Annotated in this window: 35 protein-coding genes; 11 read left to right on the top strand and 24 right to left on the bottom strand. The window is 69.3% G+C overall.

The window, feature by feature from the left end; translation table 11 throughout:
* Nucleotides 1-121 precede the first annotated feature (121 nt).
* The 9 genes from GGG17_RS14380 to GGG17_RS16080 all read right to left on the bottom strand — a co-directional run bounded on the left by GGG17_RS14380 (nt 122) and on the right by GGG17_RS16080 (nt 12,198).
* Nucleotides 122-1,219 carry a phospholipase D-like domain-containing protein gene (locus tag GGG17_RS14380; RefSeq protein WP_154594391.1) on the bottom strand — a complete coding sequence of 366 codons (1,098 nt, stop codon included), beginning with the start codon at nt 1,217-1,219 and terminating at the stop codon, nt 122-124.
* A 37-nt stretch (nt 1,220-1,256) separates the two neighbouring features.
* Nucleotides 1,257-1,964, bottom strand: coding sequence for a hypothetical protein (locus GGG17_RS14375; RefSeq protein WP_154594390.1), 708 nt, complete (start codon nt 1,962-1,964; stop codon nt 1,257-1,259).
* Nucleotides 1,961-3,553 (bottom strand): hypothetical protein, encoded by a 1,593-nt coding sequence (locus GGG17_RS14370; protein WP_230083040.1) that lies wholly within the window; start codon nt 3,551-3,553, stop codon nt 1,961-1,963. The genes GGG17_RS14375 and GGG17_RS14370 overlap by 4 nt, the downstream gene beginning before the upstream one ends.
* A 160-nt stretch (nt 3,554-3,713) precedes the next feature.
* A complete protein-coding gene (locus tag GGG17_RS14365; protein ID WP_154594389.1) occupies nt 3,714-4,661 on the bottom strand; it encodes a type I restriction endonuclease subunit R, EcoR124 family in 948 nt (315 codons plus the stop codon).
* Nucleotides 4,658-5,572, bottom strand: coding sequence for a restriction endonuclease (locus tag GGG17_RS14360; RefSeq protein ID WP_154594388.1), 915 nt, complete (start codon nt 5,570-5,572; stop codon nt 4,658-4,660). The genes GGG17_RS14365 and GGG17_RS14360 overlap by 4 nt, the downstream gene beginning before the upstream one ends.
* Complete coding sequence (locus tag GGG17_RS14355) at nt 5,569-7,137, bottom strand: type I restriction-modification system subunit M (protein WP_289032636.1); 1,569 nt, start codon at nt 7,135-7,137, stop codon at nt 5,569-5,571. Before GGG17_RS14355 ends, GGG17_RS14360 begins: the two co-directional genes overlap by 4 nt.
* A 72-nt stretch (nt 7,138-7,209) precedes the next feature.
* Nucleotides 7,210-8,484 carry an ApeA N-terminal domain 1-containing protein gene (locus tag GGG17_RS14350; RefSeq protein WP_154594387.1) on the bottom strand — a complete coding sequence of 425 codons (1,275 nt, stop codon included), beginning with the start codon at nt 8,482-8,484 and terminating at the stop codon, nt 7,210-7,212.
* Nucleotides 8,485-8,528: 44 nt separating this feature from the next.
* On the bottom strand, nt 8,529-11,948 hold the full coding sequence (mobF, locus tag GGG17_RS14345; RefSeq protein WP_289032633.1) for a MobF family relaxase: 3,420 nt from the start codon (nt 11,946-11,948) through the stop codon (nt 8,529-8,531).
* Between the two features lie 100 nt (nt 11,949-12,048).
* Entirely contained in the window at nt 12,049-12,198 is a 150-nt protein-coding gene (locus GGG17_RS16080) for a hypothetical protein (RefSeq protein WP_195849244.1), read from the bottom strand.
* Between GGG17_RS16080 and GGG17_RS14340 the strand changes: the two genes are divergently transcribed.
* Entirely contained in the window at nt 12,191-13,432 is a 1,242-nt protein-coding gene (locus tag GGG17_RS14340) for a DUF6880 family protein (protein ID WP_289032631.1), read from the top strand. The two genes, GGG17_RS16080 and GGG17_RS14340, sit on opposite strands and share 8 nt — an antisense overlap.
* Here GGG17_RS14340 and GGG17_RS14335 read toward each other — a convergent pair.
* The 10 genes from GGG17_RS14335 to GGG17_RS14290 all read right to left on the bottom strand — a co-directional run bounded on the left by GGG17_RS14335 (nt 13,429) and on the right by GGG17_RS14290 (nt 24,868).
* A complete protein-coding gene (locus GGG17_RS14335) occupies nt 13,429-14,241 on the bottom strand; it encodes a hypothetical protein (RefSeq protein WP_289032629.1) in 813 nt (270 codons plus the stop codon). The two genes, GGG17_RS14340 and GGG17_RS14335, sit on opposite strands and share 4 nt — an antisense overlap.
* A complete protein-coding gene (locus GGG17_RS14330) occupies nt 14,234-15,316 on the bottom strand; it encodes a helix-turn-helix domain-containing protein (protein WP_154594386.1) in 1,083 nt (360 codons plus the stop codon). Before GGG17_RS14330 ends, GGG17_RS14335 begins: the two co-directional genes overlap by 8 nt.
* A gap of 134 nt (nt 15,317-15,450) precedes the next feature.
* The gene (locus GGG17_RS14325; protein WP_230083039.1) at nt 15,451-16,719 is read right to left on the bottom strand and encodes a tyrosine-type recombinase/integrase; all 1,269 of its coding nucleotides are present in this window, start codon (nt 16,717-16,719) and stop codon (nt 15,451-15,453) included.
* Nucleotides 16,637-16,903: a helix-turn-helix transcriptional regulator gene (locus GGG17_RS14320; protein WP_230083038.1), complete on the bottom strand. Its 267-nt coding sequence runs from the start codon at nt 16,901-16,903 to the stop codon at nt 16,637-16,639. The genes GGG17_RS14325 and GGG17_RS14320 overlap by 83 nt, the downstream gene beginning before the upstream one ends.
* A gap of 241 nt (nt 16,904-17,144) precedes the next feature.
* Nucleotides 17,145-17,336 carry a helix-turn-helix domain-containing protein gene (locus GGG17_RS16700; protein WP_311966718.1) on the bottom strand — a complete coding sequence of 64 codons (192 nt, stop codon included), beginning with the start codon at nt 17,334-17,336 and terminating at the stop codon, nt 17,145-17,147.
* Between the two features lie 91 nt (nt 17,337-17,427).
* Nucleotides 17,428-18,630: an ornithine--oxo-acid transaminase gene (rocD, locus tag GGG17_RS14310; RefSeq protein WP_154594384.1), complete on the bottom strand. Its 1,203-nt coding sequence runs from the start codon at nt 18,628-18,630 to the stop codon at nt 17,428-17,430.
* A 428-nt stretch (nt 18,631-19,058) separates the two neighbouring features.
* Nucleotides 19,059-19,724 carry an endonuclease gene (locus tag GGG17_RS14305; protein ID WP_154594383.1) on the bottom strand — a complete coding sequence of 222 codons (666 nt, stop codon included), beginning with the start codon at nt 19,722-19,724 and terminating at the stop codon, nt 19,059-19,061.
* Nucleotides 19,724-20,605, bottom strand: a complete 882-nt coding sequence (locus tag GGG17_RS14300) for a DUF2705 family protein (RefSeq protein ID WP_154594382.1) — start codon at nt 20,603-20,605, stop codon at nt 19,724-19,726. The genes GGG17_RS14305 and GGG17_RS14300 overlap by 1 nt, the downstream gene beginning before the upstream one ends.
* Entirely contained in the window at nt 20,602-23,613 is a 3,012-nt protein-coding gene (locus GGG17_RS14295) for an alpha/beta fold hydrolase (RefSeq protein WP_230083037.1), read from the bottom strand. Before GGG17_RS14295 ends, GGG17_RS14300 begins: the two co-directional genes overlap by 4 nt.
* A 46-nt stretch (nt 23,614-23,659) precedes the next feature.
* Complete coding sequence (locus GGG17_RS14290; protein ID WP_154594381.1) at nt 23,660-24,868, bottom strand: DNA recombination protein RmuC; 1,209 nt, start codon at nt 24,866-24,868, stop codon at nt 23,660-23,662.
* A gap of 97 nt (nt 24,869-24,965) precedes the next feature.
* Here GGG17_RS14290 and GGG17_RS14285 point away from each other — a divergent pair, with 97 nt between their 5' ends.
* Both GGG17_RS14285 and GGG17_RS14280 read left to right on the top strand, forming a co-directional pair.
* Nucleotides 24,966-26,057, top strand: coding sequence for a metallophosphoesterase (locus GGG17_RS14285; protein WP_195849243.1), 1,092 nt, complete (start codon nt 24,966-24,968; stop codon nt 26,055-26,057).
* A gap of 236 nt (nt 26,058-26,293) precedes the next feature.
* Nucleotides 26,294-26,764, top strand: coding sequence for a hypothetical protein (locus tag GGG17_RS14280; protein ID WP_154594379.1), 471 nt, complete (start codon nt 26,294-26,296; stop codon nt 26,762-26,764).
* A gap of 44 nt (nt 26,765-26,808) precedes the next feature.
* Here GGG17_RS14280 and GGG17_RS14275 read toward each other — a convergent pair whose 3' ends face one another.
* On the bottom strand, nt 26,809-27,369 hold the full coding sequence (locus GGG17_RS14275; protein WP_154594378.1) for a hypothetical protein: 561 nt from the start codon (nt 27,367-27,369) through the stop codon (nt 26,809-26,811).
* Between the two features lie 263 nt (nt 27,370-27,632).
* Between GGG17_RS14275 and ychF the strand changes: the two genes are divergently transcribed.
* Complete coding sequence (gene ychF / locus GGG17_RS14270; RefSeq protein WP_311966717.1) at nt 27,633-28,718, top strand: redox-regulated ATPase YchF; 1,086 nt, start codon at nt 27,633-27,635, stop codon at nt 28,716-28,718.
* 520 nt (nt 28,719-29,238) lie between these two features.
* Nucleotides 29,239-30,297: an LLM class flavin-dependent oxidoreductase gene (locus tag GGG17_RS14265; RefSeq protein WP_154594376.1), complete on the top strand. Its 1,059-nt coding sequence runs from the start codon at nt 29,239-29,241 to the stop codon at nt 30,295-30,297.
* On the opposite strand, the gene GGG17_RS14260 is transcribed toward GGG17_RS14265, so the two are convergent.
* Nucleotides 30,269-31,666 (bottom strand): amino acid permease, encoded by a 1,398-nt coding sequence (locus tag GGG17_RS14260; RefSeq protein ID WP_311966716.1) that lies wholly within the window; start codon nt 31,664-31,666, stop codon nt 30,269-30,271. The genes GGG17_RS14265 and GGG17_RS14260 overlap by 29 nt on opposite strands.
* 92 nt (nt 31,667-31,758) lie before the next feature.
* Between GGG17_RS14260 and GGG17_RS14255 the strand changes: the two genes are divergently transcribed.
* Both GGG17_RS14255 and GGG17_RS14250 read left to right on the top strand, forming a co-directional pair.
* Nucleotides 31,759-32,373, top strand: coding sequence for a hemerythrin domain-containing protein (locus GGG17_RS14255; RefSeq protein WP_311966715.1), 615 nt, complete (start codon nt 31,759-31,761; stop codon nt 32,371-32,373).
* A 43-nt stretch (nt 32,374-32,416) separates the two neighbouring features.
* Nucleotides 32,417-33,274 (top strand): siderophore-interacting protein, encoded by an 858-nt coding sequence (locus tag GGG17_RS14250; protein ID WP_154594373.1) that lies wholly within the window; start codon nt 32,417-32,419, stop codon nt 33,272-33,274.
* Between the two features lie 18 nt (nt 33,275-33,292).
* Here GGG17_RS14250 and GGG17_RS14245 read toward each other — a convergent pair whose 3' ends face one another.
* Entirely contained in the window at nt 33,293-35,410 is a 2,118-nt protein-coding gene (locus GGG17_RS14245; protein WP_288798365.1) for a phosphocholine-specific phospholipase C, read from the bottom strand.
* Nucleotides 35,411-35,533: 123 nt separating this feature from the next.
* On the opposite strand from GGG17_RS14245, the gene GGG17_RS14240 reads away from it, so the two are divergent.
* Nucleotides 35,534-35,713 (top strand): hypothetical protein, encoded by a 180-nt coding sequence (locus tag GGG17_RS14240; protein ID WP_230083036.1) that lies wholly within the window; start codon nt 35,534-35,536, stop codon nt 35,711-35,713.
* A gap of 160 nt (nt 35,714-35,873) precedes the next feature.
* On the top strand, nt 35,874-38,111 hold the full coding sequence (locus GGG17_RS14235; RefSeq protein WP_154594372.1) for an immune inhibitor A domain-containing protein: 2,238 nt from the start codon (nt 35,874-35,876) through the stop codon (nt 38,109-38,111).
* 107 nt (nt 38,112-38,218) lie between these two features.
* On the opposite strand, the gene GGG17_RS14230 is transcribed toward GGG17_RS14235, so the two are convergent.
* Nucleotides 38,219-38,416, bottom strand: coding sequence for a DUF3237 family protein (locus tag GGG17_RS14230; RefSeq protein ID WP_288798370.1), 198 nt, complete (start codon nt 38,414-38,416; stop codon nt 38,219-38,221).
* 105 nt (nt 38,417-38,521) lie between these two features.
* Here GGG17_RS14230 and ilvD point away from each other — a divergent pair, with 105 nt between their 5' ends.
* Nucleotides 38,522-40,363 carry a dihydroxy-acid dehydratase gene (ilvD, locus tag GGG17_RS14225; protein ID WP_154594371.1) on the top strand — a complete coding sequence of 614 codons (1,842 nt, stop codon included), beginning with the start codon at nt 38,522-38,524 and terminating at the stop codon, nt 40,361-40,363.
* 56 nt (nt 40,364-40,419) lie between these two features.
* Here ilvD and GGG17_RS14220 read toward each other — a convergent pair whose 3' ends face one another.
* Nucleotides 40,420-40,899, bottom strand: a complete 480-nt coding sequence (locus GGG17_RS14220) for a DUF4188 domain-containing protein (protein WP_034251324.1) — start codon at nt 40,897-40,899, stop codon at nt 40,420-40,422.
* A 77-nt stretch (nt 40,900-40,976) separates the two neighbouring features.
* Here GGG17_RS14220 and GGG17_RS14215 point away from each other — a divergent pair, with 77 nt between their 5' ends.
* The gene (locus GGG17_RS14215; RefSeq protein WP_154594370.1) at nt 40,977-41,555 is read left to right on the top strand and encodes a TetR/AcrR family transcriptional regulator; all 579 of its coding nucleotides are present in this window, start codon (nt 40,977-40,979) and stop codon (nt 41,553-41,555) included.
* Nucleotides 41,556-41,678: the final 123 nt, after the last annotated feature.

Genomic DNA, 41,678 nt, shown 5'->3' with positions numbered 1-41,678 from the left:
TACCTCTCCGAAGGCTCCATGGCCAAGCTCTACCCAACCCGCGATACTGAGACCGTCGCCCTCGAAAAGAGCGACCGGTAGGCAACGAGCATCACCTCAAAGCCCACCACTCAACGGGGCTCTATCGGGAGAATCGGTCGAACGCCATCCGTGTGCGAGTGCTGACCGGAAGACGACGCCTCAGCAGCTCATCTTCGAGCTCGTCTTCGCGCTCGTCGTCGCCGTAGGAGGTCGTGGTGTCGCCTTCGCGGGCGAGCTCATCCTCGTCTTCGGACGGATCGCCAACGTCCATGCCAATGTCCCCGAGCCGACCGGCTATCGCAGCCAGGATCACCTGGATATCCGTCGGCGCAATGCCGGGTCCGCCGCTGCGGCCGAAGTACCCGCCATAGCGGTGATCGCGGCGGACGCGGGTCCAGTCGAGGTCTTCGAGCCTGATCGACGGCTCCCCTTCGTTGTCGGCAGCGACCGGGGTCGGCTCATTGCCTTTCGCGATCCGCCAGACGGATGCGCGGTCGATGATGAGCGTCGCGTCCAACTCCTGGAGCAGTTCGTAAAGCTCTGCATCTTGCTCCGGAAGGTCACCGATGTGTTGGAGCCGGTCTCGTTGGCCAACTTTGTCGAGCCGCCCGCGCAGCTGGGCTACGTGATACGGCCACGAGTGATTGATCTGGCTGTCGTCACCGTCGAGCATGACCTGGATCCGGCCGCCCTCGGCCAGTCGCTCCGCCGAGTCCTTGGTGAGAACCAGTCGGACCTGCAGGCCGTCGACTTCTTTGGCCGTCCACTCCAACGGGCTGCCGGTGTGGTCCTCGATCAGGATGGCGGTTCCGTCGGCGATCGGTCGGTCGAAGGCCAACGTCAGCCGGGCGCCCTTGAGTGTGCTCCACAACAGAACCGGGTGCTGCCCGTCGACCGTCTCGCCGGGCGGCACGCCCTGATAGCTGATCTTGAGCGACGCTGGATCGTCGATCTCGCTTCGCTCTAGGTGGGCATACAGCGAGTCAAAGGCTCCCCGCCCACCGTGGGTGATGACGCCGAGCTCGACGTTCCCGTTCTCGGCGGACCGCAGAAGTGCGGTGCGCGACAGGTTGGCCGAACCAGAAAGCAACGTCTCCGAGTCGCCATGGATCAGATGCACCCACTTCGCATGGATGTAGGCACCCGGCTCGGACTTGACCTGCACGCGCTCGATGACCGGACCCGGGGCGTTCCTCATGACGCTCTGGATGGAGGCCGGATCCGCAGACGTGGCGTCAGTGAGCAGGAGGCGGGCGCTTGGGCTGAAAGCGGTCGACCAACGCCTCCAGCGCTGCGCAGTCGGCGTCGTGGAACGGGGCGTGTGCGATGAGTTCGTCGACCGGGCCGGCGACCTCGACTTGCAGTTGCTCAATGATCGGGTCTTCGAGGCTGCTCCGCAGCGCCGAAGGGCTGGCAGGTGCCGGCGGGACCCACGGTGACTGGCCCCACGCGGTTTGCAGCAGTTCGACGACGGGCGGGTCGAGCAGGCCTCGTTGAGCCAGCCCGTCAACGTGGGACCGTGCCGAGGCGAACTCCTGCAGGTGCTCCGGGCGTTCGTCGCTGTAGGCGTACACATGCCAGAGCTCACCGGGGGCCGCGTAGCCCTCGTAGCCGAGGTTGCCCGAGCCGACTACCAAGAGCCCGCTGGAAGGCCCGAGCAGCGCGATCAGTTTGCCGTGTGCAGCCTGAGGGTGAGGGACCGGGGCCGCGACGTATGCCTTGTTCGCGAGCCGATGCCGCTGCCCGGTCCGAGCCGACTCGGCGAGCGTCTCGGCCAACTGCCCGTCGTCGGCCAGGACGATGCGGAGTGGGATCTGCGCGAGCTGGCCCAGCAGTCTGGTCTCGAAGAACGTGAGATCGGCGCCGTAGGTGCATATCAGGGCCGTCGTCCACTGCCCCTGGAGCAGCTCAGGGATGACAACGCCTGCGCGCGGCGAGCTCACGAACGCTCCGCATCAAGTTCGCCGAAGGCTGCCGCCGCAGCGGCGAGGGCCCCCCGTGGCAAGTCACCGTCGGCCAGGAGGCGCTGTCCTGAACCGGTCAGTTGACGGTCAGATTCGTTGAACGTCGAGACCCAACCGAGTTCGTGCACGGTCGTGCTGAGAGCGTGGAAGCGGCTGTCGTTGAACACCGCCGGGGAGTCTTGGGCGAAGAACCTGACGGCAGCTCCAACGCGTCGCACCCGGTAGGTGTCGTCTGGGAGCTTCGCGGTGGCCACTCGCTCGTGCTGGACGATCACGAAGTCCTCGATCAGCCATCGGGCGAGGTCACCGAGCGTGAGGTCTCGCAGCATGCGCTGGTTCAGCTGATGCATGAACCGTGCCATGCCGATGCGGAGACTCCCTCCCTCTGCGACGAGGACCTGCTCCTTGGCGTACTCCAAGGCGCGCCTCGGAAGTCCGAACCGCTCGCGGAGCAGGAGCACCAGAGCCAGAAGTGCCACCATGGTGGCTCCGTCGTCCTGGTCATATTCGCGGCAGGCGGTGTACAGCGCGTGCTCGTCGAGGCCTCCGGTGCGCGGCCAGACGCCGTCGGCATCGGGCGACACGTCGACTTCGGCGAGGAGACCCTCAAGCAGGGAAGACGCGCGTGTGCTGGCATCTACCGCTGGAAGGATCAGCCCCAAATCGTCTACCTGCGAGCTGCGGGTCAAGGAATCATCGACGAGTGCCCACAGCTCTGCCTTCGGAAGGACCGTGAGGCCGCCGTCGGTCGCGGCAAGTCCGCGGCGCGAAACCCAGCGGAGCAGGCGGTTGAAGACGTACGCGAAGTACTCCCGACCCTGGTACACGCGCCAGCGACGAGCCACGTCTAGCAACTCCGGCCTTGGCCGGTAATCGGAGCCGTCGAGTTGCCGGAAGTAGACGAGCTGCCGGAAGTCGTCTTGCGAGAGCTCCTCTGCCTGTCGGCACGTGCTGAGATCCAGCAGCATGCGCAGGGTCTCGCCGCGTGAGGCCACCTCAGCGGCTGTCCCTGAGTGGAGGAACAGGTCCCGCAACAGGGGCAGGTCATGCGCCTCCGCCGCACGCAACTGGCAGAGGCAGCCCTTCCGGGCAAACTTGACAAGGGCCTCGCGTGACACCGGCTCCGTGATCTTGCCCTCGCTGAGCAGGCGGCTGACTTCCGTCCCGGCGACGGCGTTCCGATATGCCTCGGCGAGAGACCGCCCAATCGGGGTTGGGGCATCGACCGGGAACCCGTTGGCCGGCGACGCCACCACCAGCGATCCGGTGAGTTCCATCGCGGAGCGGTAATAGAGCCCGTAGCCGCCGAGCGGCTCCTTGATGTAGTCGAACTGCGGGTCGAAATCCGGGTCGTTGGCCTTCGGACTGATTCGCCTGCTGCCGTTCACGTTGCCGACGATGGTGACGTGTTCGGGGGCATCGCACACGTGACAGGCCATCGAGAAGATCGCCTCGCGGGGCCGGTAGAAGCTGACGAAGCTGGCGCGGTTTCGCGGCAGATCGGCGGCCCAGAAGTCGTCGAGCACCCATGAGTAGAACGACCAGTAGCGCGGGTGAACGGTGAGCACGTTGATGCCGGGTGACAGAGCCGGGAGGATCCTGTCGGAGCTGACCGAGCCAAGCCCGAGGTGGTCCTGACCCGATTTCGGCGCAAACGCACGTGCCCCCCAAGCAGGGCCCGTCTGCTCCCATCCCCAACCCTCGCGCTGGTTCCTCGGATCAGCCACGTCACACCAGCCCGAAGTACCTGTTGAAGAACTCGGAGAGCTTGTCGAGCACCCGCTGCTTCTTGGCTCCGTGATCCCCACCGGGCGAGAACCGTGATGCCGGTGGGAGGATCCGGGTGATCGCGGTGCCCGCCGTCGGGACGGACCCGTCGCGGAAGGCATTGGCGACGAACGTCTTCGTCTCGTCAGCCTTGAGAGCCTCCTCGGCGATGAGGGAGTCGAGTTCCGCGTCTCGCTTGGTAGCGACGAAGATCTTCCAGTCCTCGCTCGTGTCCCCTGTGATCGAGACCGAGTCGACGAACTGGAGGATCAAGTCGCTCTTGTTGCGCAGGCTCGGGCTGGAGTCGACCGCACGCCGGATCTGCATGAGGGCATCCATCTCCCGGTCGGAGTTGCCGATGGAGTCGCGGAACGCCTGGACGAGGGTCAGGATGTGGTCGACGTTGACCTCGACCTGCTTGATGAGCTCGATCTCGAAGACGACGTCGTCGTTGATGGACTCCTTCTCGGCGTCCTTGGTGCCGCTGATGAACTTCCGCTTCTGACCCTGGAATGCCTCGGTCTGGAAGTAGTACGCCACGTAAAGCGGGTCAAGCGAGTGCTGGTAGACGAACGCATCCCCGCTGATGGCGATGTCCGACTCACCGAGCCAGGCGACCGCCTTGCACACGTCAACGTCGTTCTCGCTCGTCGTCGCAATGACAAGATCCCCTGGCTTTGCCTTGCGGAGTCGGGTTGCGAAGGCAGGGTCAACGAACGACTTGGTCTCCGTCGTCGCAGTGCCGTAGACCGTGAACACCTGGCCGTAGTGGATGGCTCCAACCCCATCGTCGATGAGGTCCTTCTTCTGCAGACCGTTGCCTCTAACGAAGGTCCCGACCTCGCCCAGGGTCTTAAAGGGCACCCCAGCGGGACAGTGCTCCGCGATCAGCTCGTCAATCGTGCTCATTCGAAGAAGTCCTCGTCGATCTCGACTACCCGGTAGGTCTCCTTCACCTGCACACCGACCCCGTATCGGATCATCAGGCTGGTCAGGCGGACTCCGTCGATCAGGATCAAGCGCGTGGGCACGCCGTCGGCGTACGCGCTCGCCTCCTTGGAGAAGCGAGCAGTCGTCATGAACACACCACCATCCGCTTTGCCGCTCAGGGCTCCGACGAACGCCTGAAGGTCCGGCCGTCCGATGGTCCGGTCGACGGCGTAGCGCTTCGCTTGGATATAGACCCGGTTGAGACCGAGGGCGTCCTGGTCGATGATCCCGTCGATGCCCTCGTCGCCGGACTGCTTGGTGACGGTCGCGCGGCCGTCGGCGCCTCCGTAGCCCATCGCAACGAGCAGTTTGACGACGGCCTGCTCGAAGAACGCGGGCTCGTTGTCGAGGAGTCGTTCCAAGAGCTGAGCGGCCACGTCTTCGTGGATCCGGGCAACGCCTTGCTCGACCTGCTCAGTGGGGTCGATCGTGTCAGGTTCGGACGGCTGCAGGGAGACCAGATCGCCCGCAACACCCGTCGCACGCTTTGCCACCCACCACTCGTCACCAGGTTTCGCGACAGTCCTGAGAACGGCTTCAGTGATTCCCGTTGGATGCTCGGCGAGAAGCTTTCGTCCCAGTTCGGCCACGACGTAGTGCCCACGCCGGGGGCGTTCGAGTGCCCCGACGCGGTGGAGGTAGGAAGCTGCCCAGCCGATGCGGTTGTCGGCCATCAGCTGTCCCGACGGCAGCGCTTCCGCGAGCTGACCCTCGTCAAGCCCGGCCAACGCCGCGGTCTCGGAGCGGAGTGCCCGCAGGCTGCGCTCATCGCCGTCGTTCAGCACCTGGAGCACGGGCACCATGAACTGGTCCCAGGTTGGCATGGTCATGATTCGCTCCCCTCCAGGTCGGCGACGATGGCGTCGATCTCAGCGCGCAGCTCGGCCTGCCGGGCGACGATGCGGGCGATCTCGGCGTTCAGCTCAGTGATGTCGACGGCGACCCGGGTGTCCTCCGCCTCGACGTACGAACTGACGGCGATGTTGTAGTTGTTGGCTGCGATGTCGGCGTTGTCGACGAGCGTCGCGAAGTGCGGGATGTCCTCGCGGGCAGTGAACGCATCGAGGATCTTCTGCTGGTGCTCGGCGGCGAGCTTGTTCTTGTTGCCCTGCCGGGTGAACTCGGCCGAGGCGTCGATGAACAGCGTCTTGTTGTCGGACTTCGACTTCTTCAGCACGATGATGCAGGTCGCGATCGTCGTGCCGAAGAACAAGTCGGGCGGCAACTGGATCACGGTGTCCACGAAGTTGTTGTCGACGAGGTACTGCCGGATCTTCTGCTCCGCGCCTCCGCGGTAGAGCACGCCGGGGAACTCGACGATTGCCGCGGTGCCGTTGACGGCCAACCACGACAGCATGTGCATCGTGAAGGCGAGGTCGGCCTTCGGCGCCAGGACCCCCGCCGGGGCATAGCGCGGGTCGTTGATCAGCAGTGGGTTCGCGTCGCCCTCCCACTTCGTGGAGTAGGGCGGGTTGGAGACGATCGCCTCGAACGGCTCGTCGTCCCAGTGGGCCGGATCGATCAGCGTGTCGCCGTGGGCGATGTCGAAGTGCTCGAAGTTCACGTCGTGCAGGAACATGTTGATCCGGCACAGGTTGTAGGTGGTCAGGTTGATCTCCTGACCGAAGAAGCCCTGACGTACTCCGCCGGGCAGCACCTTGGCGAACTTGAGCAGCAACGAGCCCGACCCGCACGCGGGGTCGTAAACCTTGTTGACCTCCGTCTTGCCGACCGCCGTGATCCGGGCCAGGAGCTCGGAGACCTCCTGGGGCGTGTAGTACTCGCCACCGGACTTGCCAGCGCTAGAGGCATATATGCCCATGAGATACTCGTAGGCATCGCCGAAGGCGTCGATGGTGTTCTCGGTGAACCCGCCGTTGCCGAAGTTCAGGTCGCCGATCGCGTCGAGCAGCTTGACGAGCTTCTCGTTGCGCTTGGCCACGGTCGGGCCGAGCTTGGAGCTGTTGACGTCGAGGTCGTCGAACAGCCCCTTGATGTCCTCCTCGGACTCGGAACCGATGGCGGAGGCCTCGATGTTGGTGAACGCGCGAGACAGCGTCTCGTTGAGGTTCGCGTCGTGCCGTGCCTTCGCCCGAACGTTGGCGAAGAGGTCCTGGGGAAGGATGTAGAAGCCCTTCTCCTTCACCGTCTCTTCGCGACCGAACTCCGCGTCCGCGTTCGACAGGTGGCGGTAGTCGAAGTCCGGGTTCCCGGCCTGTCGCTCGGCCTCGTTGAGGTAGGCCGTCAGGTTCTCGGAGATGAAGCGGTAGAACAGCATCCCGAGCACGTAGCTCTTGAAGTCCCAGCCGTCGACGCTGCCGCGCAGGTCGTTGGCAATCCGCCAGATGGTCTTGTGCAGCTCAGCCCGCTCGGCTTCCTTGATCCTCTGGCTCACGGGCTGAAGTCTGTCAGGTCAGGCCGACAGAAGTTGGTGAACGGGCCGTCGGCGCGGGTGGGCATCGCGGCTCTACCCGCGGTCGAAGCCCGTCTTGATGGTGGCCGTAGGAACGCCGAGCCGAGTCGCCAGCCATGCTCGGATCAGGTTCATTCCCTGCTGTGCGAGGTGGTGGGCGACAAGGCCGTCCGGCAATGGGTTATCGGCATGCTTGGAGCCCTTGAACGCCGCGTTGAAGTCCTTCCGCCATTGGTCGACCGTCCTCTCGCCGTGGATCTTGACGTGCTCGACATCGGCCGCGGCGGTAACTCGTTCGAGCAGCTCGGGGTACTTCGGCGTCGGCGAACTCGATGTCGGGCCGCTCTCCTGCCAGAGGGCGTAGCCGAGCGCCTCTAGCGCGACTCCGATCTGCAGGAGCTTCGACTCGACCGTCGTGCCGCGCTGGAACATCGTCGTGACCGCGATCCAGGTCGGACGCGACCAAAGGTCCCAGTGGTCGATCCAGTCTGTGAGCTTGGCAGCGTCCACATCCGCCAGCCGAAAGAGCGGCTGCGCCTTACCTCGGTCGAGAGCCTCGGCGCCGTCCACGGAGCGCCCGAAGCTGGGCTCGTATACCTCCCGCCACGTCCGCCGAGCATCGCCCGGCTCGGCGTACGGCTGATCGTCCTCGCGCTTGATGGAGGCGGCCCGGCTGAAGCACGGCCGTCCGTAGACCAGACACATCAAGTCTTGGACCATGTGGTGGACGGCGGCATGCTCGCGGTAGGCCAGCAGGTCCTCCGACCGCGTCCGGAGCAGCGCGACGTCGGTGATCCCGAATAGGTTGCCCTTCGGGCTCGGGTTGAAGCTGAACGACGATTCGACTGTCGCCTTCAGGCTGCCGCCGAGCGGGATCTCGGGCTTGTTCTCGGCACGTAGGACGACGGCAACCGGATCGCGTTCCAGGGTCTGCGTGACGGTGGATAGCTCCGTGCAGGAGGAGAGTCCATCGATCTCGCTGGTCATTCCGTCGACGGCGGCGTACCCGACAGCCCCGCTGCCAGCCTCAACCAGGCGTGGGGAGCGGATACGCGTAAGGCTGGTGCCCAGGCTCGATACAGATCCCCCAGCGCCGCGGCAGTCTTCGAGGACATAGGTGCCCGCTGTGCCATGAAAGCGCAGCGACGCCGGCACATCATCCTCGTGCTTGTCGACGAAGTTGCGGAAGAGCTCGCCCATCGACCCAATGCTTGGCAGGCTCAGGACTGCTCCACGCGCATCCAGCTTGAGGTAGGCGGCGCTCAGCTCCTCAGACAGGCCCTCGATGTGGCCGACGCTCTCGAGTCCTTCGTTGAATTTCCGTGCCATGCGACAACTCAATCGCATGCCACCGTCAGAACCCCTCGTCCCATTCAGGGTCGATCCAGGATCGGCGGTCCTGATGCCAGGGTCTGGGAGAACGAGTGCAGCCCGGTTGTCGATGCCGACCTGAGTGCAGCGACTGCGCGGGCACGGTCGAGGCGCTGGTTGTCATCGACAGCTTGGCCGCCGAGGGGGTCGCGGCTGGTGATGCCATAGCGGTCCCGGTAGGCGGCGATCGTGACGACATTTCGCATCCAATCCGCGCGGTCGACAGCCGGGGGGTCACCGATCTGCTGAATCCAGGACTCGCGACGCCTGATGGCAGTGTCGGCGAGGGTCTTGGCGCGCTGCTCGATCAGGACCTTCCGCTCGTCGATCGCCTTGCGCACGTCCGGCGCCATCGGGCCGATGGGCTCGGGGATGAGGCCGGCGATCAGTCGTGCTGGCCGTCGGCTTTGGCGGCTACCTGCATCAGTGGTGGCGAGCCGGAGCCGGTGCCGTAGGACGGCGGCGACGTCGTCGGCATCGCCGAGTCCGTACCGGTTCACCGCCACCGGCAGGATGCGGTTGACGTCATGGCCGTTCGCCTCGGCTCGGCGGAGTTCGGCTGCGAAGGTGCCGTAGGCGTCCGAGGCGAGGATGTCGTAGCGCTGTTCTTCGGTGAGGCCGCACCTGGCGAGCAGGCGTGCCCAGCGGTCCCGTTGGGCGGCCGCGGCGAGGGTTTCCAGCTCGGCGGCCAGCTGCCGGGTCCCTCCCCAGGCTTCCTGCTCGGCCTCGATCGTCTGCGTCGCCGAGAGTTCGGCGCCGACGTTGGCGAGTACGCCGGTCAGCACCTCGCGGGCCGTCGCGGCGTCCTGTTCATCAGGTGTGCCGTGGTTGTCGTCGGTGTTACCCGTGATGACGTGGGCGTGGTTGTGCTCGCGGCCGCGGGTCATCGCAACGTACAGGTTCTCCCTCGTCGTAGACTCAGTGACGACCACGCGCGAGGTGTCGACGGTGATGCCTTGAGCACGGTGGGCGGTGATGGCGTAGCCGAGGTCGACGTGCTCGGCGACGTAGGCGGCCGGGAGGACGACTGCGCCGCTGTGGCGGTCCTGGCGGCGTACGACGAGTGAGCCGTCGGGGCGTACGTCTTTGACGGTCCAGCGGTCGCCGTTGCGGACCCAGCCGTTGCGCAGGGTGCGCAGGCGGCGATCGTTCTTGCGGGTGATGATCCAGTCGCCCGTGGTTGCGTTGGTGCCGTCGATCAGGGTGACAGCTCGCCCGTGGCCGGCGCCGCGCTCGGTTTGAGCACGGATGTTGAGGTCGCGAACAGTGCCGCTGTTGTCGGCGATCAGGATGCTGGCTCGCCCGTGGTCGATGTCGTGCTTCCAGGCGGCGTACGCGGTCTCGGTCATGGACTCGCCCGTGCCGTCGTCGACTCGCCCGTGGTCGATGTAGGTGTCGATGATCTCGGCTCGCCCGTGGCGGAGGTCGAGGCTGGCGAGCTTCTCCCACTCGTTCGTGAAGCGGTGGATGTCGACGAGTTCCGGGGCGTCGTCCCTGGCCTCGACGAGCATCCCGAACGCGCCGCCCGCTTCGACCGACTGGAGTTGCGCCCAGTCTCCGACCAGAAGCACCTTCGCGCCGGCCTGGTCGGCGTGGGCGGTGATCCGATCGAGCGTGAGCGTGCCGGCGAGGCTGGCTTCGTCGATGATGACGAGCTGACCGCGGCTGAAGTGGGCGTGACCCTGCTGGTGCTCGTACAGCCACTTCGCGGTGTTCTCCGTGCCGATGCCCAGTTCCTCGGCGAGCACGGCGGCGGCCGCGGCGCTCGGGGCGAGTCCGACCACGCCGTTTCGTCCGTGCTGGTGCGTCCATGCCTGCTTGAGTGCGCGCAGAGCGGTGGTCTTGCCTGCTCCGGCCGGACCGACGAGGAGGTCAAGGTTCCGCCCGGAGACGGCGACCGTCGCGATGGCCTGGGCCTGTTCGGGGCTGAGGCGATGGCCCTTGACCGGCTGTTCGGTGATCGCGTCGACGATCTCGATGTCCACGGTCGGGGCGGTGATCGCGTCAGCTCGTTTCAGGAGTCGGTCCTCGGCCGCGAGGAGGTGTTCAGCGGAGAAGACCGTGGAGTGCTTGGGCCGGAACTCGCTGGTGCCGTCGTTGCGGGTGAAGGCGGCGGGGGTCGTCGCCAGATCGGGCGGTGTGAGGCGCATGGATCCCTGCTCGGCGGCCTCGACGATCAGCCCGGTGATGGCTTCCCGGTCGCGGGCGGAGGCGAATCGCCAGCCGAGGGTCTGGCGAGCGGTCTCGGCGTACAGGTTGGCGCGCCGCCACGTCGATCGCTTCTCGCCGACCGCGATCACGACGGAGCGGCCGACCTCCTCGATGAGGTCGAGGGGGATGTCGTCCGCACGGAGCAGGCGCTGCGGGGTGTTGGTGAGGGTGTTCCGCGCCCAGGTCGTCGCGTCCTCTCCGAGCAGGTCCGTCGCCCGGCGGCGCCACCCGGCGGTCAGGTCAGCGAGTGAGTGGCGGTGTTTCGGCGGCCGGGTCGTCAGGTTGGCGGTCTGGCGCAGCTTGTTGACGGTCGACCGCTTCGGCTGGCGGCCGTGCTGGGCGACGTACTCCTCGATCGCAGCCTCGGTCGCCGCGTCGATGTCCCGCGAGCGTTGTGAGAACGCCGCGACGAGCTGGTGCCGTACGCCGGCGATCTCCCAGGCGGGGTTGCGGTCTCGGCCGCGGGCTCGGCGTTCCCAGTCGACGCCGAGCGCTCGGGTGAGGTGGTCGCTGAAGATCGCCTCGTGCAGTTCGGACACGGCGACGGTCCAGTGGTGCAGCGGGGTGCCGTCGAGTGTGCGCCACTTGCCGTCGCGGACGGTTTTGACCTTGTTGGAGATGACGACGTGGGTGTGCAGGTGCGGGTCGTTGGCGCGGGAGTCGTAGTGGTCGAACGCGGTCGCAACGACGCCAGTGGTGTCGAGATGCACGACCGATCCACCCGGTCCACTGGCACCGGCCCGGGTGGCGACGATCTCGCGCTCGACGAAGTCGAGTGCCTCCTCGACGGCGCGGTGGTGGGCGTCGGCGATGATCGCCTGCGTCCCTGCGTCGGCGACCACCCACAGGATGCTGGCCGACTTCGGGATCGAGAACGTCATGTCGAACCCGGCCACCGCGTGCTTGCGCTTGCCCGCTTTGGGCTGGGCGAAGGTGCGGAATCGGGAGCCGAGTTGCTCACCCGTGACGGGGTGCTGGCCGTGCCCGATGAGTCGCCGGAGGTGCTCCTCGGCGACCTCGTCGCCGACCTTGAGTTCACTGTCGAGGCTGGCGACACCGGAGCCAAGCCAGTAACCGGGCGGGGTGCCCTCTTCGGCGTAGTAGCGCGTCAGCGGGTCGCGCAAGGACCTGTCGCCGTCGCCGACCGCAACCGTGCGCAGCAGGTAATCGACCCCTTGGCCGGCGTGCATCGACTTGATCGTGACGGTCACCGCGACCACCTCCATTCAGGAGGTGGGTGTGCGGGCGGGACCGCCGCGACTGTCGGTCATCCCGGGCGGGCAACCTCGGTTGCAAGAAGCGTGGAAGGAATCAGGAGGCGGCCGGAACGGGACGGGCGGAGGTCATGGGAGTCAGGAAGAAGACGATGAGGAAGGAGACGAGCAGGACGAGGTTGAGCATGAAGATGCGGGAGGCCGAGGGTGGAGAACGGGCGGACGAGAGAATGGTGGGCGTGAGCACCCTGGCCGACGCCGTACTCCCGTTGATCCGCACTCGGTCCGACCTCTACCGGTACAGCGCCGCCAACGCGCACGGCCGAGACATGCACGAGGCGGTCGACATGCTCGAGTCCGCGATCCCCACGACCGACCCGGCCGAGATCTACTCCGTCACGCACAAGGCGCTCGCGTCGTCACTGAAGGTGATCGCGCGTGCGGACGATTCCGCGGGCATCATCGGGGACGCTTGCCGTCGGCTGTTGGAGCTGCACCCGCGGGCCGCTGCCGCGGCCAGGACGCCGCTCGGGAAGCTGATCGACTGGATGATGAAGTTCCAGTTTGACGACGACGAGGTCGACTACTTCGAGCTAGACCCGGTGGCGTACGCGCCGGCCCTCGGCGAGGTCGGTATGGCGTCGTACCGGAAGCGGCTGGCGGAGGTGGAGGCAAAGCTCGGCCCGCGGCCGGCCGATCGGTGGAACTCCGGCCACTCCCACGAGTGGTTCACCCTGGACTGGAACGCTCAGCGGCTCGCCGTCCTCGACCACGACATCAACGCGATCATCCGCACCCACGCCAAGGATCGGAAGGTCGCGGCATGGCTGGAGGACACCGCGGAGGCGTTCGAGGAGATCGGCGAGATCGACCTCGCCATCGATTGGGCGAAGCAGGCGACCGACTTCGACCGCGGGCACCAGTCGCTCAAGGCGGCGGACTACTGGTGCGGGCTCTTGGAGGCGCATCGACCAGCCGAAGCTCTCGACGCGCGCCTCGCGGTGTTCCGCAAGTGGCCCTCGTCGACCTCGGCGGCCCGGTTGCACGAGGCGGCGGGCAAGTCCTGGCCGGACTATCGCGACGAGGTGGTAACGACTCTGGCGGCGAATCCCCCTGACGCGGTCCTGTTCGCGCTCCTCACCCTGAAGGAGCCGGCGTTCGCGTGGAACCTCGCCCACTCGTTGGCGCTCGACAGCGACCACACGTGGAGCGAGCTGGTGAAGGCCTACGAGAAGGTCGACCCGCTCGCGACCCTGCCGATCCACCAGCGGCTCGTCGAGAACGAGCTGGTCGAAGCCGGCGCGCAGCACTACCGACTGGCAGCCAGACGACTCGCGAGGATGCGCAAGCTCGCTGACGGATCGGAGCTTGCGGGCGATGTTGACGGGTTGATCGCGGATCTTCGCGATACCCACCGTCGCCGCCCCCGCCTGCAGCAAGAGTTCGACCGCGCCGGACTTCCAGGCGCAATGGGGCTTTAGGGTTCCAGGGCCGCAAGGAGGTCCTGTGCTAGCAGCGCCACACTCTCTGACACAGCAGTTGGGTCACCGACCAACTCCTCAGCCGCGCCGGCCATGAGGGACCCGCGGGCAGCTGCGCCATGGCCGAAGAGCTCGCCGAGTTGGGCGACCGCCTCGCGTGTTACGTCCGCGCTAAGGCTTTCACGCAGAAGGCGCCCGATCGCTGCAACGAACACTTGCGTCTCAACAGCCCGCAGCAAACGGTAGACGTCGTGCGCGTCCTTGTTGTCGCGCCTCGACGCCGAGTCGATCCGGTCGTGGATCTTGTGCAGCTTGGCCACCAGCAGCGCGGCGGGACCAGCCACGGCGACCTCGAACTCCCGAGGGTCGACGACACGATCGAGAGCCCGGATGACCATCTTGGAGTTGTCGATCAACGCTGCCTCGATGCCACGGGCCCTCCGCATCGACTTCGAGTCGTGCGGAGGCACGCGAACTCCTCGGCGCCCGGCTCCGGCAACGGCTTCGGGCACCATCAAATCGACGGGCACTCCGCGCGGGGAAATCCACGATCCGACCGCGCTCTGCCGCGGATCCGGCGTGAAACCGGCGGCATTCATGGCGTCCTCGACCAGCGGGTCGGAGCTCAGCAGGTCGGGGTCCACCGCGACATCGCCATCTGTGGTGAACTCGGCCAGGGCAATCTCCGTCGCACCCGTGTGGAGGTAGACGGCCTGCGCCCCAATAACGACGAGCGCGTCGAGGTGCAGCTCCAACGCCTCCAGCGCGTCGAGCAGCCCCATCCGCGCCAGCGTCACTTCGTCAGTCACGGCGCCACCGTTCTTCGTTGGCCTTCATCCACTCGATCAGGTAGTCGCCTTCCGCGGGTTCGCGACCCGGTCCGTTGAGCAGGTCGGCTGCCACCTGCGGCGGCGCGGCAACCGGATAGCCCGCCTGAGAGCGAACGGTATTGACGAACGGCACGTCACCGACGGTCTTGGGTTCCAGCAGGATGACGTTCGGGGCGGCGGCGTTGGGCCGGAGCCCCCACTGCTCGGAGGCCTCCTGGATGGACGAGACGTAAACATAAGCGGCTTTGGCCGGGGCGTAGGTCGCCCACTCTCTCGCAGCCATCGAGCCCGTGACGGCAACAGGGAACGTCGAGTCCTCCGCCAGCTTTCGGACGAAAGACTCGACGCCGCGAGGCTCGATGAATGCCATGGTGCGAGTCGTCGTCTGGAACGCGGCATCAGCGCTCCATGCACGCAGCAGTCGCTCCCAGTCGGTTACCCGGTAACGGGTGGGATCTTTGACGACAAGGCCCTCGCGCTCAAGGTACTCCAACACGCGGTAGGCGGCGCCAGTGGAAGAGCCGGAGGCAGCCACTAGTTCGCGCACGCTCCAGTCGCGGCGGTAGTCCAGCAACGCGCGAGTGACTCGCGCTGCGGGCTCTCCCTTCAGCGTGCCGCGAGGTCGGCCCTTGCGCCAAGGATCACGGTCCTCACCACGTTCCGAGATAAACACCGCGGGTGCATCGATGACGACGCGGATGTTCCCGGTGGCGTCCACGTACGAGAGCCCCTGCTCCGTTAGCGCTTCTCGCACCGATGCGGTGAGGTATCTCGCTGCGACGACCGGAACGTCGGTAGGGCTCGTCGTCATGCTGCGGGATTGGTCGGCGACCCGACCAACGTCGCGACGCTCCAGGACCTGCTTGATCTCGACCACCAACCGAGCTGTGCGACCATCTGGAGCTTCGACGTCGATCTCCAGATCCGGACGCACCGATCCTCGGTCTGGCTCAAGCGCCTCGACTGTCTTCCAGTTGAGCGGCAGACGCTCACGCACCGAGGCTGCGACGATTCGCGCTACCTCGGCGGCCGTAGGCGCATCGCTGGTCGTCACGCTGGGCCTCCGTTCAGGTATTGGACTTGTTCCGCCGGCGGCGGAATACCCGATTTACCTGAACAGCGTAGCAGGACGTTCGGGAAAACCGCCCACTCCGCCGACAGCGGACTGGGCGGTTTTCCCGAACGGCGTCACGGCTTCCCCACGTCATCTTGAGCGAACGCGGCGTCGAGCAACTCGGCGGTCAGTGGGTTCACCTGCTCATTGCGCCTGATGTAGTGCTCAATCGTCACCTTCGGGTCGGTGTGGCCGAGCAGCTCGCTGGCTAGGTTGAGGCTGGCCTGCTCATTGATCACCGTCGCGACGGTGCGGCGAAACATGTGCGGACTGACTCCGTCGATGCCGGCGTCGCCGAGGACCTTGCGAAGCTGGCGCCTCACGTTGGCCGTCGTAAGCGGCGTCCCCTCCCGGCTGCGGAACACCAGCGCATCCAGCGAGTGGTCGGCCATGATCGCCAGCCGGCGGCGCAGTGCCTCGGCCGTGAAGGACGGCAGCGCGATCACCCGGTTGAAGCGGTCGGTCTTCGGATGCTCCTGGCGGTAGGTCCCGACACCGCGCTCGGAGATCACGGTGCCGCAGATCCGCAGGGTCGCCGGGGTCGTCGTCAGGTCCAGGTCGCCGCGACTGATCGCGAGCACCTCGCCAATGCGGGCCGAGGTGCCGAGCATGACCTCGACGATCTGTCCGACCTGGCCGTCCGGGTTCGGGCCCGACGTGCCCCGCGACTGCTCCCACGCCTTGATGACGGCCCGGATCGCGTTGACCTCGGTCGCGGTCAGCGCGGTCGGCGTCCGCTTCGGCTTGTGCAGGCGAGCGACCCCGTCGATCGGGTTGCGGTGGATCACCTCGTGCCGCACCGCGAGGCCGAACGCAAGCCGGAGCACGGTCTTGGCCCGCTTGGAGCGGGCGTACGACTGCTTGCCAAGCTCCTTGAGCAGGGCATCGCACCGGGCGACGCCGATCTCGCGCAGGGCGTAGCCGCGGAAGGCCGGAAGCACGAGCCGGTTCATGTCACGCTCGTAGTTGAACCGGGTCGCCGGCGCGATCCGGGCCTCCAGGTCGAGGTCGGCCAGCCAGTACTCCACCAACGCCGGGAACGGGCTGTCCGGCGCCAGCGTCGTGTCAACGGGCTGGAAGGCGTTGCGCTCCGCCAGCCGCCGCTTCAACTCGACCTCGGCCGCCGGCCGCGATGTCGCGGTCGCCTGCACCAAGCGCGTCTGCCCGTCCCAGTCGCGGAAGCGGGTGCGCGCCTCGACCTTGCCCTTCGCGCGCTGGATGAAGGCGATCTCGCCGTAACCACCGACGGGGATGCGTGGCCTACTCATGACGACCACCATCACGATGACCACGACGGTGATCAGCATGATCACGATCACCATGACGATCACGATCAGGTTCATGCTGATCATCGAGCCATGCCTGCACGTCGCTCACGGCGAACCGCAGGTGCTTACCGAGCTTGAAGGCTCGCGGCGCCCGGCCGGACAGCCGCCAGTCGTAGATGGTCTGCACGGGGACACCGAGGTACTCAGCGAGCTCCTCGACCCCGATGAGGGGCTCCAGCCCCAGTTCTTGAGTGTTCATGCCCATCAGGTGTGCGAGCCGTACCGAGCAGCCCCGAGGCAACCGGAACGGACGGCGTCGACACCCCGCGGATGGCGCTGCGCACCTGCTCAATGTGATGGGTAAACGATGGGATCGCATGTCGCCCCCAAAGCGAAAGTCCAGGTCAACCATGGGCTGAACTGGACTTTCTTCGTAGCGGGGGCAGGATTTGAACCTGCGACCTCTGGCCGTGCCGCGTCGGCGGTCGTCGGGCGGCGGCTCAGCTGTGTCCGAGCCGCGTCCCGCCGTACTTCTTGTGGACTGCCTGACGGCTGACGCCTAGCACCCGCGCGATCTCCGCCCAGGAGGCGCCGCGCGTTCTCGCCTTGGGCACGACCACCGCCTCGGCGCGGTCGACCTCGCGGTGCAGCTCGGCCACCGCGGCGAGCGTGATCGGCCGCGCTGCGCTCACGGAGCCTGAGCTGCCGCAGCGACCAGGAAGTATGCCCGGCAACGGGCGCTTTGGCGACATCGGTGGGGCGGTCACGCGGCCAGCGAGGCCCTCAGGCGCGGAGGGACTTCTCGATCGCGTCGACCATCACGTCGATGTCGTCCGTCGTCGCGACCAGCGGGGGAGCGAGGCGGATCGTCGAGTCGTGCGCGTCCTTGGCGAGCACGCCATGGCCGGCCATGCGGTGGCACAGCTCGTAGCCCGTCATCAGGTGCCGGTCGATGTCGAGGCCGGCCCATGCGCCGCGCACCCGCACCTCCAGCACGCCGTGCTCGCGCAGCGCCTCGAGCCGTGGCGTCATGTGGTCGCCGAGAGCGCGGGCACGCGAGTTCCACTCGTCGGTGAGCAGCATCTGCACGACCTCGTGCCCGACGGCCGCGGCCAGCGGGTTGCCGCCGAAGGTCGAGCCGTGCGAGCCCGGCGTGATCACGTCCATCACGTAGTGGTCCGCCGCGATCGCCGACACCGGCAGGATGCCGCCGCCGAGCGCCTTGCCCATGACATAGATGTCGGGCACGACGTCCTCGTGGTCGCACGCGAAGGTCCGCCCCGTCCGGGCGAGCCCGGACTGCACCTCATCGGCGATCATCAGCACCTCGTGCCGGGTGCACAGGTCACGGACGCCCGACAGGTAGCCGGCCGGCGGGATCAGCACCCCGCCCTCGCCCTGGATCGGCTCCAGCAGGACCGCGGCCGTGTGCTGGTCGATCGCCTGGTCCAGGGCCTCGAGGTCGCCATACGGCACCACCCGGAAGCCGGGGGTATAGGGGCCATAGCTGCGCCGCGCGATGTCGTCCGTCGAGAAGGACACCACCGTGGTCGTGCGGCCATGGAAATTGCCTGCCATCGTGACGATGGTGGCCTGGTCCGCGGGGATCCCCTTGACGTCGTAGCCCCAGCGCCGGGCCACCTTGACCGCGGTCTCGACGGCCTCGGCGCCGGTGTTCATCGGCAGGATCATGTCCTTGCCGGTCAGCGTCGCGAGGTCACGGGCAAAGGGCCCGAGCTGATCGCTGTGGAAGGCGCGGCTCGTCAGCGTCAGCTGGTCCAGCTGCTGGTGGGCCCGTGCGACCAGCCGCGGGTGACGGTGCCCGAAGTTGAGCGCCGAGTAGCCCGCCAGTGCGTCGAGGTAGCGCTTGCCGTCCACGTCGGTGACCCACGCGCCCTCGCCGCCGGTGAGGACGATCTCGAGCGGGTGATAGTTGTGGGCCGCATAGGTCTCCACGAGGCGGATGTGCTGGTTGGTGGTGCTCATGCCGTGCTCCTTGCCGTATGCCGGATGCCGGCCTCGTAGGCCCGCGTGAGGTGGTGCTGCAGGGGGAGGCTCGTCACGCCGAATCTAGCAATCGCGTCGGGCAGCGCCAGAGCTACGCAACCGACGGGACTGGGCCCGGACGGTCGATGGAACCGCCGGGGTTGGGTGTGTGCCCTTCGCTGGGCTTCCCACACATGACAACTGGTGTCCCATGACGCCGTGCCTGTCATCTGTGGCTAGTCCGCTCTCCGGTCGTCCGGGAGCAGCGGATGCAAGGCCCCCGACAAGGCTGCCCAGGCGTGGGGCCTGCCCGCGAGATGCCTGCGCAGCAGCGGCAGGTCGTGGCGAGGGACCGACGGGTCGATGTCGGCGAAGGCGCCCGCGTCGAGATCCTGGGCTCCCACCCGCTGACCTAGCGGGCAGGCAGATCACCGGTCGGTAAGCAGGTCGGGGTTGCGGGCCACGCGGACCAGGGCGGCGGCCAGGCTCGCGAGGTCCCGGCCGTCGACCAGGGTCGCCAACGTCGCCGGGTCGGTGGGGAGCCCGGCCTCCTTGGCGCCCTTGAGAACGAGGTCGTCGACGGAGGGGCGCACCTGGGGCCACACGGCCTGCACCTCGCGCAGGAAGATCGCGGCCCCGGCAGGACCGATCCCTCTGAACTCCTGCACGGCCTCGGCGATGCGTCTCGGGTCGCCGTCGGCCTCGTCGCGCAGCCGACGCAGGTCGCCGTCCCACCGGTCGAGCAGGAGCGTGGCGGCCTGGTCCAGGCGCGTCGCGGTGCTCTCGTCGTAGCGCGTGTATCCGCCCCGTCCAAGGGTCCGCACCCGCTGCTGCCAGGTGCTCTCGCGCAGGTGCTGCGGGGTCCGCCACCCCTCGGACCAGAGCTCGCGCGCCGTGGCCACGGCGATGTCGGAGCGGATGCGGGTCGACAGCAGCAGGCTGAGAACGAGGAGCTGCCACAGAGGGGCAGGCTTGTCCTGCAACGTGATTCCTGCGTCAGCGGCAAAGGTGGCGCCGTGCTGCTCGATCAGCCAGCGAGTGGTGTCCCTGTGAACGGCCGCGTTCTTGTCCTTGCGCGCGTGGCTGTCCGGCATCAGCTCAGGATGTCCTTGCGCCGGAACCACCAGTAGGCCGCAGCGACCGTGGCCACCCCGTAGATCAACGACCAGAGGGCGCTGAGCTGGATGTCGGTCCAGGCGATGTCGGGGGACAGCGCTCGGATCCAGGCGCGGGAGTAGTGCATGGGCAGGGCGTGCCGCAGGTCGCCGAGCTGCTCGATGGTGTCCAGGATCGACGCGACGATGGTCACGAGGACCGCACCGCCGACGGCCCCGAGCGGCGCGTCGTTGAGGGTGCCGATGAGCAGGGCGATGCCGACGACCTGCACGAGGTTGACCGCGACGATCCCCGCGGCCAGCGCGAGCCGTGGCAGGAGCTGCTCCCAGGTCAGGCCGGTCCCGATGGGGCTGGAGTAGGGCGCCCACCCGTAGGCGAGGCCACCCACCAGCAGCGCCCACGCCGGCAGCAGCGCAGCCGCCAGCGCGGTCGACCCCAGAGCCACGACGAGCTTGCTCGTCAGGAGCCGGGCCCGGCTGACCGGCGCCACCAGCAGGTAACGCAGCGAGGACCACGACGCCTCGGACGGCACGGCGTCGCCCGCGAAGAGCGCGGCGAGGATCACAAGCAGGAAGTCGCTCGCGGCGAACAGGCAGAACACCGCGAAGTTGGGGCCGCCCTCACGCGCCAGGTCGACGTAGCGCCCGCCGCCCGACCCGTCGTCGCCGAGAGAGAACGCGGCCACGAGCACCAGCGGCAGGGCCAGCAGCAGGCCGAAGCCCCATGCCGTGCGGCGGCGTCCGACCTGGCGACCCAGCTCGACCCGCCACCGCAGGGGCTTGGCGCGACGGGTCGAGCTGGTTCGCTGCTCGCCGGGTCGGTGGGTGTCGCGCGGGGTGCGCGCGGTGCTGGGGCTCATCGGGCACGCACCTGACGCAGGCTGTCCATGCGGGTCCTTTCGTCGGGCTGGTCGCCGCCGATCACCCCGAGAAAGACCTCCTCGAGACGGCGGCGCGGCGCCACCGAGTCGACGTCGCCGCCGGCCGCGACGACCGCGGCGACGATCTCGCCGCGGGGGGCATCGCTGACGAGGGTCAGGGTGTGGGCGTGCCGGTCGAGGCGGAGCTCGTGCAGCGACGGGCCCAGCCGACCGGAGCGCACGGCGTCCTCGACCGCGGCGGGGTCGCAACCGGGGCCGAGCGTGACGACGGTCGTGCCGTCGCCGCTGGTCAGGTCGGTGACCGAGCCGGCGGTGACGACGCGGCCGCGGTGCATGACGACGACGTGCGTGCAGGTCTGCTCGACCTCGGACAGCAGGTGGCTGGACACCACGACGGTCCGGCCCGTGCGCGCGTAGTCGAGCAGGATTGGGCGCATCGCGGCGATCTGGGGTGGGTCGAGGCCGTTGGTCGGCTCGTCGAGCAGCAGCACCTCCGGACGGCCGAGCATGGCCTGTGCGATGCCCAGTCGCTGACGCATGCCCTGGCTGTAGGTGCGGACGGGCCGGTCCAGCGCGTCCCCGAGAGCGGCGACGTCGAGCGCCTCGTCGATGTGGGCCTCGGACGGGTCGCGCCCGGTGGCGCGCCAGTAGGCGTCGAGGTTCTGGCGACCGGTGAGGTGAGGCAGGAAGCCCGGCCCCTCGATGAGCGCGCCCACCCGGTCCAGCACGGGCGACCCGGCGTGCACCGGCTGCCCGAGCACGTGGACGGCCCCGGAGTCGGGGCGGATGAGGCCGACGAGCATGCGCATCGTGGTGGTCTTGCCGGCGCCGTTGGGCCCGAGGAGGCCGACGACCTGACCAGCCTCGGCGCGCCAGGACACGTCGTCGACGGCCCGGTGCCCGTCCTTGTAGGTCTTGACCAGGTGATCCACCGCCAGGGGCACGTCGGCGTCCTCGGCGCGGGTGTCGCGTCGGTCCCCTCGTCGGCGGCGCCAGGCGGCGAGGGCGGCCAGGACGCTGACGGCCAGCACGAGCGCCGCGAGTCCGCTCGCGGCCCAGCCGACCTCCCGATCGACGGACCGTATGCCGCCTCCGCCGGCACGTGGATCGGTGACGGCCTCGGCCGGGACGACGGGCAGGGCGAGGCCGGCGTCGGCGAGCTCCACCGCGTAGGCACGCGCGTCGGTGGGCGCGGCGAAACCCGCGTCGGTCGACGACACGAGCACGCGCCAGCGCGAGCCCGCCGCCATCGCGTAGGTGCCGGCGGGCAGGGCCACGTCGACTTCCACCGGGACGCCGGGGGTCGTGGCGACGCGGACGGGGACGACCTGGGAGCGTGGGGAGACCGGCCCCGACGGGGTGACCCGCCAGAGGGACACGAAGACCGTCGCGTCGCGGGCGGTCGAGGTCAGGCGCAGCCGGACCCGGGGCGCGCCGACGACGTCGAGCCGGTCCGTGAGCTGGGCGGTGTCGAAGGCCGCGTGCTGGCCGGGCAGGGCGGCCAGCGAGTAGGCGGCGGTGGCGGCGAGGTCCACGACGCCCGAGCCGCCGGACCCACCTGACCCGCCGGAACCGCCCGAGCCGCCAGACCCCGCGTCGCCCGACCTGCTCGACGACTCCCCGCCGAGCGCGCCGCCCAGGGCTCCGAGGTTGCTCATGGCGGCGGGGTCGCCGCCGGGCGGGGAGAGCAGCCGAGCCGGGCCCCTGCCGCTGCCGGCCCCTGCCGCGCCATCGGCAGAGCCCGGACCCGCTGCAGAGCCCTGTCCTGCGGCGGGGGCCAGGGCAACGCGCGTGGCACCAGCCGCCGCCTGGTCGAGTCGGGGCGGCGCTGCAAGGCGCACCTCACGGTCACCTCCCTGCGCGGCGAGGGGAGCGCTGAAGGCGGGGAGCGGCATCCCGGCTCGCAGGTCGCCCCCGGCCTGCTGCCGGCCCTGGTCGGTGAGGTAACGCTGGAACCAGGGGATCAGCGTCTCCGCGTCGTTCGGCTCGGTGCCGCCGTCGTGGCCGCCGTCGAACCAGCGGACCGCGACGGGCGTGCCGTTGGCCGCGAGCTGCCGTGCCGTCGCCCCGGCCTGGTCGAGGCCGACGAAGGAGTCACGCATGCCCTGCACGAGCAAGGTCGGCGCGGTGACCCTGCTCGCCACCGCCGACGGTCCGTGACGGCGCAGCACCTGCTCGAGCGCGGGGGAGGGCCGGCCCGTCGTGGCGGCGTCGAGGAACAGTCGGCAGATGGTCGGGTCGAAGCGGCCGCACAGGGCGGCGTCCGGTGTGCGGGGATCGTTGCCCCCGCTCGCGGGCCGCGTCTGACCGAGCGCGGAGGAGAAGAAGATCGAGGCCCAGCGGCGCTTGAGCACGCCTGGCGCAGAGCCCACCCCGCCGGGCACGAAGGTCTCGGACAGGTCGTTCCAGGTGATGCCGGCGACGACGGCGTCGACGCGGCGGTCGGTGCCGGCGAGCATGATGCCCAGCGCCCCGCCGTAGGACCCGCCCGCGACGCCCACCCGCGGGTCCTTGGCAGCGTCGAGCTGCACGTCGGGCCGACCTGCCAGGGTGTCGAGCAGCCGTGAGGCGTCGGCGATCTCGTAGTCGGGGTCGTCCAGATGGATGAGTCCCCCTGAGGCTCCGAACCCCCGGGCCGTGTAGGCCAGCGCGACGTAGCCCTGACCGGCCAGCTCGCGGGCTCGGCTCATGAGGTCGGCCTTGCTGCCGCCGAAGCCGTGGGCGAGCAGCACGGCGGGGTGCCGTCCCGGCGAGGTGGGGGAGACGACCGTCGCCTCGAGCGTCACCGTGGACCCATCCGACTCCGCCCTGACCGGGACGCGCACCGACTCCTCGCGGACCTCGGAGGGAACTGACGCCGACACCGCCACCGGACGCGACGCCGACACCGCCACGGGACGGGACGCCGAGGCCGCCGCGGTCGAGCCTGCCGGGACCGTCGCCAGGGCGGTGGTGAGCACCGCCAGCGCGGCCAGCCTGCGTCTCATCGTGGCCCTTCGGGAGTCGGAGCGAGATGATCGATGATGCCTCGTCTCAGGCGGTCTCGTCACGGCTGACGATCGCCTCCCGCTGCGGCGCGGAGAGGTCCAGCTCGGGGCGGCGCACGTCCTCGTCGAGCGCGTCGAGCAGCTCCGCCGACGTCAGGGGGCGGGCCGCCGTCTCCACGACGTCGACGGTGGGCGGCGCCGCCGACACCAGCTCGAGCTCGTGCATGCGTCGTGCCGTCACGAGGACCCGTGACTCGAGGGTGCCGACCATGGCGTTGTAGGCCTCGACCGACCGGGACAGCTGGGCCCCGAGCCGGGTGGTGTGCCCGGCGAGGGTGCCGATGCGGGCGTAGAGCTCCTTGCCGAGCGCCAGCAGCTGGGCGGCGTTGCTGGCCAGGGCGTCCTGCTGCCAGGTGAAGGCGACCGTGCGCAGCAGCGCGAGCAGCGTGGCCGGAGAGGCCAGCACGACGCGTCGGGCCAAGGCGTCGTCATACAGCGTCGGGTCGTGCGCGAGGCCGGCGGCGAGCACGGCGTCGGACGGCACGAAGCAGACGACCATCTCGGGCGTGGTGGGGAAGGCGGTCCAGTAGGCCTTGGCGGCGAGCGTGTCGACGTGCCCGCGCAGCGCGCCGGCGTGGGCACGCAGGTGCGCCGATCGCTGCGTCTCGTCGAGGCCCTCGGCCTGCGCCGCCAGGAACCGCGTCAGGGGCGCCTTGGCGTCGATGACCAGCACCTTGGCGCCGGGCAGGCGCACGACCGCGTCGGGACGCACGGCCGCGTCGTGCTCGCTGACGGCGCTCACCTGCTCGTCGAAGTCGCACCGCGCGAGCAGGCCCGCGTGCTCGAGCAGCCGCCGCAGCTGGGCCTCCCCCCACGCCCCGCGCACGCTGCTGGACTGCAGCGACCCTGCCAGCGAGGCGGTCTGGTCGCGCAGGGCCGCGGTCGTGGCGGTGACCTCCTCGAGACGGCTGCCGAGGGCGCCATACTGCAGCTGTCGGTCCCGCTCGAGCGTCCCGACGGTCCGCTCCATCCGCGAGAGGGCCTCGCGCATGGGGGCCAGCGTCGCCGAGGTCTGGGAGTCTTCCGCGAGGCTGGTCTCGAGGTCGAGGCAGCGCTCGCGCAGCAGGTCGCGCTCGGCCGTCACCCCGGCGAGCGCGGTGCGGCCGGCCTCGCCCGAGCCCCGTAGCGCCAGCCAGGTGACCAGCGTGCCGAGGGCGATCCCCACGAGGAGACCGGTGACCAGGTTCACGTCCATGGCTGCAGCCAAGCACCCACCACCGACAGACCCTGTTCACCTCGCCGCAACGAGGGATCTACCGATCAGTAGGCCCGAGCGTCCTAGCCTCGCCCGCATGCGCCTCACCCCAGTCCTCGCCACCGTCGCCGCGGCCACGTTCACGCTCGCCGCGACGCCCGCCCACGCCGTCACGACCGAGCCGGACGGCGCCTTCCGCGACCCCGCCACCTATGACCTCGCGATCGCGCACATCACCGACACCCAGTACCTCAGCCAGTGCGCCAACGGCGCCGGCATCCTGCCGGCCAAGATGAAGCGTTGCCAGGCGATCTACACCGGCATGAACCAGTGGATCGTCGACAACGCCGCCACCCGCAAGATCGCCTACACCGCGCACACCGGTGATCTCGTCGACTCCTACTGGTTCAAGACCCCCAACCTCGCCAAGGGCGAGTTCTCCTGGGCCGCCAAGGCGCAGGCCGTGCTGGACGACGCGGGCATGCCCAACGGCGTGCTCCCCGGCAACCACGACAACGCCCGAGGCGCCGACTCCTCGGTCTACAACCAGTTCTTCGGCCCGGCCCGCTACCAGGCCGCCAGCGCCCGCGCCACCCAGCCCTACTACCAGGGCCCCTGGAAGGCCGGCGACAACAGCAACCACGTCGACACCTTCCGGGCGGGCGGCGTGGACTTCGCCGTCGTCCACCTCGGCTACCAGCCGAGCGACGCCGCCCTGGCCTGGGCCGATGCCGAGATCAAGAAGCGCCCGCGCGCCAATGTCATCGTCGCCACCCACGCCTACCTGAAGCCCGGCCCTGCCCCGGACGGCGTCGGCGCCCCCCTGAGCGACGACGGCGCCCGCGTCCGCGGCCGCGTCGTCGACCCCAACCCCAACGTCTTCCTCGTGCTCTCCGGGCATGAGCACGGCGTCGGGCGCAACGTCCGCCAGGACGCCGGCAGCCCCGGACACCAGGTCATCGAGCTGATGGCCGACTACCAGGACTACGACGCGGGCTGGGACGGCCGCGGCCACGCGGGCTTCGTGCGGCTGCTGCAGATGGACGTGCAGCGCGGCGAGCTGACCGTCGACACCTTCTCCCCGTCGCTGCAGTCCTTCCGCAGCCGCGACTACGACACCAAGATCGGTCGGCACTACAGCGGCGCCGAGGACGAGTTCACCGTCCCCGTCCGCCTGATCAAGGGCTGAGCCCGCGACGATCGGGCCGTATGCCGAGCCGCCCGGCCCCTCGCCATACGGATGCCTCAGGTGCAGGCTCAGGGAGGCTGATTCGTTTCCGGTGTGGCTTTGCCCGACGAGAAGTGCCGCGCTGCAGATAATGTCAGTTGCGGCGTATCGATTGGCAGGGGGTTGAAATGTGGTTCACTGGCAGGCGGAGAGTTGCCAAGTCCTCTCGACATCGAGCAAGTCGGATGGATGCCGTTGTGACGGAGGCCGACCCGACCAACAAGCCACAAGTTGATCGGCGAGAGATCTGGGATGCCGCCCAGATGATGGAGGCCCGCTCGCTCAACCACGATCTCCTTCTCTGGCAGGCGCCAGCCCTGGCTATGACCGCACAGGCATTTCTGTTCACGATCGCCCTTGGCGCAGATGTCTCCCGTCTGGCGAGAGGCATTTCATCGTGCCTGGCTTTCATTATTTCGTGCATGTCTGTCTTGCTCATGCAGCGTCACTATATCTATATGCGCGCAGAGCGTCGCGAAATTGCCCGTCTTGAACGCGTGCTGGGGATTGATCGACCCGTTGTGGGGGGATGGTACGAGCGCAAGATTCTCATGCCCTATGTCTGGATGGCTTGCCTCGCCCTGATAGGACTAACCGCCTTAGCTCTATTCGTGATCGCCATAATATGGCCCATATGGCTGGTCGGAGTTTCGCCCAAGGGTGGGTAATTGCAACGAGTCCGAACTGCAGCAGCGGCGTTGCTATCCGAACCTCAGCGGTCGCGGTGCTGACCTTGCGTGACGGATCCGGCCGGGCATCGTGCGGCGCGCTGACCGTCCAGTCGTCGCCGAGGGTGACGATCTGGGGTCTGGCGCGCGGACTCGTCCCGGGCCCCGCAGCGCCGGGAGGCCGAGCAGCGCGATGGTGTCCCGCCAGGTCTTTTCGAACTCGACCGCGCAGTTCTCGTAGGGGCGAGGAAGCACGGGTAGATCGGCAGGAGTTCGCGGGTCGGCAGGTAGACGGGCTCGTCCTGCAACGCTCGGGTGGGGTGCTGGTTGATCGTCACCGCCGTCGAGGTGTTCGTCGCGAAGCTGAAGTTGAGCGGGTTGCCGATCCCGGCGCACTTCACCGTGACGCTGGTGCGTCGCCTGCCGACCGCGCGGTTGGTCAGACGTCCCAGGCGATCGGGGCGGAAGGCACCGACGAGCTTGTCCGCAAGTGCCGTCGACAATGCCGCCTTGGTCCGAGCGCTTGGTGCTTCCGCGTCGCTGAACACCTTGGTGGAGGCGTGGAGCGCCTCCATGAGCTGCGACTTGCCCGTGTCCGTTCTCATCCACGATGACTCTCAATCGCGGGGACAGCGTCAGGTCGAGCGACTCGAAGGGGCGACGGCCTCGAGCCTGACGCCGGAGATGGGGTGCTGAGCCACGCCCGCAGCCCACTCAGTGGGGTCCCGCTGAGTGGGAGCCCACGCGCACCTCACCGGAGCGACAGGCAGTCGTATCGCGGGGCGCGCGGCCCCTTGCCGTACGGCTGCCTCCCGCGCGGAGACAGGCGGCAGGGACCTGCGCGACCCAGCCGATAGACTCGCGTCCCGTGGCTCTGACTATCGGGATCGTGGGACTGCCCAACGTGGGCAAGTCGACCATGTTCAACGCCCTGACCAAGAACAACGTGCTCGCCGCGAACTACCCCTTCGCGACCATCGAGCCCAACGTGGGCGTGGTCCCGCTGCCCGACCCGCGGCTGAAGGTGCTGGCCGGGATCTTCGGGTCGGAGAAGATCCTGCCCGCGACCGTGTCCTTCGTGGACATCGCGGGGATCGTGCGCGGCGCGTCCGAGGGGGAGGGGCTGGGTAACAAGTTCCTCGCCAACATCCGCGAGTCCGACGCGATCTGCCAGGTCATCCGCGCCTTCGACGACGACGACGTGGTGCACGTCGACGGCAAGGTGTCTCCGAGCAGCGACATCGAGACCATCAACACCGAGCTGATCCTGGCCGACCTGCAGACCCTGGAGCGGGCGATCCCGCGACTGGAGAAGGAGGTCAAGGGCAAGAAGACGGACAAGGCGATCTTGGACAACGCGCTCGCGGCGCAGAAGGTCCTCGAGGAGGGCCACACTCTCTATGCGCGCGGCGAGGCGGCCGGCGTCGACCTGGCCGCGATCAAGGAGCTCTTCCTGCTCACGACCAAGCCCTTCCTCTACGTCTTCAACGTCGACGAGGACCAGCTCACCGACACCGCGCTGCAGGCCGAGCTGCAGGAGCTGGTCGCGCCGGCCGACGCGATCTTCCTCAACGCCAAGCTCGAGATGGACCTCGCCGAGCTCGACGAGGACGAGGCCGCCGAGCTGCTCGAGTCCGTGGGCGTGACCGAGCCTGGCCTGGACCAGCTGGCGCACAAGGGATTTCACACCCTCGGGCTGCAGACCTACCTGACGGCCGGCCCCAAGGAGTCCCGCGCGTGGACGATCCGCAAGGGCTGGACCGCCCCGCAGGCGGCCGGCGTGATCCACACCGACTTCGAGCGCGGCTTCATCAAGGCCGAGGTCGTGTCGTATGACGACCTGGTCGCCACGGGGTCGATGCAGAAGGCCAAGGAGGCCGGCAAGGTGCGCATCGAGGGCAAGGACTACGTCATGCACGACGGCGACGTGGTCGAGTTCAGGTTCAACGTCTAGCACCTGCTCGGTCGTGTGCCTCGATGGCCGCGCTTCTCTCTGCGCCCCCAGGACGTGACACCGAGGCGGCGCGGCTGCCGTCCCGGCAGATCGGGTGAGTCTGTGGCTGGTCTACGCGCAGCGGACTCACCCGATGTGCGTCGGGCGGTGGGTCGCGGGGGCTTGCCTGCCCGTATGCCGGTCCCGCCGTCATGAGGGTTGACGGCATACGGCAAGGCTCCTGACCTCACGCCCACGGCATCCCCCCGCTGCCGGTGCTCAGCGCCACCGACCGCGACCGCCGCGTGACCTCGCGCCCGTCAACGTCGCTCGTCGGCCCATTGCGCGTCGCACACGACCGCTGCGGAGGCCAGCGCCACCACGGTCCTGGCCGCGCACGCCCATCGCAGCGGCCCGGTGGCCACCGCCCAGCTCCCAACGCGGCGCACCCCCACAGCACCAGCAGCCGGCGGGCGGGTCACGGGCCGTGCGTCCGCGACCGCCCCGGAATCCCCGGCCGCCGAACCGCGTTGAGGGGCGCATGAAGGCCTTCGGATTCCTCAGCTTCGGCCACTACGGCTACGGGCGGGGCCCGGGCGACCCGAGTGCCCGCGAGTCACTGCTGCACGCCATCGAGATCGCCCGCCAGGCCGACGAGCTCGGCGTCAACGGCGCGTACTTCCGGGTGCACCACTTCGCTCGCCAGTCCGCGAGCCCGATGCCGCTGCTCGCCGCCATCGCCGCGACGACGCAGCGCATCGAGGTCGGCACCGGCGTGATCGACATGCGCTACGAGAACCCGCTCTACCTCGCCGAGGAGGCCGCGCAGCTCGACCTCATCGCCGGCAACCGGATCGCCCTCGGCATCTCCCGCGGCAGCCCCGAGCCGGCACGCCGCGGCTGGGAGGCGTTTGGCTACACGGGGTCCGAGGACCCGCGCGGGGCGGACATCGCCCGCGCCAAGTTCGAGACCTTCCTCGATGCCGTCTCCGGCGGGTGGATGGCCGACGCCGACCCCGACCAGTTCGGTTCCGGGGGCCGGCTGCGGGTCGAGCCCCAGTCGCCCGGCCTCGCCGAGCGCATCTGGTGGGGTGCCGGCAGCCGCGACACCGCCGAGTGGACGGGCCGGCTCGGGCTCAACCTCATGAGCTCGACGCTGCTCACCGAGGCCACCGGCGCGTCCTTCGCGGACCTGCAGCGCGAGCAGATCGAGCGCTACCGCACGGCCTTCCGCGAGGCCGGCCACGAGCGGGTGCCGCGGGTGTCGGTGAGCCGCAGCGTCTTCCCGATCGTGGACAGCGGCGACCTGATGTGGGGCCAGCTGCGCGGCGGCGGCAGCGACCAGGTCGGCACGATCGACGGCTTCACCTCGACCTTCGGCAAGTCGTATGTCGGAGAGCCCGACCGCCTCGTCACCGAGCTGCAGGCGGACGCCGCCGTCCAGGCCGCCGACACGCTGATGCTGACGATCCCCTCCCAGCTCGGCGTCGAGGCCAACGTCAAGATCCTGCGCAACTTCGCCGAGCACGTGGCGCCCGCCCTCGGGTGGGAGCCCAACCAGGACGGCCCGGTCAGCGGCTACCCCGACGGCCCGCGCTGAGGCGCTGCGTCGCCACCAGCACGACGAGGGTCACGAGGCCGGTCCACAGCGCCGGCCGTGACTGCGCGCTCGCGCCGAGCAGCGCCAGCACCCCCACCATGAACGCCACCGCGACCCAGCCCGCGACCGGCCATCCGGGCGCGGGGAAGGCGCCGGGCGCGAGCTCGCCGCGGGCGATCCGGCGCTTCATCGCGAGGTGCGAGAGCAGGATCATCAGCCACACGAAGACCGTCGCGAAGCTCGCGACCGACGCCACGAGCACGAAGACGTTCTCGGGGACCAGCACGTCGAGCACGAGCCCCACGGTCAGCGCCGCCGCCACGAACCCCACCGCGGCGACCGGCACCCCGCGGTGGTTGGTGCGCGCCAGGGCCTCGGGGGCGTCGCCCTGCTCCGCGAGCCCGTGCAGCATCCGGCCGATGGAGAAGGTGATGGCGTTGAGCGCCGAGAACGCCGCGGTGATCACGACCGCGTTGAGCACGTGCGCGGCAGCGGGGAGCCCCACGGCGTCGAAGATCTGCACGAACGCGCTCGACCGCCCGTCCACCGTCGTCCACGGCGCGAGGCACAGGATGACGCCGATGGCCCCGACGTGGAACAGGAGCACGCGCCACGGGATCGTGTTGATCGCGCGGGGGATGGCGCGCCCGGGGTCCTGCGCCTCGGCGGCGGACAGCCCCAGGGTCTCGATCCCGCCGAACGCGAACACCACGACGGTGAACGAGACGAGCACCCCCCACAGGCCGTATGGCGCGAATCCGTCATGCGCCCAGAGGTTCTCGATGCCGGGGGTGCTGCCGCCGGGGAGGTGCAGGCCGAGCACCAGGATCGCGAGTCCCGCGACGATCATGGCGATGATGGCGGTGACCTTGACCAGCGACAACCAGAACTCCGTCTCGCCGAACACCTTCACGTGGACGAGGTTGAGCCCGGTGACGAGGGCGATGGCGCCGGCCACCCACACCCAGCCAGGGACCGCGGGCCACCAGTGACCGAGATAGACGGTGAGGGCCGTGACGTCCGCGACGGCCACGACGAGCATCTCGATGACGAACATCCACCCCGTGACGAAGCCGCCGAGGGGCCCGAGGTAGGTCCGGGCGTAGCGGCCGAACGAGCCGGCGCCGGGGTCGCGCACCGCCATCTCGCCAAGGGCCCGCATGACCAGGAAGACCGCGAGACCGGCGACGACATACGCGACCAGCACGGCCGGCCCGGCCATCTGGATCGCGCCGGCGGAGCCGTAGAAGAGGCCCGTGCCGATGGCGGACCCCAGGGCGATGAACTGCACGTGCCGTGTCGTGAGGCCCCGCACGAGGGTGTGCGGCTGGGCGGCGGCGAGTCGGGGCGGGGACGACGACGGCGACACGTGGGTCCTTCCTGTGGGCAACCGCCCCAGGTTAGACGTCGAGGTCAGGGGTATACCCTCGACGACACATGGCGGTATCGAGGAGGCACCGAGTGGACATCACCGACATCATCCTGGAGCAGCACGCGCAGCAGCGGGCGGCGTTCGCGCAGCTGGAGGAGTGGCCCAAGCAGGACGTCGAGGGACTGACGGCGCTGTGGCAGCGACTGCAGATCTTCCTGGAGACGCACGCCGAGGCCGAGGAGCGCTTCTTCTACCCGCACCTGCTCGACGAGGGCACCGGCGCCGCGGACGCGGACGACGGCACCGTCGAGGGCGAGGTGGAGGACGCCATCAAGGACCACAACAAGCTGCGCGACGCCATCCGCCGGGCCGGCGAGGTAGAGGTCGGCTCGGACGCCTGGTGGGAGGCGGTCACGGACGCCGACGTCGTCAACTCCGAGCACATGGGGGAGGAGGAGCGGCAGGACCTGCGCGACTTCCGCGACCACGCGAGCCTGCAGCAGCGGCACGACATCGCGGTGGACTTCCTGCGCTGGCAGGCCCAGAAGGCGGCCGACGGCATCACGCCCGTCGACAAGGACGCCGAGGCGTACGTCGAGGACCCCGAGGCCGAGCTGGCCCAGGCCGAGGACTCGGCGCAGGCCGCCAGCGGTACCGCCACGAAGGCTGCGAAGAAGGCGTCGGCCAAGAAGGCTGCGAAGTAAGCGGCCAAGTAGCCCGTCCCGCGCCTGAGGTTAGGCTGCCCTCATGAGCGAGCAGCGACGGCCCCGGGTGATGCGCACGGCCACCGTCACAGGCACCGAGCGACTCACCCGGGACCTCGTGCGCGTGCACCTCGAGGGACCCGACCTCACAGCGATCGACCCGTCCGAGCATACGGACCGCTATGTCAAGCTGCTCTTCGCGCCCGCGGGTGCGGCCTACGCCTGGCCCTTCGACCCCGACCGGATCCGCGACGAGCGGCCGCGCGAGCAGTGGCCGGTGACGCGCACCTACACGATCCGCAGCCTGGACCCCGTGGCGGGGCGGATGGCGCTGGACTTCGTGGTCCACGGCGACGAGGGTCTGGCCGGGCCCTGGGCGGCGGCCGCGCGACCCGGCGACGGCATCGGCTTCCACGGCCCAGGCGGCGGGTGGGGACCCGACCCGGCCGCCGACCTCCACCTGCTGGTGGGCGACGAGTCGGCGGCGCCCGCGATCGCGGCGACCCTCGACGCCCTGCCGCACGACGCTCGGGCTCGCGTCTTCCTCGAGGTCGCGGACGCGACCACCCACGTGCCGCTCCGGAGCACGCCGGGCATCGAGGTCACCTGGGTGCACCGCGACGAGGCGGGCGGCCGGTATGGCGTGGCCCTGGCCCGGGCCGTGCGTGAGGCGGGGCTGCCGGGCGGGGACGTCCGGGCGTTCGTGCACGGCAACGCCGACATGATCAAGGATCTGCGGCGCTACCTCTTCGTCGAGCAGGGGATGCCTCGGGACCGAGTCTCCATCTCGGGATACTGGCGCACGGGGCAGGACGAGGACGCCTGGCAGGCCGGCAAGCGGGACTTCGTGGCCGCGATGGAGCAGGAGCAGGACGGCCCGGCCCCGACCCCGACCGCCTGAGCAGCCCCGAGGGTCGGCTCAGCGGCCCAGCTGTGGGTCGCTCACGCTCGGCGCGCCGGTCTCCAGGTGGCCCGCCAGGACGCGGCGGAACGAGGTGCCGGGCACGGTCACGGTCAGGTCGTACCACCCGCCCGAGCGCCGCGTGTCGACCCGCACCGCCGAGCGGGACCGGCCCTTGCCGCGTCCGTGGTCGCGCAGGCTGGCGCTGCCCGCACCGCGCTCGTCGTGCTCGTCGCGTGCGGCCTCGCCGACGCCGCCCGCGCCGCCCTCTACGTCGTCACCGGCGCGCAGCGCGGCCGGGTAGGCGCTGGTGATCTCCACGTCGACCTCCCGGCCCTGGCGGGTCACGACGAGGCGCAGCCGGCCGGAGTGGCCCTGCGGCTCGAGCGAGACGGTGACCGCGTCCTGGGAGCGGTCGCCGGCATACGACCGGTAGAAGCCATTGGGTCCGTGCACGTCGACGTGGTAGGCGCCGGTGGCGGGCAGCGTCGCGCTGAGGGAGCGTCCCGCCTCGACGGTGTAGCTGTGGGGGGCGGCGGCGGGCTCGAGCAGCCGTGCCTGCAGCGCCGCGCCCAGCCGGCCGCGGTTGGTGAGGGTCAGGACGAGCCCCTGGTCGGTGGGCCGCTCGTCGAGCCGCAGGTCGTAGCCGAGCGGGCGGGCCGGACGGGTCCCCGGCTCCTGGCGGGGCATCGTCCCCGCCGCCGGCGGCACCGGCTTGTAGTCGGGGTGACGCTGCCGGTCGGTGGGCGCCCAGCCGGCCACGTCCATCAGGCGCGGTGGCGCCGCCGGGGTGCGGGAGAAGTCGAACGCGCTGGTCAGGTCCCCGAAGACGGCCCGGCGCCAGGGGGTGATCTGCGGCTCGCGCACCCCGAAGCGCCGCTCCATGAAGCGGATCACCGAGGTGTGGTCGAAGGCCTCCGAGCACACCCAGCCGCCGGTGCTCCACGGAGAGATGACCCACATCGGCACACGCGGCCCCGCGCCGTACGCCCCCGACGGGAAGCGCTTGTCGCCGGCCTTGCCGGGGTAGTACTCGAACTCGGTCGAGACCGTCGAGGCGCCGGGGATGTCGGGGTTGGTCGCCATCGGCGGGACGAGGTGGTCGAAGAAGCCGTCGTTCTCGTCGTAGGTGATGAACAGCGCCGTCCTGCTCCACACCTCGGGGTTGCTGGTGAGGGCGTCCAGCACCTGGGCGATGTACCACGCCCCGTAGGCGGTGGGCCAGTTGCTGTGCTCGGAGAAGGCCTCGGGCGCCGAGATGTAGGACACCGCGGGGAGCCGGCCGGCGCGGACGTCCTCGCGCAGGATCCGGAGGTAGTCGTCCCCGGTCCGGGCGGTGGTGCCCCGACGGGCCTTCTCGTAGAGCGCGTCGCCGGGCTTGGCATTGCGGTAGCGGTTGAAGTACAGCAGCGAGGTGTCGCCGTAGTTGCCGATGTAGGGGTCCTGGGTCCAGCCCCACGAGCCTGCGGCGTCCAGGCCGGTGCCCTCGTCCTGGTAGACCTTCCACGACACCCCGGCCGCCTCGAGCCGCTCGGGGTAGGTGGTCCAGTCGTAGCCGAGCTCCTCGTTGTAGAGCTCCGGGCCGCCGCCCTTGCCGTCGTTGCCTACCCACCCGGACCACAGGTAGTAGCGGTTGGGGTCGGTGTTGCCGATGAACGAGCAGTAGTAGCCGTCGCACACCGTGAACGCGTCGGCCAGCTGGTAGTGGAACGCCGCGTCGCGTCGCTCGAGGTGCGCCATCGTCGTCGTGCCCTTGGCGGGCAGCCACCGGTCGTAGCGCCCGCGGTTGACGGCCATCTGGCCGTCCCACCAGCCGTGCGGTAGCCCCTCGAGGAAGGCGTGGCCGAGCTCGTCCTGGTCGGGGCGGAAGGGCAGCACCTCCCGGGTCCCGTCGCTCTGGTGCCACACGTCCTTGCCGCTCGGGAGCACCGCGGGGTGCGGGTCGCGACCTGCAGGAACCGGCGACGGTCCATCGCGGTGACGTGCCGCTCGGGCTGCTGAGGAGGGTGGGACATGGGGGACCTCCGGATCGGATGAGCTGGTGCGCAGGAGCCTCCTCGCACCGGGCGACGGGGCGTGAGTGCCGGGTGACGGCCGTATGACGAGAGCGTGGACACCGTCTCGCCGGGCCGTCACCGAGCCCCGGCCGTCAGCGCAGCCGCGGGCTGACCAGGCCCAGCTCGCAGCCGCGCACGACTGCCGGCACCCGGCTGAGGACCCCCACCTTGGTCATGAGGCGGCCCACGTGCGCCTTGGCCGATGTGCGCGGTCGTCATCGTCGGGCAGAACTACGAGGCGCTGGTCGGTCACACGGACCTCGAGGCCGTGCTCTCGTCATACCTCGGTCTCCCGCTCTTCCTGGCGCTCTGTGCCGGGCACAAGCTGGTCACCCGGTCACGCTCCGTCGACCGGGCCACGGCCGACCTGAGCCGCGGCTGACCCGCACCGACCACGAACTGTGCTCGCCCGGGGGTCGGGCCAGGAACGAGACGGGAGCATTCACTCATTTGGTCCTGTCGGGGTGAATAGGACACGCATAAGGTTCCACCACCCCATACGAATGATGCCGTCGTCGTTCGTGCCCATCATGAGGAGCACCATGAAGCGCACCATCGCGGGCGCCACGGGAGCGATGCTCATCGCCCTGTCGCTGGCCCCCACCGCTCACGCCGTCACGTCACCGCGCGACCCCCAGCCGTCCGGCGCCGCGCAGAAGGACGACCGGTCCCACCCGCTCGGCGACAAGGAGCGCGCCCTGCGCAAGTCGGCCGTCGACAAGGTCGTCAAGGGCGCGGCCAAGGTCGAGACCAACAAGAAGGGCAAGAAGGTCATCAAGGTGGCCAAGGGCCAGTACGTCAACTACGACGTAAACCGTGAGGAGGACATCTTCACGATCCTCGCGGAGTTCGGCGACGGGGTGCACCCGACCACCGGCGGCACCGCCGGTCCGCTGCACAACCAGATCCCGCAGCCCGACCGCTCGCAGGACAACTCCACGATCTGGCGTGCGAACTTCGACCGCGCCCACTACCAGAACCTCATGTTCGGCGACGGCGAGTCCTTCAAGGACTTCTACCTCAAGCAGTCCAACGGTCGCTTCCTCGCCAAGGGCGACGTCTCCGACTGGGTCAAGGTGCCCTACAACGAGGCGCGCTACGGCAGCAACAAGATCTCCGACGCCGCCGGTGCCTGGCCGTTCGTGCAGGACTCGGCCAACGCCTGGTACGCCGCGCAGAAGGCCGCCGGCAGGACGGACGCCGAGATCACCGCCTACCTCAAGGGCTTCGACAAGGTCGACCGCTACGACTACGACCAGGACGGCGACTTCAACGAGCCGGACGGCTACATCGACCACTTCCAGGCCATCCACGCCGGTGAGGGCGAGGAGGCCGGCGGCGGCGCCCAGGGCGAGGACGCCATCTGGTCCCACCGGTGGTACGCCTACTCCAACAACGCCGGCAAGACCGGCCCCGCCACCAACAAGGCCGGCGGTGTGCAGATCGGCACCTCAGGCATCTGGATCGGCGACTACACCACCGAGCCCGAGAACGGCGGCCTCGGCGTCTTCACCCACGAGTTCGGTCACGACCTCGGCCTGCCGGACCTCTACGACACCCAGGGCGGGGACAACGGCACCGGCTTCTGGACCCTGATGAGCGGCGGCTCCTGGCTCAACGACGGCACCGTCGACATCGGCTCCAAGCCGGGCTACATGGGCCCGTGGGAGAAGCTCCAGCTCGGCTGGCTCGACTACCAGACCGTGAGCTACGGCAAGGACGGCAACGTCAAGCTCGGCCCCGCCTCGCTCGCGGGCAAGATGCCGCAGGCCGCGCTCGTGTCGCTGCCCGACAAGACCCGCACCTCCCAGCTCGTCGCCCCGCACTCGGGTAGCAAGCAGTGGTGGTCCGGCGCGGCTGACGACCTCAACGTTACGCTGACCCGCCCGATCGACCTGACCACCGCCAAGACGGCGTCGCTGTCCGCGTGGGTCAACTACCAGACCGAGGCGGAGTACGACTACTTCTACGCCGAGGTCACGGACGACGGCGGCGCCACCTGGAAGCAGCTGGCCACCTACGACGGCAGCTCCGGCGGCTACGTCCAGAAGACGTACGACCTGTCCGCCTACGCCGGCAAGCAGATCAGCTTCCGCTTCCGCTACGCCTCCGACGGCGGCGTCCACAAGCTCGGCGCGTTCGTCGACGACATCACCCTCGTCGCCGACGGGCAGACCGTGTTCACCGACGACGTCGAGGGCGACGCCAAGGGCTGGACGGCCAAGGGCTTCACCCAGGTCGGGGCCAGCTCCTCCGAGGCCGTCACGCATTACTACCTGGCGGAGAACCGCACCTACACCGGCTACGACCGCTACCTCAAGACCGGGCCGTACAACTTCGGCTGGGCCAACACGCGGCCCGACTGGGTGGAGCGCTTCCCCTACCAGGACGGCATGCTCGTCTGGTACATCAACAACGAGTACACCGACAACAACACGTCGGTCCACCCCGGTGGCGGCCAGGTCCTCCCGGTCGACGCGCGTCCCACGCCGATCCGCTTCCCCGACGGGGCGCTGCTCGGCAACCGTCGTCAGCCCTTCGACGCGACCTTCGGACTGCAGGCGACCGACCCGGTGACCTTCCACCGCAACGGCCAGGCGGTCACCGTGCCGTCCCAGCCGGCGATCCCGACCTTCGACGACAGCGACCCCAACCGCTACTGGTCGGCCGCCAACCCGTGGTCCTCCACCAAGGTGGCCGGCGCGGGCGTCAAGATCACGGTCAACAACATGGCCAAGCAGGGCGACCAGATGAACATCAAGGTCGACTACACCAAGTAGTCCCCGCGGGGCAGGACGACGAGTCCTGACCTGCACGCGAGCGGCCCGGCAGGGAGACCTGCCGGGCCGCTCGGTCTGTCGACGGTGCCCTGGCTGGGCGGGTGGCGTCAGTCGACCACGAAGACGTCGAGGTGCACCGCGTCCGGCGTTCGGCGCCCGGTGCCGAGGAGGATCGGCCCCGCCAGCCAGCCCCAGCGTGGACCGCTCGACGGCAACCGCGGCGTGCAGCGGAAGTAGATGCGGTCGAAGGGGACGACCTCGCCGCGCACCAGGGCGGCGATGTCCGGGGACGGGCGGCGCGCCACCCGCGGTGGGCGACCCGGGGAGGGTGGTCCGCGCACCGTCGCCGTCGCGCCAGCGCTGCGTGAGACGCGCGCCCGTCATACGGACCGGCTGGCTAGTCTGGAGACATGCCCGAACTGCGCTCACGAACCACCACCCACGGACGCAACATGGCCGGGGCGCGCGCCCTGTGGCGTGCGACGGGCATGACCGAGGGCGACTTTGGCAAGCCGATCGTGGCGATCGCCAACTCGTTCACCCAGTTCGTGCCCGGCCACGTGCACCTCAAGGACATGGGCCAGCTGGTCGCCGGCGCGGTCGCCGAGGCGGGCGGGGTGGGGCGGGAGTTCAACACCATCGCCGTCGACGACGGCATCGCCATGGGGCACAGCGGCATGCTCTACTCCCTGCCGAGCCGCGAGATCATCGCCGACTCGGTGGAGTTCATGGTCAACGCGCATCAGGCCGACGCGCTCGTCTGCATCTCCAACTGCGACAAGATCACCCCGGGGATGCTGCTCGCGGCGCTGCGCCTCAACATCCCCACGGTCTTCGTCAGCGGCGGGCCCATGGAGGCCGGCAAGGCCGTCATCGGTCCCGACGGGACCGCGCAGACCCGCCTCGACCTGATCGACGCGATGATCAAGTCCGTGGACGACTCGGTCTCCGACGAGGACATCACCACTATCGAGCAGAACGCCTGCCCCACGTGCGGCTCCTGCTCGGGCATGTTCACCGCCAACTCGATGAACTGCCTCACCGAGGCGCTCGGCCTCTCCCTGCCCGGCAACGGCTCGACGCTCGCCACGGCGAGCGCGCGCAAGGCGCTCTTCGAGCGGGCCGGCCACCTCGTCGTCGAGCTGGCCAAGCGGTGGTATGGCGAGGACGACGACTCGGTCCTGCCGCTGTCGATCGCCACCAAGCCCGCCTTCGCCAACGCCATGCGCCTGGACATCGCCATGGGTGGATCGACCAACACGATCCTGCACCTGCTGGCGGCGGCGCAGGAGGCCGGTGTGGACTTCGACCAGGACGACATCGATGCCCTGTCCCGCGTCACGCCCTGCCTGGTCAAGGTGGCCCCCAACTCCACCCAGTTCTACATGGAGGACGTGCACCGCGCCGGCGGCATCGCCGCGATCCTCGGTGAGCTGCATCGCGCCGGCATGCTCGACGACGACGTCCGCTGCGTGCACTCGCCGTCCTTGGAGCGGTGGCTGCAGGACTGGGACGTCCGTGGGGGTTCCGCGACCCCGGAGGCGATCGAGCTGTTCCACGCTGCTCCCGGCGGGGTGCGCACCACCGAGGCGTTCTCCTCGAGCAACCGGTGGGCGACCCTGGACACCGACCCCGAGAACGGCTGCATCCGGTCGGTCGAGCATGCGTACACCACCGAGGGCGGTCTCGCGGTGCTGCACGGCAACCTCGCCCCGGACGGCTGCATCGTCAAGACGGCCGGCGTCCCCGAGCACCAGTGGTCCTTCAGCGGGCCGGCGCGGGTGGCCGAGTCGCAGGAGGAGGCCGTCTCCAAGATTCTCAACGGCGAGATCCAGGGCGGCGACGTCGTGGTGGTGCGCTACGAGGGCCCGAAGGGTGGGCCGGGGATGCAGGAGATGCTCTATCCCACGAGCTATCTGAAGGGCGTGGGCCTCGGCCCCAAGTGTGCGCTGATCACCGACGGCCGGTTCAGCGGTGGCTCGTCCGGCCTCTCCGTCGGCCACGTCTCCCCGGAGGCCGCGTCGGGCGGGCCGATCGGCCTCGTGCGCGACGGCGACGTCATCGAGTTCGACATCCCGCAGCGCCGGGTCAACCTGCTGGTCCCCGACGAGGAGCTGGAGCGGCGGCGCGCGGAGCAGGACGAGCTCGGCTGGCGGCCCCGCGACCGGGACCGGCAGGTGTCCACGGCGTTGCAGATCTTTGCCCGGTTCGCGCAGAGCGCCGACAAGGGCGCCGCTCGCAAGCTGGACTGACCGGCCCCGCCGAGGGCCCGAGCGAGGCTTGAGCCGGACCGGAGGCGGGCGAGCGGTCAGCTCGAGACGGTGACGCTCATGCGCTGCCGCGCGGTCGACGACCCGCGCCCGACCGGGGTGGTGCCGATCGCCTTGCCCAGGCCGAGGCTGGGCATGTTGACGTAGATCGCCTCCCTCCGGCCGGGTGTCGTCACGTAGGTCTCGTGCCAGACCCCGACGTGCCCGTCCTTGGTGAGTTGTGCGAAGTCGCGCCAGGCCTGCAGGTGCGGGGCGTCCGCGTCGGCCGCGAAGGCCTGCAGCTGCTCCGACGACTCCCAGTACATGAGGACGAGCGGGGAGGGCAGCGCCCACAGGTCGTAGCCGAGCATGCCCGACCCGGGGTCGGTCTCGAGATGCTTCAGCATGCGTGGCATCGCGGTGAAGACTGGCCACCACCGGTCCACGCGCAGCGGGCTGTTGATGCCCATGCCGATGAGGAAGACCGTGATCTCGCGGTCGGAGTCGATGGTGTGGCGACCTAGGTTGATGCGGGGCATGACGCCTCCTGTGGTTCTGGGAGCGTACCGACGAATCATGACACCGTTATAAAACACCGTTATGTTACGGTCGTCAAGTGCCCAGACCCAAGCTGTATGACGACGACCTCCGGGGTCGCCTCATCGCCACGGCTGCCGACCAGGTCGCCGCCGGCGGGCTCGACGGCCTCTCGCTGCGGCGGGTGGCAGAGGAGGCCGGCACCTCGACCAACGCCGTCTACACCGTGTTCGGCGGCAAGGACGGGCTGGTCGGGGCCATGGCGTCCGAGGCGCAGACCTCCTTCGTCGCAGCCCAGCTCGAGGCGGTGGCCGGCCGCGACCCCCTCGACGACCTCCTCGCCCTGGGTCTGGCCTACCGCCGCTGGGCGGTGGAGCACGCGAGCCTGTATGCCGTCATGTTCGGCGGACGGGTGCCGCCGCCCGAGGACTGTGCCGAGGACGGGCTCGCCCCTCTGCTCGGGGTGGTGCAGCGCGTGGCCGACGCCGGCCGGCTGGTCGGGGAGGACGTCCACGCCGCCGCGCTCGCCATCTGGGCTGCCACCCACGGGTGCGTCGCGCTCGAGCTGGCCCTGTGGCCGGACCAGCCGGAGGAGCTCTCGGCGCGCGACTTCGAGCGGCAGCTCGCCGCGCTGACCCGCGCCTGGATCCTCGCCTGACTGTGAGGGTGTGACAGCAGCCCAGCGGTGATGGGCTGTGGTCGTCGGTCTCGTTCGTGACTCCTCGCCTGACTGGCTTCGTGCCTTCCGCGCGACTTGTCCGTTCGGGATCGGCGACCCGGC

Source organism: Arsenicicoccus cauae, assembly GCF_009707125.1.
Lineage (GTDB): Bacteria > Actinomycetota > Actinomycetes > Actinomycetales > Dermatophilaceae > Arsenicicoccus > Arsenicicoccus cauae.
Note: the sequence above shows the minus strand (reverse complement) of the source record. Positions and strands in the feature narration are given on the sequence as shown.

Bases quoted from the DNA above. Each gene is read 5' to 3' on its own strand.
- GGG17_RS14235 (WP_154594372.1), top strand. From the start codon at position 35,874: ATGAAGCGCACCATCGCGGGCGCCACGGGAGCGATGCTCATCGCCCTG.
- GGG17_RS14365 (WP_154594389.1), bottom strand. From the start codon at position 4,661: ATGAGCACGATTGACGAGCTGATCGCGGAGCACTGTCCCGCTGGGGTG.
- GGG17_RS14265 (WP_154594376.1), top strand. From the start codon at position 29,239: ATGAAGGCCTTCGGATTCCTCAGCTTCGGCCACTACGGCTACGGGCGG.
- GGG17_RS14250 (WP_154594373.1), top strand. From the start codon at position 32,417: ATGAGCGAGCAGCGACGGCCCCGGGTGATGCGCACGGCCACCGTCACA.
- GGG17_RS14305 (WP_154594383.1), bottom strand. From the start codon at position 19,724: ATGCCGGACAGCCACGCGCGCAAGGACAAGAACGCGGCCGTTCACAGG.
- ilvD (WP_154594371.1), top strand. From the start codon at position 38,522: ATGCCCGAACTGCGCTCACGAACCACCACCCACGGACGCAACATGGCC.
- GGG17_RS14295 (WP_230083037.1), bottom strand. From the start codon at position 23,613: ATGAGACGCAGGCTGGCCGCGCTGGCGGTGCTCACCACCGCCCTGGCG.
- GGG17_RS14240 (WP_230083036.1), top strand. From the start codon at position 35,534: ATGTGCGCGGTCGTCATCGTCGGGCAGAACTACGAGGCGCTGGTCGGT.
- GGG17_RS14350 (WP_154594387.1), bottom strand. From the start codon at position 8,484: ATGGCACGGAAATTCAACGAAGGACTCGAGAGCGTCGGCCACATCGAG.
- GGG17_RS14325 (WP_230083039.1), bottom strand. From the start codon at position 16,719: ATGAACCTGATCGTGATCGTCATGGTGATCGTGATCATGCTGATCACC.
- GGG17_RS14220 (WP_034251324.1), bottom strand. From the start codon at position 40,899: ATGCCCCGCATCAACCTAGGTCGCCACACCATCGACTCCGACCGCGAG.
- GGG17_RS14275 (WP_154594378.1), bottom strand. From the start codon at position 27,369: ATGAGAACGGACACGGGCAAGTCGCAGCTCATGGAGGCGCTCCACGCC.
- GGG17_RS14300 (WP_154594382.1), bottom strand. From the start codon at position 20,605: ATGAGCCCCAGCACCGCGCGCACCCCGCGCGACACCCACCGACCCGGC.
- GGG17_RS14320 (WP_230083038.1), bottom strand. From the start codon at position 16,903: ATGAACACTCAAGAACTGGGGCTGGAGCCCCTCATCGGGGTCGAGGAG.
- GGG17_RS14285 (WP_195849243.1), top strand. From the start codon at position 24,966: ATGCGCCTCACCCCAGTCCTCGCCACCGTCGCCGCGGCCACGTTCACG.
- GGG17_RS14380 (WP_154594391.1), bottom strand. From the start codon at position 1,219: ATGAGGAACGCCCCGGGTCCGGTCATCGAGCGCGTGCAGGTCAAGTCC.
- rocD (WP_154594384.1), bottom strand. From the start codon at position 18,630: ATGAGCACCACCAACCAGCACATCCGCCTCGTGGAGACCTATGCGGCC.
- GGG17_RS14290 (WP_154594381.1), bottom strand. From the start codon at position 24,868: ATGGACGTGAACCTGGTCACCGGTCTCCTCGTGGGGATCGCCCTCGGC.
- GGG17_RS14360 (WP_154594388.1), bottom strand. From the start codon at position 5,572: ATGACCATGCCAACCTGGGACCAGTTCATGGTGCCCGTGCTCCAGGTG.